Origin of the sequence: Thermomonas mangrovi, assembly GCF_028201335.1 — a bacterium.
GTDB classification, from domain to species: domain Bacteria; phylum Pseudomonadota; class Gammaproteobacteria; order Xanthomonadales; family Xanthomonadaceae; genus Thermomonas; species Thermomonas mangrovi.
The window spans coordinates 222945-280281 of the sequence record NZ_JAPEVV010000007.1 but is presented as its reverse complement, the minus strand read 5'-3'; the positions used below and the strand labels follow the sequence as shown (position 1 = coordinate 280281).

The 57337-nt window shown below is 70.9% G+C and carries 50 protein-coding genes and 1 riboswitch (2 of these 51 only partly in view); of the genes, 24 read left to right on the top strand and 26 right to left on the bottom strand.

All coding sequences use genetic code 11. The features are described from left to right. The 6 genes from ON759_RS11645 to ilvD all read right to left on the bottom strand — a co-directional run. Window positions 1-2892: the 5' portion of a TonB-dependent receptor gene (locus tag ON759_RS11645; RefSeq protein ID WP_271680554.1), read on the bottom strand. It extends 243 nt beyond the left edge of the window; only the first 2892 of its 3135 coding nucleotides appear in the window; the start codon lies at window positions 2890-2892; the stop codon falls past the left edge of the window. 144 nt (window positions 2893-3036) lie between these two features. After that, entirely contained in the window at window positions 3037-3312 is a 276-nt protein-coding gene (locus tag ON759_RS11640) for a transposase (RefSeq protein WP_271680553.1), read from the bottom strand. After that, complete coding sequence (locus tag ON759_RS11635; RefSeq protein WP_271680552.1) at window positions 3309-4166, bottom strand: helix-turn-helix transcriptional regulator; 858 nt, start codon at window positions 4164-4166, stop codon at window positions 3309-3311. The genes ON759_RS11640 and ON759_RS11635 overlap by 4 nt, the downstream gene beginning before the upstream one ends. Window positions 4167-4459: 293 nt before the next feature. Further along, the gene (locus tag ON759_RS11630; RefSeq protein WP_271680551.1) at window positions 4460-5023 is read right to left on the bottom strand and encodes a winged helix-turn-helix domain-containing protein; all 564 of its coding nucleotides are present in this window, start codon (window positions 5021-5023) and stop codon (window positions 4460-4462) included. A 102-nt stretch (window positions 5024-5125) separates the two neighbouring features. Next, window positions 5126-7003, bottom strand: coding sequence for a phosphomethylpyrimidine synthase ThiC (thiC, locus tag ON759_RS11625; RefSeq protein WP_271680550.1), 1878 nt, complete (start codon window positions 7001-7003; stop codon window positions 5126-5128). 47 nt (window positions 7004-7050) lie between these two features. Further along, window positions 7051-7153, bottom strand: a riboswitch (TPP riboswitch). Between the two features lie 48 nt (window positions 7154-7201). Continuing rightward, the gene (gene ilvD, locus ON759_RS11620) at window positions 7202-9043 is read right to left on the bottom strand and encodes a dihydroxy-acid dehydratase (protein ID WP_271680549.1); all 1842 of its coding nucleotides are present in this window, start codon (window positions 9041-9043) and stop codon (window positions 7202-7204) included. A gap of 355 nt (window positions 9044-9398) precedes the next feature. Between ilvD and ilvC the strand changes: the two genes are divergently transcribed. From ilvC to leuB, 8 genes are all read left to right on the top strand, one after another. Continuing rightward, window positions 9399-10418: a ketol-acid reductoisomerase gene (ilvC, locus tag ON759_RS11615; RefSeq protein WP_271680548.1), complete on the top strand. Its 1020-nt coding sequence runs from the start codon at window positions 9399-9401 to the stop codon at window positions 10416-10418. Beyond that, window positions 10418-12175, top strand: coding sequence for an acetolactate synthase 2 catalytic subunit (gene ilvG, locus ON759_RS11610; protein ID WP_271680547.1), 1758 nt, complete (start codon window positions 10418-10420; stop codon window positions 12173-12175). The genes ilvC and ilvG overlap by 1 nt, the downstream gene beginning before the upstream one ends. After that, window positions 12159-12395 (top strand): ACT domain-containing protein, encoded by a 237-nt coding sequence (locus ON759_RS11605; RefSeq protein WP_271680546.1) that lies wholly within the window; start codon window positions 12159-12161, stop codon window positions 12393-12395. Before ilvG ends, ON759_RS11605 begins: the two co-directional genes overlap by 17 nt. A 61-nt stretch (window positions 12396-12456) precedes the next feature. Next, entirely contained in the window at window positions 12457-13581 is a 1125-nt protein-coding gene (locus ON759_RS11600) for a threonine dehydratase (protein ID WP_345780550.1), read from the top strand. After that, a complete protein-coding gene (locus ON759_RS11595; protein ID WP_425608479.1) occupies window positions 13578-15119 on the top strand; it encodes a 2-isopropylmalate synthase in 1542 nt (513 codons plus the stop codon). The genes ON759_RS11600 and ON759_RS11595 overlap by 4 nt, the downstream gene beginning before the upstream one ends. Further along, a complete protein-coding gene (gene leuC, locus ON759_RS11590; RefSeq protein WP_271680545.1) occupies window positions 15116-16558 on the top strand; it encodes a 3-isopropylmalate dehydratase large subunit in 1443 nt (480 codons plus the stop codon). Before ON759_RS11595 ends, leuC begins: the two co-directional genes overlap by 4 nt. Continuing rightward, a complete protein-coding gene (leuD, locus tag ON759_RS11585) occupies window positions 16555-17166 on the top strand; it encodes a 3-isopropylmalate dehydratase small subunit (protein ID WP_271680544.1) in 612 nt (203 codons plus the stop codon). The genes leuC and leuD overlap by 4 nt, the downstream gene beginning before the upstream one ends. Further along, window positions 17156-18247 carry a 3-isopropylmalate dehydrogenase gene (gene leuB, locus ON759_RS11580; RefSeq protein ID WP_271680543.1) on the top strand — a complete coding sequence of 364 codons (1092 nt, stop codon included), beginning with the start codon at window positions 17156-17158 and terminating at the stop codon, window positions 18245-18247. The genes leuD and leuB overlap by 11 nt, the downstream gene beginning before the upstream one ends. Here the strand turns inward: leuB and ON759_RS11575 are convergent, their stop codons facing one another. Both ON759_RS11575 and ON759_RS11570 read right to left on the bottom strand, forming a co-directional pair. After that, complete coding sequence (locus ON759_RS11575; RefSeq protein WP_271680542.1) at window positions 18248-21376, bottom strand: efflux RND transporter permease subunit; 3129 nt, start codon at window positions 21374-21376, stop codon at window positions 18248-18250. 1 nt (window position 21377) lies between these two features. Continuing rightward, window positions 21378-22493, bottom strand: coding sequence for an efflux RND transporter periplasmic adaptor subunit (locus ON759_RS11570; RefSeq protein WP_271680541.1), 1116 nt, complete (start codon window positions 22491-22493; stop codon window positions 21378-21380). 86 nt (window positions 22494-22579) lie between these two features. Between ON759_RS11570 and ON759_RS11565 the strand changes: the two genes are divergently transcribed. From ON759_RS11565 to ON759_RS11555, 3 genes are all read left to right on the top strand, one after another. Continuing rightward, window positions 22580-23272 carry a TetR/AcrR family transcriptional regulator gene (locus tag ON759_RS11565; protein WP_271680540.1) on the top strand — a complete coding sequence of 231 codons (693 nt, stop codon included), beginning with the start codon at window positions 22580-22582 and terminating at the stop codon, window positions 23270-23272. Window positions 23273-23416: 144 nt separating this feature from the next. Continuing rightward, window positions 23417-24070, top strand: a complete 654-nt coding sequence (locus ON759_RS11560) for a protein-L-isoaspartate O-methyltransferase family protein (protein ID WP_271680539.1) — start codon at window positions 23417-23419, stop codon at window positions 24068-24070. Between the two features lie 45 nt (window positions 24071-24115). Next, window positions 24116-25450, top strand: a complete 1335-nt coding sequence (locus tag ON759_RS11555) for a TolC family outer membrane protein (RefSeq protein WP_271680538.1) — start codon at window positions 24116-24118, stop codon at window positions 25448-25450. Window positions 25451-25454: 4 nt separating this feature from the next. Here ON759_RS11555 and waaA read toward each other — a convergent pair whose 3' ends face one another. Then, the gene (gene waaA, locus ON759_RS11550) at window positions 25455-26744 is read right to left on the bottom strand and encodes a lipid IV(A) 3-deoxy-D-manno-octulosonic acid transferase (RefSeq protein WP_271680537.1); all 1290 of its coding nucleotides are present in this window, start codon (window positions 26742-26744) and stop codon (window positions 25455-25457) included. 68 nt (window positions 26745-26812) lie between these two features. On the opposite strand from waaA, the gene lpxL reads away from it, so the two are divergent. Continuing rightward, window positions 26813-27745, top strand: coding sequence for an LpxL/LpxP family Kdo(2)-lipid IV(A) lauroyl/palmitoleoyl acyltransferase (lpxL, locus tag ON759_RS11545; RefSeq protein ID WP_271680536.1), 933 nt, complete (start codon window positions 26813-26815; stop codon window positions 27743-27745). Here the strand turns inward: lpxL and ON759_RS11540 are convergent. From ON759_RS11540 to ON759_RS11510, 7 genes are all read right to left on the bottom strand, one after another. Further along, window positions 27724-28479, bottom strand: coding sequence for a glycosyltransferase family 2 protein (locus ON759_RS11540; RefSeq protein WP_271680535.1), 756 nt, complete (start codon window positions 28477-28479; stop codon window positions 27724-27726). The two genes, lpxL and ON759_RS11540, sit on opposite strands and share 22 nt — an antisense overlap. Next, the gene (locus ON759_RS11535) at window positions 28479-29777 is read right to left on the bottom strand and encodes an O-antigen ligase family protein (protein ID WP_271680534.1); all 1299 of its coding nucleotides are present in this window, start codon (window positions 29775-29777) and stop codon (window positions 28479-28481) included. The genes ON759_RS11540 and ON759_RS11535 overlap by 1 nt, the downstream gene beginning before the upstream one ends. Continuing rightward, window positions 29767-30888 (bottom strand): glycosyltransferase, encoded by a 1122-nt coding sequence (locus ON759_RS11530; protein WP_271680533.1) that lies wholly within the window; start codon window positions 30886-30888, stop codon window positions 29767-29769. The genes ON759_RS11535 and ON759_RS11530 overlap by 11 nt, the downstream gene beginning before the upstream one ends. A gap of 16 nt (window positions 30889-30904) precedes the next feature. After that, entirely contained in the window at window positions 30905-31108 is a 204-nt protein-coding gene (locus ON759_RS11525) for a zinc-finger domain-containing protein (protein WP_271680582.1), read from the bottom strand. Window positions 31109-31190: 82 nt separating this feature from the next. Beyond that, window positions 31191-31898, bottom strand: a complete 708-nt coding sequence (locus ON759_RS11520; RefSeq protein ID WP_271680532.1) for a pirin family protein — start codon at window positions 31896-31898, stop codon at window positions 31191-31193. Window positions 31899-31907: 9 nt separating this feature from the next. Continuing rightward, on the bottom strand, window positions 31908-32483 hold the full coding sequence (locus tag ON759_RS11515; RefSeq protein ID WP_271680531.1) for a YceI family protein: 576 nt from the start codon (window positions 32481-32483) through the stop codon (window positions 31908-31910). A 28-nt stretch (window positions 32484-32511) separates the two neighbouring features. Continuing rightward, entirely contained in the window at window positions 32512-33102 is a 591-nt protein-coding gene (locus ON759_RS11510) for a malonic semialdehyde reductase (RefSeq protein ID WP_271680530.1), read from the bottom strand. Window positions 33103-33209: 107 nt separating this feature from the next. Here ON759_RS11510 and ON759_RS11505 point away from each other — a divergent pair, with 107 nt between their 5' ends. The 3 genes from ON759_RS11505 (at window position 33210) to ON759_RS11495 (ending at window position 35936) form a co-directional block, all read left to right on the top strand. Next, window positions 33210-34190: a mitochondrial fission ELM1 family protein gene (locus tag ON759_RS11505; protein WP_271680581.1), complete on the top strand. Its 981-nt coding sequence runs from the start codon at window positions 33210-33212 to the stop codon at window positions 34188-34190. Further along, window positions 34187-34984 carry a hypothetical protein gene (locus ON759_RS11500; protein ID WP_271680529.1) on the top strand — a complete coding sequence of 266 codons (798 nt, stop codon included), beginning with the start codon at window positions 34187-34189 and terminating at the stop codon, window positions 34982-34984. The genes ON759_RS11505 and ON759_RS11500 overlap by 4 nt, the downstream gene beginning before the upstream one ends. Window positions 34985-35054: 70 nt before the next feature. Next, window positions 35055-35936, top strand: a complete 882-nt coding sequence (locus ON759_RS11495) for a prohibitin family protein (protein ID WP_271680528.1) — start codon at window positions 35055-35057, stop codon at window positions 35934-35936. A gap of 9 nt (window positions 35937-35945) precedes the next feature. Here the strand turns inward: ON759_RS11495 and glnE are convergent, their stop codons facing one another. Next, window positions 35946-38732, bottom strand: coding sequence for a bifunctional [glutamate--ammonia ligase]-adenylyl-L-tyrosine phosphorylase/[glutamate--ammonia-ligase] adenylyltransferase (gene glnE / locus ON759_RS11490; protein ID WP_271680527.1), 2787 nt, complete (start codon window positions 38730-38732; stop codon window positions 35946-35948). A gap of 44 nt (window positions 38733-38776) precedes the next feature. Here glnE and ON759_RS11485 point away from each other — a divergent pair, with 44 nt between their 5' ends. Next, complete coding sequence (locus tag ON759_RS11485; protein ID WP_271680526.1) at window positions 38777-40264, top strand: AAA family ATPase; 1488 nt, start codon at window positions 38777-38779, stop codon at window positions 40262-40264. Between the two features lie 161 nt (window positions 40265-40425). Here ON759_RS11485 and ON759_RS11480 read toward each other — a convergent pair whose 3' ends face one another. The 9 genes from ON759_RS11480 to groES form a co-directional block, all read right to left on the bottom strand. Then, window positions 40426-42042, bottom strand: coding sequence for a phytoene desaturase family protein (locus ON759_RS11480; protein ID WP_271680525.1), 1617 nt, complete (start codon window positions 42040-42042; stop codon window positions 40426-40428). 63 nt (window positions 42043-42105) lie between these two features. Continuing rightward, window positions 42106-42612, bottom strand: a complete 507-nt coding sequence (locus tag ON759_RS11475) for an SET domain-containing protein (RefSeq protein WP_271680524.1) — start codon at window positions 42610-42612, stop codon at window positions 42106-42108. A 9-nt stretch (window positions 42613-42621) separates the two neighbouring features. Further along, window positions 42622-43221, bottom strand: coding sequence for a peptidoglycan-binding domain-containing protein (locus ON759_RS11470; RefSeq protein ID WP_271680523.1), 600 nt, complete (start codon window positions 43219-43221; stop codon window positions 42622-42624). A gap of 86 nt (window positions 43222-43307) precedes the next feature. After that, complete coding sequence (locus ON759_RS11465; protein WP_271680522.1) at window positions 43308-44549, bottom strand: RuBisCO large subunit C-terminal-like domain-containing protein; 1242 nt, start codon at window positions 44547-44549, stop codon at window positions 43308-43310. Further along, window positions 44546-45205, bottom strand: a complete 660-nt coding sequence (locus ON759_RS11460; protein ID WP_271680521.1) for a 2-C-methyl-D-erythritol 4-phosphate cytidylyltransferase — start codon at window positions 45203-45205, stop codon at window positions 44546-44548. The genes ON759_RS11465 and ON759_RS11460 overlap by 4 nt, the downstream gene beginning before the upstream one ends. Then, a complete protein-coding gene (locus tag ON759_RS11455) occupies window positions 45198-46538 on the bottom strand; it encodes a LicD family protein (RefSeq protein ID WP_271680520.1) in 1341 nt (446 codons plus the stop codon). The genes ON759_RS11460 and ON759_RS11455 overlap by 8 nt, the downstream gene beginning before the upstream one ends. After that, entirely contained in the window at window positions 46535-47713 is a 1179-nt protein-coding gene (locus ON759_RS11450) for a hypothetical protein (RefSeq protein ID WP_271680519.1), read from the bottom strand. Before ON759_RS11450 ends, ON759_RS11455 begins: the two co-directional genes overlap by 4 nt. Before the next feature lie 308 nt (window positions 47714-48021). Continuing rightward, window positions 48022-49662, bottom strand: a complete 1641-nt coding sequence (groL, locus tag ON759_RS11445; RefSeq protein ID WP_271680518.1) for a chaperonin GroEL — start codon at window positions 49660-49662, stop codon at window positions 48022-48024. 77 nt (window positions 49663-49739) lie between these two features. After that, window positions 49740-50030 (bottom strand): co-chaperone GroES, encoded by a 291-nt coding sequence (groES, locus tag ON759_RS11440; RefSeq protein ID WP_271680517.1) that lies wholly within the window; start codon window positions 50028-50030, stop codon window positions 49740-49742. Window positions 50031-50201: 171 nt separating this feature from the next. On the opposite strand from groES, the gene cutA reads away from it, so the two are divergent. From cutA to prmA, 8 genes are all read left to right on the top strand, one after another. Continuing rightward, complete coding sequence (gene cutA / locus ON759_RS11435; RefSeq protein WP_271680516.1) at window positions 50202-50525, top strand: divalent-cation tolerance protein CutA; 324 nt, start codon at window positions 50202-50204, stop codon at window positions 50523-50525. A gap of 4 nt (window positions 50526-50529) precedes the next feature. After that, window positions 50530-52821: a protein-disulfide reductase DsbD family protein gene (locus ON759_RS11430; protein WP_271680515.1), complete on the top strand. Its 2292-nt coding sequence runs from the start codon at window positions 50530-50532 to the stop codon at window positions 52819-52821. Further along, window positions 52821-53429 (top strand): TlpA family protein disulfide reductase, encoded by a 609-nt coding sequence (locus ON759_RS11425; RefSeq protein ID WP_271680514.1) that lies wholly within the window; start codon window positions 52821-52823, stop codon window positions 53427-53429. Before ON759_RS11430 ends, ON759_RS11425 begins: the two co-directional genes overlap by 1 nt. A 115-nt stretch (window positions 53430-53544) precedes the next feature. After that, on the top strand, window positions 53545-53985 hold the full coding sequence (gene aroQ / locus ON759_RS11420) for a type II 3-dehydroquinate dehydratase (protein WP_271680513.1): 441 nt from the start codon (window positions 53545-53547) through the stop codon (window positions 53983-53985). A gap of 15 nt (window positions 53986-54000) precedes the next feature. Further along, a complete protein-coding gene (accB, locus tag ON759_RS11415; protein WP_271680512.1) occupies window positions 54001-54483 on the top strand; it encodes an acetyl-CoA carboxylase biotin carboxyl carrier protein in 483 nt (160 codons plus the stop codon). A gap of 14 nt (window positions 54484-54497) precedes the next feature. Further along, on the top strand, window positions 54498-55865 hold the full coding sequence (accC, locus tag ON759_RS11410; protein WP_271680511.1) for an acetyl-CoA carboxylase biotin carboxylase subunit: 1368 nt from the start codon (window positions 54498-54500) through the stop codon (window positions 55863-55865). Window positions 55866-55935: 70 nt separating this feature from the next. Further along, window positions 55936-57249 carry a hypothetical protein gene (locus ON759_RS11405; RefSeq protein WP_271680510.1) on the top strand — a complete coding sequence of 438 codons (1314 nt, stop codon included), beginning with the start codon at window positions 55936-55938 and terminating at the stop codon, window positions 57247-57249. A gap of 70 nt (window positions 57250-57319) precedes the next feature. After that, on the top strand, window positions 57320-57337 hold the 5' portion of the coding sequence (gene prmA / locus ON759_RS11400; protein ID WP_271680509.1) for a 50S ribosomal protein L11 methyltransferase. It continues 894 nt past the right edge of the window; only the first 18 of its 912 coding nucleotides appear in the window; the start codon lies at window positions 57320-57322; its stop codon lies beyond the right edge, outside the window.

Genomic DNA, 57337 nt, shown 5'->3' with positions numbered 1-57337 from the left:
ACGCGGCACGATCGTGCGGCCATTGTTTGCGCCGCCATCGTAGTTCGGGTTGGGGGTATTGTCTCCCGTCGTACCCAAATTGCCATCCGGGCCTCCGTCGAGCCACCGAGGCTCGAACGTGGTGGACGAATCACAAGAGAAGTATCCGTTGCCGTAGTGCGAAGTCGCCGCTCCACCGAGGAAGCCGAAGCAGTTGATCGGACGGCCGGACTGGATCAGCGCGCTCGCGCCCACGGACCACTCGTCGTTGATCTCGTAGTTGCCGAACATCTTCAGGCTGTGGCGACGGTCGTTCGGCAGGTAGCCGTACGAACCGATCATCAACTCCGGATAGTCGAAGTCCTGGGTGACGCTGGTGTCGGCCTGGCCGATATCCGACTTCACGCCGCCCTCGGTGTTGCCGATGCTCTTGGCGAAGGTGTAGGAACCCTGCAGGAACCAGCGGTCCCAGTTGCCTTCCCAGAAGATCTCCAGCGCCGTGTACTTGCGCTTGGCCTTCGGGCCCAGCACGTCGGCCGGGATGGTCACCTGCTCCAGCACGCCGTCGCCGTTGAAGTCGACGTTGAAGATGCCGTCCTCGCCCGGGTTGTACATGTGGCAGAACGCGAAGCCCGGGTTGTAGATCGCCATGTCGCTCGGCTTCGTCTTGTCCGCCGGCTCGATGAAGATGCCGCCGTCGGCGGTGAAGCCCTGCTCCAGGCCTGCGGCGATCAGCGGTCGGTAGTCGCACGTGTCATCGATCGCCTGCTTCAGGTCGCGGTGGATCGCGCGGACACCCAGCGAGAAGTTGTCGGTCAGCTGCTTCTGGAAGCCCAGGATGTACTCGTCCTGGTACATCGGCTTCAGGTTCTGCGACGCGATGCTGGCAGGATCCTTGGCGACGCCGAACTCGTTGTTGAGGTAGCGGATCGGGCGGCCATTGGCCGGATTGTTGATCAGGGTCAGGCCGGTCGGGGCCCCAGTGACCGGGTCGACGCCGGTGTAGCGGTAGAACTGCTCGGAGAACAGCGAGGCCGACGCGCCACGGACGGCGACGGTCGCGGTCAGCGGCAGCGCGTAGCGGCCGGCGTTACCGAAGACCTTGAACGTGGAGTCGCCGAACACGTCCCAGCTGAAGCCCAGGCGCGGGGCGAACTGGTTGTCGATCTTGACGTAGGACTGGCCGGCACCGTTCTTGTTGTCGAAGGTATCCCAGCGCAGTCCGAGGTAGGCGACGAAGTTGTCGGTGATGCTCCAGCTGTCCTCGAGGTAGTAGGCGCGCTGGTCGACCGCCACGGTCGCACCGGTCTGGAACACGCGCTTGCGCACCACCGAGTTCTCGCCCGCGATGCCAGTGGCCGGATAGTTGCCATAGCGCCAAGTCACGCCTCCCGAGAAGGACTGGCCGGCGACCGACTCGAAGTTGTCGATGTCGACGCCGCCGCGGATCAGGTGGTCGCCCAGCTGCCATTCCAGGTCGATGCGGTACTGGTCACGGCTGTCCTTCGCGTCCGGACGGCCCAGCAGGTTGGCGAGCGTGCAACCGGTGCGAGGCGTGATCAAACCACTGACAGCAGACGGGCGAGCATCCACGATGACCGGGCAGCCGCTGGCAGGCTGGCCAACACCACCGTTGTACTCGTTGCGGATGCCCGCAGCGGTGATGCTGTAGTTGGAGCGCGCCGACTCGCTGTGACCGGCCAGCACCGACAGGGTGAAGTTGTCGGTCAGATAGCCGGTGTACTTGGCGATGTACGCCTCGCCACCGAACTCGCTGTAGTCGGTGCCACGATACGTGCCAAAGCGTGGGTTCGACTTGTCGTCCGCGTCCGTGAGCGTATCGAAGTAATCTGTCTCGATCTTGCGCTTGTCCGACAGCGCGGTGAATTCGAGGATGTGGTTGTCGCTGATGTTCCAGTCCATTTTCAACAGCCACTTCGGCTGCTTGTTCTGGGCGGACGTGCTGTTGGCTTGGCCCTTTCCCGCGAACGTATCGTTGTCGAGCTTTGCATACTCGACGAGTCCGTACGCGAACAGCCGATCCTTGACCAGTGCGCCGCTGGCCCACACCGCTGCGGTCAGGTTATCGCCACCGGTATTGCGGCTATTGTCAGCCAGCAGCACGCCATCGTTGCTGTAGGGACTCGGGAGCGCTTCCGTCAGCGAATCGGGGGACCAGAAGATGCTGCCGCCCGCGTGGAACTCGTTGGTGCCGCGCTTGGAGATCTGGTTGATCACGCCACCGGTCGAACGGCCGAATTCCGCACCGTAACCACCCGTCTTCACCTGTTGCTCGGCGATCGCCTCGAACGGCACCTGCACGAAGTTCAGGTTCTGGAACGTGTTGGTGATGTTGAAGCCGTTGAAGTAGTACTGGTTCTCCGCCACCGACGAACCGCCGAACGACGCCAGGTTGCCGAACGCCGCGTCGCCGCGCACCGTGCCCGGCGCCAGCAGCGCAACCGAGGTCGTGTCGCGCGCCACCGGGATCTTCGCGATCTGCTCGGCGGTCAGGATCGTGGTCGACTCCACCGACGACACGTCGATCGGGTTGATCGCGCCCGTGCCGACCACCGTCACGGTGTCCAGGGTGGTGGCGTCGCCGCCCGCGAAATCGATGTTCGCAGCGCTACCGACATTGACGGTCACGTTGCGGGGGGCCGCGCCATTCCGGCTGATCTGGTACTGGCCGGTCGGCAGCTGCGAGAAACGGTAGCTGCCATCCGCACCCACCGTGATCGTGCGGCTGAAACCCGTCGCCGGGTTGCTGATGGTGATGGTGTCGCCCGACGTCGCGCGGCCGGTCACCGCACCCGCGGTGTTCGTCTGGGCCTGCACGCCGCCTGCGGCGCACAAGAGCAGGGCGAGGGTCAATGCCTTGCGGCGGGTTCGATGGATCGTCTTGTTGGTCACCACGGGTCTCCGGCGTTGCGGTTACAGGTGCGCCCCGCCCAATGGACGACGCGCGGTTCGTTGGGGAATCGTTAACGGCTCGATGCTAGGCAGCGACGCCATGCGATGCTTTGCCGAATTTGGCGGTTCATCGGCCTCGCGCGGTCAGGCCGCGATGCCCCGGCGCAGCCAGGCCACGAGACTGCCGCAGTCGGTAGCGCCTTCGCCCCGCGCCAGGCCAGAGCGAGGAGGCGTGGCTTCGATGCGGGCGTGCGACCCGCCCTGTTTCGCCGCCATCTCGCGGTAGCGCCTCACCCAGAAGAACACCGAGCCCTCGCCCACCCGCATCTCGCGCGCGACATCAGCCACGCTGCGTCCATCACGGACCACGCGCTGCACCGCCTCCAGCTTCTGCGCAGGGGAATAGCGGTAACGACTCACGACCGCCCCCCGGCGTGGGCCGGACGCGCATGCATCAGGCGGTACTCGCTGGCGCTCACGCCGAAGCGGGCGCGGAACGCCCGCGCGAAGCTGCAGGGACTCTCGAATCCGGACGCCAGCGATACCTCGGTGACCGGCAACCGCCCTTCCACCAGCAGGCGCCGCGCCTGCTCCAGCCGCAGGCGCGCTGCGTACTGCTGCGGTGCCTGTCCATACACCGACTGGAAGATCTTGCTGAAGTACCACGGCGAGAAGTGGCTCCAGCGCGCGAGCTCGCCGATCCGCGCGCACATGCCGGCATGCCCTTGCATGTAGAGCCGCGCACGTTGCAGCCGGGCGTAGATCTGCCTGCGTCGCCCCAGCGACCGGCCGGGGCAACGCGCGACGACGTCCGCATCGTGTTGTTGCATGCATGCGAGGAATGCACCCGCGCGAGCATCCAGGCCCGCGGCGTCGCGGGTCTTCCACAGGCGCAGCCCCTGCAGGCGCATGCCGCGCGCCAACCGGCCGCATCCACTGAACAGCGCATGCCCGATGCCATCCCCCGCATGCGCCGCCGGGTCATCGCCCCGGAGCCGGATCACGATGGCGACGCCGCCAGGACCGACCCGCCCGCACGGACCTGCGTCGCCCTCGAGCAGCAGCCATTCGCGCGCGATCAGGTGGAATTCCCCTTCACGCGAATGGACGGTCATGCTTCCGCGCAGCACCAGCCACGCGCTGTAGCCGACCAAATCCCCGCCGGCGCGCAATTCCTCGCCGCCGGTTGCCAGGCGGATGCTGGCGCCTGCGTCGAGGTCGACGCGGCACGGACTGTCGATCCGACCCGGCATGGGACGTGGCATGGACGACATCGGCCTCTCCGATCCTGGACGGGATCGGCAGGACGCCATCGCGCACGCGCGCGGTCAGGAAATCCGCACGAAATCGACACGAAACCCGCATTTGATGGCGCATCGCCGCGTTGTCACGTCACGCCAATGCGCTCGCCCGCACCGGCCAGCAGGACGTCGATGCAGGCAGCGTGGCGATTCGTCCCTCGCGGGACATCCATGCCTCGATCGGCAAGACATTGCGCATCGCACCGCGCGCGCACGCGGCCTGGTGCGCAGGCGTCGCTGGGTGGCTTGATGCCCGGGTGCTCGCGTTATGCGCAGCGCCGGTCGACGCCGGCGCACGGTGCTGGGTCCGACCTGCCGTCCGTGGCGACCCCCGCGGCGACCGTGCCGGGTGCCGCGGATCCGGCACTGGCGCTGTCCGCCATCCCGAGGGTGGCGAAGCCGAGCAGGGCCGCCAGCCAGCGCCATCGGCCGGGATGCCGCCGAGGCAGCGATGCCGGCATCCGCGGCGCTGGCGTCGACGACACCAAGGCCGGCGCCTCCGGCAGCCATTCCACGCCGGCGAGGAGCACATAGCCCGACTTCGGGATGGTTTCGATGCAGGTCGGGGCATGGGCGTGGTCGGCGAACGCACGACGCAACGTGGCGATGGCCTGCGTCACCACGTCGAGGGTCGGCAGGGTGCCGGCCCAAACGGTGTCCAGCAGATGCTCGCGCGACACCACGCGACCCGCGTCCTCCGCCAGCACCAGCAGCACGTGCAGGGCCTTGACCGTGATCCTGGTGGCCCCAACCGTGCCAGGCCGCGACACTTCCCGGCGGGCGACATCCACGACACAGTCGCCGACCCGCAATCGCGGGGCAAGCGGCATGGGGACACGGCAGTCGGGCATGGGCATGCGCCCACGCTAGGACCCGCCACGCCCGGGCGCAGCCGGCGCGGGACGAATGCCCCGCGAACGGTGACCGGCGCCTCAGGCCTCGCGATAAACCTCCGCGCCCTGCGCGCGGAACTCGGCGGATTTCTCCGCCATCCCGGCTTCCAGCGCCTTGGCCTCGTCGACGCCGTGCTCGGCGGCGTAGTCGCGCACGTCCTGGGTGATCTTCATCGAGCAGAAGTGCGGGCCGCACATCGAGCAGAAGTGCGCGACCTTGTGCGCGTCCTTCGGCAGCGTCTCATCGTGGAATTCCTTCGCTTTCTCGGGGTCGAGGCCGAGGTGGAACTGGTCCTGCCAGCGGAACTCGAAGCGCGCCTTGCTCAGCGCGTTGTCGCGCACCTGCGCGCCGGGATGGCCCTTGGCGAGGTCGGCGGCGTGGGCGGCGATCTTGTACGCCATGATGCCGTCGCGCACGTCCTCGCGGTTGGGCAGGCCCAGGTGTTCCTTCGGCGTCACGTAGCAGAGCATGGCCGTGCCGTACCAGCCGATCATCGCCGCGCCGATCGCGCTGGTGATGTGGTCGTAGCCGGGCGCGATGTCGGTGGTCAGCGGGCCGAGCGTGTAGAACGGCGCCTCGCCGCACTCGCGCAGCTGCTTGTCCATGTTCTCCTTGATCAGCTGCATCGGCACGTGGCCGGGGCCTTCGATCATGGTCTGCACGTCGTGCTTCCACGCGATCCTGGTCAGCTCGCCGAGGGTTTCCAGCTCGCCGAACTGGGCGGCATCGTTGGCGTCGGCGATGCAGCCGGGGCGCAGGCCGTCGCCGAGCGAGAAGGCGACGTCGTAGGCCTTCATGATCTCGCAGATGTCCTCGAAATGCGTGTAGAGGAAGTTCTCCTTGTGGTGCGCCAGGCACCACTTCGCCATGATCGAGCCGCCGCGCGAGACGATGCCGGTGACGCGCCTCGCGGTCAGCGGCACGTAGCGCAACAACACGCCGGCGTGGATGGTGAAGTAGTCCACGCCCTGCTCGGCCTGCTCGACGAGGGTGTCGCGGAAGATCTCCCAGGTCAGTTCCTCGGCGCGGCCATCGACCTTCTCCAACGCCTGGTAGATCGGCACCGTGCCGATCGGCACCGGCGAATTGCGGATGATCCACTCGCGGGTCTCGTGGATGTGCTTGCCGGTGGACAGGTCCATCACCGTGTCGCCGCCCCAGCGGATCGACCACACCAGCTTCTCCACTTCTTCCGCGATGCCCGACGAGACCGCGCTGTTGCCGATGTTGGCGTTGATCTTGGTCAGGAAGTTGCGGCCGATGATCATCGGCTCGCTTTCCGGGTGGTTGATGTTGTTCGGCAGGATTGCGCGGCCGCGGGCGATTTCGTCGCGCACGAATTCGGGCGTGATGAGCTTCTGGATGTTCGCCCCGAAGCTCTCGCCCGGATGCTGCGACAGCAGGTGCGCCTCGCGCACGGCGTCGAGGCGCTGGTTCTCGCGGATCGCGACGAATTCCATCTCGGGGGTGACGATGCCGCGCCTGGCGTAATGCATCTGGCTGACGTTGGCGCCGGCCTTCGCACGCCGTGGCAGCACGCGATTCGGGAAGCGGACGGCATCCAGCTTGGCATTGCCTTCGCGGCCACGGCCGAATTCCGAACTCAGTTGCGACAACACCTCGGTATCGCCGCGCTCCTCGATCCACTTCGCGCGCAGCGCCGGCAAGCCGGCCGACAGGTCGATGCGCGCGTCCGGGTCGGTATACGGGCCGGAACAGTCGTAGACCGTGACTGGCGGGTTGTCCTCGCCGCCGAACAGGGTGGGCGTGCGGGTCAGCGCGATCTCGCGCATCGGCACGCGCAGGTCGGCGCGCGAGCCGGCGACATGGATCTTGCGCGAGCCGGGGATCGGCCGGGTCACGGAATCGGACAGCTGTTCGGTCTGGCGGAGCAGGTCGCTGGGCACGGCATTCATGGCATTCGTCCAAATGAAAAACGGGACGAAGCGGCGGCGCGACACATGCGGTCAGTCGCGAAGCTTCCCTACGGCGGTCTCAACCGCATCAGGTTCGAAGGGTCTGTCTCAACCACGCCACGGATCGGCGCGGTACCCCCGCTTCGGGGCGAATTAGACCATATCGCCCCGGCGGCCGCCGGCCGCGCCGATGACCGGTCACACCGCGTCCAGCATCGCCTTGTCGCGCACCGCGCCCTTGTCCGCGCTGGTGGCGAGCAACGCATAGGCCTTCAGCGCGCTGCTGACCTTGCGCGACCGCGGCTGCGCAGGCTTCCAGCCAATCGGCTCCTGTTCTGCACGGCGTGCGGCGAGTTCATCGGCTGGAACCTGCAGGTCGATACTGCGCGCCGGGATATCGATGCGGATGCGGTCGCCATCGCGGACCAGACCGATCGCACCACCAGCCGCTGCCTCCGGCGAGACATGGCCGATGCTCAGGCCGGAGGTACCCCCGGAGAAGCGGCCATCGGTGAGCAGCGCGCAGGCTTTGCCCAAGCCTTTCGACTTGAGATACGAAGTCGGGTACAGCATCTCCTGCATGCCCGGGCCGCCCTTCGGGCCTTCGTAGCGGATCACCACGACATCGCCCGGCTGCACCTCGTCGCCAAGGATCGCCGCCACCGCCGCATCCTGGCTTTCGTAGACGCGGGCGTTGCCTTCGAACACATGGATCGACTCATCGACGCCGGCGGTCTTCACGACGCAACCGTCGACGGCGATGTTGCCGTGGAGCACGGCGAGGCCGCCCTCCTTCGAGTACGCGTGTTCGACGCTGCGAATGCAGCCTTCGGTGCGATCCGCGTCCAGCGAGGGCCAGCGCGTGGCCTGGCTGAAGGCCACCTGCGTGGGAATCCCCGCGGGACCGGCCTTGTAGAACGTCGCGACATCACCGTCGTCGACGGTGGCGATGTCCCACTGCGCGATCGCCTCGCCCAGGGTCTTCGCATGCACGGTGGCGACATCGGTGTGCAGCAGGCCGCCACGCGCCAGCTCGCCGAGGATCGCCATGATTCCGCCAGCGCGATGCACGTCCTCGATGTGGAACTTCTGCGTGTTCGGCGCGACCTTGCACAGCTGCGGCACGCGCCGGCTGAGCGCGTCGATGTCGCGCATGCTGAAGTCGACGCCCGCTTCCTGTGCGGCGGCGAGCAGATGCAGGATGGTATTGGTCGATCCGCCCATCGCGATGTCCAGGGTCATCGCGTTCTGGAAGGCCTCGAAGGTGGCGATGCCACGCGGCAAGGCGCGCGCGTCCTCCGCGCCGTACCAGCGATGACACAGCTCCACCGCCAGCACGCCGGCGCGCTTGAACAGGGCCTCGCGATCCGCATGCGTGGCCAGCAGGGTGCCGTTGCCGGGCAGCGACAGGCCCAATGCTTCGGTCAGGCAATTCATCGAGTTGGCGGTGAACATGCCGCTGCACGAGCCGCAGGTCGGGCAGGCGCTGCGTTCGACCGCGGCGACCTGTTCGTCGCTGGCATTCGGATCGGCGGCCAGCACCATCGCGTCGACCAGGTCGAGCTTGTGCTCGGCGAGTTTCGTCTTGCCCGCCTCCATCGGCCCGCCGGACACGAACACTGCCGGGATGTTCAGGCGCAACGCCGCCATCAGCATCCCGGGGGTGATCTTGTCGCAGTTGGAGATGCACACCAGCGCGTCGGCGCAATGGGCATTGGCCATGTATTCGACCGAGTCGGCGATCAGCTCGCGCGAGGGCAGCGAATACAGCATGCCGTCGTGTCCCATCGCGATGCCGTCATCCACCGCGATGGTGTCGAACTCCTTGGCGACGCCGCCGACGCGCTCGATCTCGCGCGCGACCAGCTGCCCGAGGTCCTTCAGGTGCACGTGCCCCGGCACGAACTGGGTGAACGAATTGGCGATCGCGATGATCGGCTTGTGGAAGTCGTCGTCGCGCATGCCGGTGGCGCGCCACAGCGCGCGGGCGCCGGCCATGTTGCGGCCATGGGTCGTGGTCTTCGAACGGTACTCGGGCATCTTGGTTCCGCTGCGTGGTGGGGGGCGAACCGCTGGACGCCTTGATTCTGCTGGCTTTCCACGGTTTCAGTTGCAACCGTCGGTCATGCGAAACCGGAATGACGCTGCCTGTTGACATTAGCGCATCCGCCGTGGTCTGCTCGCCTCATGTTGCAGCGCCACACACTTTCGACGACCCCCACGACCGCAGCCGCGGCGACCGTCCTCGTACTCGTCCTTATTACCTCGCCACCAGGTGCGGGACGATCCGGCGCGTAACAACGAAACACAGCCCAGGAATCGCAAACCCCGCACCGCAAGGTGCGGGGTTTTTCGTTTTGGACCCCTCGAAACCCCAGACCCAGGACAGACCGCAATGACCAGCACCGCCACACCCAAGATCGCGATCATCGGCTACGGCAGCCAGGGCCGCGCGCACGCGCTCAACCTCCGCGACTCCGGCTTCGACGTGACCATCGGCCTGCGCGCGGGCGGCCCGACCGAGCTCAAGGCCAAGGCCGACGGCTTCACCGTCAAGGCACCCGCCGACGCGGCCCGGGACGGCGACATCGTCGCCATCCTCACCCCCGACATGGTCCAGCCGCAGCTCTACGGCGAGGTCATCGAGCCGAACATCCGCCAGGGCGCCTGCCTGCTGTTCGCGCACGGCTTCAACGTCCATTACGGCCAGATCACCCCGCGCGACGACCTCGACGTCGTCCTCGTCGCGCCCAAGGGGCCGGGTGCGCTGGTCCGCCGCGAATACGAGATCGGCCGCGGCGTGCCCTCGGTCTACGCGATCCACCAGGACCGCAGCGGCCAGGCCGAACAACTGGCGCTGACCTATTGCGCCGGCATCGGCGGCGCGCGCCAGAACGCGATCAAGACCACCTTCAAGGAAGAGACCGAAACCGACCTGTTCGGCGAGCAGGCCGTGCTGTGCGGCGGCGCGACGCGGCTGGTGCAGGCCGGCTGGGAAACCCTGGTCGAGGCCGGCTACCAGCCGGAGGTCGCGTATTACGAGTGCCTGCACGAACTCAAGCTGATCGTCGACCTGTTCTACGAGGGCGGCATCACCCGCATGCACGAGTTCATCAGCGAGACCGCGCAGTACGGCGCGCTGACCCGCGGCGACTACATCGTCGACGCCAACACCCGCGCGCAGATGAAGAAGGTGCTGGCGGAGATCCAGGACGGCACCTTCGCCCGCCAGTGGATCGCCGAATACGCCGCCGGGAACGCCAATTACAAGGCGATGAAACAGGCCGACCTCGACCATCCCATCGAAGCCATCGGCAAGAAGCTGCGCGCCAACATGAAGTGGCTGGCATCGTCGCAGGCGCAGCCCGCGAAGCCGGCGACGGCCGGAGCCCAACCGCAGAGCGAGGCCGCGTGATGAACGGCGCCCGCTGGCTGGCGCAAGCCCTGGTCGCGGAAGGCGTGGAGACCCTGTTCGGGTATCCCGGCGGCACCATCATGCCCTTCTACGACGCCCTGCATGGCACCCCGGCGCTGAAGCACGTGCTGGTACGCCACGAACAGGGCGCGGCCTTCGCCGCGAACGGCTATGCGCGCGCCAGCGGGCGCGTCGGGGTGTGTGTGGCGACCTCCGGCCCGGGCGCGTCCAACCTGGTCACCGGCATCGCCGACGCGATGCTGGACTCGGTGCCGATGGTGGTGATCACCGGACAGGTGGCGACCACGCTGATGGGCACCGACGCGTTCCAGGAACTGGACGTGTTCGCGATGACCCTGCCGATGGTCAAGCACAGCTTCATCGCGCGCAGTGTCGATGACCTGCCGACGATGGTGGCCGAGGCCTTCCGGCTGGCGCGCAGCGGCCGGCCCGGCCCGGTGCTGATCGACCTGCCCAAGGACGTGCAGATGGCCGATGCCGCGCACCTGCCCGCCCACGCGTCGCTGGGCATGGATGCGGCGGAACCACCGAAGGATGCCTCCCTGCACGAGGCGCTGGCGCTGGTCTCGCAGGCGCAGCGGCCGGTCGTCTACGGCGGCGGCGGGATCGTGCTGGGCGAGGCCGTGCAGGCCTTCCGCACCTTCGTCGACGCCACCCAGATCCCCTCCGTGCTGACCCTGAAGGGCCTGGGCGCGCTGCCGACCGCGCATCCGCTCAACCTGGGGATGCTGGGCATGCACGGCAGCCGCGCCGCCAACCTGGCGGTGCAGGAGGCCGACCTGTTGATCGTGGTCGGCGCCCGCTTCGACGACCGCGCCACCGGCAAGCTGGCCGAGTTCGCGCCGCATGCGCGCGTGGTGCACATGGACATCGACGCCGCCGAGATCGGCAAGCTGCGGCATGCCGATGCCGGCGTCCGCGGCGACATCGCCACGACCCTGACCAAGCTGACCCTGCCCTGCGCCGCGCACCTGCACGGGCGCCACGGCCCCGCGCGCAAGGCCTGGCGCGCGCAGTGCCAGCAGCGCGCGCGGCAATGGGCGGCGCGCTACGACGCCCCCGGCGAAGGCGTGTATGCGCCGGCCCTGCTCAAGCGCCTGTCGGAACTGGCGCCCCGCGCCACCGTCGCCTGCGACGTCGGCCAGCACCAGATGTGGGTGGCGCAGCACTGGCGCCTGTCGCAGCCGCGCGCGCACCTGACCAGCGGCGGCCTGGGCGCGATGGGTTTCGGGTTGCCCGCGGCGATGGGCGCGCAGATCGCCTTCGAGGAATGCGGTGATCGCGGCGCCCAGGTGATCTGCGTGAGCGGCGACGGCTCGATCATGATGAACATCCAGGAGCTGGCGACATTCAAGCGCTACCGGCTGCCGGTGAAGATCGTGCTGCTCGACAACCAGGCCCTGGGCATGGTCCGCCAGTGGCAGGAACTGTTCTTCGAGAAGCGCTATTCCGAGATCGACCTGTCCGACAACCCGGACTTCGCCGCAGTCGCCGCGGCCTTCGGTATCCAGGCATTGCACGTCGACCGTGCCGCCGACGTCGAGGCTGCGCTGCAGGCCCTGCTCGCGGCCGACGGACCGGCCCTGCTGCACGTCGCCATCGACACCGCCGCCAACGTCTGGCCGCTGGTGCCGCCGAACCGCTGCAACGCCGAGATGCTCGATCCGGACGCCGCGCGCGACGCGGATGCCGCCACCTCCCCCACCAAGGACGCCGCCCATGCGCTACCAGCTTGACCTCACCCTGCGCCGCGCCGAGGGCGCGCTCGCCCGCGTGCTCGGCACCGCCGAACGCCGCGGCTTCCAGCCGCTCAGCGTGGATGGCGAAACCCAGGCCGACGGCGATCGCTGGCACCTGCGCATGACCGTCGAGGGCCAGCGCGAACCGGAGGGCCTGCAGCAGCAGCTGGCCAAGCTGTACGACTGCCTCGCCGTGCAGGTGCAGCCATGCGCGTGATCGCCCGCAGTGCGGTGCGCGATGGCGATGCCGCGCGCGGCGACCGGCCGGCCGTCGCCTGATGGACGATTCGGTAGCCCGCGCCGCGCAGGTGACCGCCAGCGACGTGCTGGCGGCGCAGGCGCGGCTGCGCCGTTACCTCAACCCGACGCCGCTGCACTACGCCGAACGCTTCGGCTGCTGGCTGAAGCTGGAGAACCTGCAGCGCACCGGTTCCTACAAGGTGCGCGGCGCGATGAACGCGTTGCTGGTCGCGCGCGAGCGCGGCGACCACCGCCCCACCATCGCCGCGTCCGCCGGCAACCACGCGCAGGGCCTGGCCTGGGCCGCGTACCGGCTGGGCATGCCGGCGATCACGGTGATGCCGCGCACCGCGCCCGAGACCAAGGTCGCCGGCGTCGCGCATTGGGGCGCCACGGTGCGCCTGCACGGCGACAGCTATGACGAGGCGAAGGCGTTCGCCGCCGAGCTGGCGGCGCAGCACGACTACCGGCTGCTGCCCGCGTTCGACGATCCCGACGTGATCGCCGGCCAGGGCACCGTCGGGCTGGAGCTGGCGCCACTGATGCCGGACGTGGTGCTGGTGCCGATCGGCGGCGGCGGGCTGGCCGCGGGCGTGGCACTGGCACTGGTGTCGCAAGGCGTGAAGCTGGTCGGCGCGCAGGTGGAGGGCGTGGACGCGATGGCGCGCGCCCTGCGCGGCGACGCCGGCGTGCGCGAGCCGGTGGCCACCTTGGCCGACGGCGTGCGCGTGCGCGATCCCGGCCAATTGACCCGCGCCGTGCTGCAGCCGCTGCTGGACGACATCGTCATCGTGCGCGAGGCGGAGTTGCGCGAAACCCTGGTGCGGCTGGCGCTGGAGGAGCACGTGATCGCCGAGGGCGCCGGTGCGCTGGCCCTGGCCGCGGGGCGCCGCGTGCCCGGCAAGCGCAAGTGCGCGGTGGTCTCCGGCGGCAACCTGGATGCCGGCGTGCTGGCCGCGCTGCTGCGCGACATCCGCCCGCGCCCGCCGCGCAAGCCACGTCGGCGGGTGCAGGAAGCGCCGGCTGCCTGGGCCGTCGATGGCCCGGTGCTGGACATCGCGGAAGCACGCGCGGGGGCGTCGCGACTTAGGCCGGCGGCGGCCGCACGCCACGCCACCCCGCCTTCCGCCCCTGCCGCACGTTTCGAGGACTGCCCCACGTGACCGTCTCCACCCCCGCCCGCATCCGCATCTTCGACACCACCCTGCGCGATGGCGAACAATCGCCCGGCTTCACCATGGGCGCCGCGCAGAAGGTCGCCTTCGCGCGCGCGCTCGAGGAGCTCGGCGTCGACGTGATCGAGGCCGGCTTCCCCAACAGCTCGCCCGCCGACTACAGCGCGGTGCAGACCATCGCCCGCGAGATCCGCGCCTGCACCATCGCCGCGCTGGCCCGCTGCCACCCGGCCGACATCGATGCGTGCGCCGGTGCCCTGCAACATGCGCACGCCCCGCGCATCCACGTCTTCATCTCCACCAGCCCGCTGCATCGCCAGCACAAGCTGGGCATGAGCCGCGCGCAGGTGCTCGAGCACGCGGTGATGGGCGTCTCGCGTGCCCGCCTGCACGTGGACGACGTCGAATTCTCCGCCGAGGATGCGACCCGCACCGAACGCGAATTCCTGGTCGAGGTGTTCGAGGCCGCGATCGAGGCCGGCGCCACCACCCTCAACGTGCCCGACACCGTGGGCTACGCCACCCCCGGGGACATGCGCGCGCTGTTCGACTACCTGCGCAGCCACGTGCGCGGCGCCGAGCGCGTGGTGTTCAGCGCGCACTGCCACGACGACCTCGGCCTGGGCGTGGCGAATTCGCTGGCCGCGATCGAGGGCGGCGCGCGCCAGGTGGAATGCACCATCAACGGGATCGGCGAACGCGCCGGCAACGCCGCGATGGAGGAGCTGGCGATGGCGCTGAAGGTGCGTGGCGCCTACTACGGCGCCGACACCGGGCTGGACACGCGCAAGCTGCTGGCGACCTCGCGGCTGTTGTCGCGGATCACCGGCATGCAGGTGCAACGCAACAAGGCGATCGTCGGCCTGAACGCCTTCGCCCACGAGTCCGGCATCCACCAGCACGGCATGCTCAAGCACCGCGACACCTACGAGATCATGCGGCCGCAGGACGTGGGCTGGGAGGACTCGCAGCTGGTGCTGGGACGGCACAGCGGGCGCGCGGCGGTGGCCGACCGCGTCCGCCGGCTCGGCTACGTGCTCGACGATGCGCAACTGGACCAGCTGATCGTCGACGCCAAGGCGCTGACCCAGACCCAGCACGTGGTCACCGACCGCGACCTGCAGCGGCTGGTGGAGGGCGAAGCCTTCGGCCAGGGCTGGCGGATCGCCGGCATGCGCCTGGCCGACGAAGGCGGCGCCGCCCATGCACGGGTCGAGCTGTCCGATCCTTCCGGTCGCCACGTGACCCAGGGCGCCGAGGGCGAGGGGCCGGTCGAGGCGCTGTTCGCGGCGCTCTCGCACGCGACCGGCGTCGGCTTCGTGCTGGAGACCTACGAGGTCCACAGCATGGGCATGGGCGCGGACGCGCGTGGTGAAGCGAACCTCAGCGCACGCATCGACGGCGAGCTGGTCACCGGCCAGGGCACCAGCCGCGACGTCCTGCAGGCCAGCGCGATCGCCTGGCTGGACGTCGCCAACCGGGTACTGCGCGAGCGCCAGCCGCTGCGCGAGGCGGTGGTCGCATGAGCCGCAACGCTGCCGCGCCGCCGCGCACGCTGTTCGACAAACTGTGGGATGCGCACCTGGTCGCCGCCGAGCGCGAGGATGCACCGGCAGTGCTGTACATCGACCTGCATCTGGTGCACGAAGTGACCTCGCCGCAGGCCTTCGCCGAACTAGCGGCGCGCGGCCTGCCGGTGCGCCGGCCGGAGCGCACCATCGGCACGCTGGACCACTCCACCCCGACCCTGCCCGCCGATGCCAACGGCCGCCTGCCCTACGCCACGGCGGATGCCGAGGCGCAGGTGGCGCGCCTGCGCGAGAACGCCGCGCGCTTCGGCATCGAACTGTTCGACTTCGACAGCGACCAGCGCGGCATCGTGCACGTGATCGGCCCGGAGCTGGGCCTGACCCAACCCGGCATGACCATCGTCTGCGGCGACAGCCACACCGCCACCCACGGCGCGTTCGGCGCGCTCGCGTTCGGGATCGGCACCAGCGAAGTCGGCCACGTGCTGGCGACGCAATGCCTGCTGCAGCGCAAGCCGCGGACCATGGCGATCACCGTGGACGGCGAGCTCGCCGCGGGCGTCACCGCCAAGGACCTGGTCCTGCACCTGATCGGCATGATCGGGGTCAACGGCGGCACCGGCCACGTCATCGAGTACCGCGGCAGCGCGATCCGCGCGCTGTCGATGGAAGGCCGCATGACCCTGTGCAACATGTCCATCGAGGCCGGCGCGCGCGCCGGCATGGTGGCCCCCGACGAGACTACCTTCGACTACCTGCGCGGCCGCCCGCGTGCGCCGAAGGGCGCCGACTTCGACCGCGCGGCGATGCAGTGGCGGACCCTGCACAGCGACGACGGCGCGGTGTTCGACCGCGAAGTGCGGATCGACGCGCGCGACATCCGCCCGACCATCACCTGGGGTACCCACCCGGGCCAGGTGGTGCCGCTCGCCGGGCGGGTGCCGATGGATGCCGGCGAGGATGCCGCCAAGGCCCGCCAGTACATGGGCTGGGAGGCCGGCGCCGCGGTCGCCGGGCGCGCGGTCGACGTGGTGTTCGTCGGCAGCTGCACCAACTCGCGGCTGTCCGACCTGCGCGAGGTGGCCGCGGTGCTGCGCGGGCGGCGCGTGCATCCCGGCGTGCGCCTGCTGGTGGTGCCGGGGTCGGCGGCGGTCAAGCGCGAGGCCGAGGCCGAAGGCATCGACCACGTGGTGCGCGCGGCGGGCGGCGAATGGCGCGAGCCGGGCTGCTCGATGTGCATCGCGATGAACGGCGACCTGGTCGGCGCCGGGCAACTGGCGGTCTCGACCAGCAACCGCAATTTCGAGGGCCGGCAGGGCAAGGGAGCGCGCACCGTGCTCGCCTCGCCGCCGGTCGCCGCGGCCTGCGCGGTCGCCGGGCGGATCGTGGATCCGCGCGACCTGCCTGCGGCCTCGCCCGCCACGGAGGCCGCGTGAGCGCCGCCGTCATCCGCTCGCGCACCGTGGTGCTGCGCGAGCGCAACATCGACACCGACCAGATCATCCCCGCGCGCTTCCTCACCACCACCGAGCGCGCGGGCATCGGGCGCCATGCCTTCAGCGACTGGCGCAGCCTCGCCAACGGGTCGCCCGATCCGGACTTCCCGTTCAACCGGCCGGAGAACGCCGGCGCGCAGGTGCTCGTGGCCGGCCGCAACTTCGGCTGCGGTTCCTCGCGCGAGCATGCGCCGTGGGCGCTGGTCGACCTCGGCCTGCGCGCGGTGGTGAGCAGCGAGATCGCCGACATCTTCCGCAGCAACGCGCTGAAGAACGGCCTGCTGCCAGTGGTGCTGGAGGCGGAGATCGTCGACGAACTGCTCGACGCGCCCGGCATCGAGCTGTCGATCGACATCGCCGCGCGCCGGGTCACCCTCCCCGATGGCCGCGCCTTCGCGTTCCCGCTGGACGCCTTCGCCCGCACCTGCCTGCTGGAGGGCGTCGACCAGCTCGGCTACCTGCTCAAGCAGGCCGATGCGATCGCCGCGTTCGAGCAGCGCCACGCCCTCCCTTCCCCTGCATCCCCGGAGTCCCGCCATGCACGCTGACATCGTCGTCCTTCCCGGCGACGGCATCGGCCCGGAAGTCACCGCCGCCGCGGTCGACGTCCTGCGCGCCGTCGCCGCCCGCCACGGCCATGCCTTCCGCTTCCACACCCATGCGATCGGCGGTGCCGCGATCGACGCCACCGGCGAGCCGTTGCCGGCCGCCACCCTGGAGGCCGCGCGGCGCGCCGACGCGATCCTGCTCGGCGCGGTCGGCGGCCCGAAGTGGTCCGACCCGAACGCACGCGTGCGCCCGGAGCAGGGCCTGCTGGCGATCCGCAAGGCGCTGGGCCTGTACGCCAACCTGCGCCCGGTGAAGCCGCACCCGGCCACGCTAGGCGCCTCGCCGGTCAAGCCGCACCTGTTGCAGGGCGTGGACCTGGTGGTGGTGCGCGAACTCACCGGCGGGATCTACTTCGGCGACAAGGCCCGCGAGGCCGATGCCGCCAGCGACCTGTGCCGCTACTCGGTGGCCGAGGTCGAGCGCGTGGTGCGGGTCGCGGCCGGGTTGGCGCGGGCGCGCCGCGGGCGCCTGACCTCGGTCGACAAGGCCAACGTGCTGGAGACCTCGCGGCTGTGGCGCGACGTGGCCACGCGCGTGGTGCGCGACGAATTCCCCGACGTCGAACTCGAGCACCAGCTGGTCGATTCGATGGCGATGCACCTGATCGCGCGCCCGCGCGCCTACGACGTGATCGTCACCGAGAACATGTTCGGCGACATCCTGACCGACGAGGCCTCGATGCTGGCCGGCTCGCTGGGCCTGCTGCCCAGCGCCTCGCTGGGCGACGGCAAGGCCGGCCTGTACGAACCGATCCACGGCTCCGCGCCGGACATCGCGGGACGCGGGATCGCCAATCCCTACGCGGCGATCCTCAGCGCGGCCATGCTGCTGCGGCATTCGCTGGGCCTGCACGCGGAAGCGCAGGCGGTCGAGCATGCGGTGTCGCAGGCGCTGGACGACGGCCGCCTGACCGCCGACATCGCCACCGCCGGCAAGCCGACGGTGGCCACCCGCGCGGCGACCGACGCAGTCATCGACGCGCTCCAGCTGCCCAGCCAGGTGATGGAGCTGCGCGACTGATCAGGCGGCGCGCGGCTCGTCCTCGCGCACGCGGAACCAGGCCGCGTACAGCGCCGGCAGGAACAGCAGGGTCAGGGCGGTCGCAACGATCAGGCCGCCCATGATCGCCACCGCCATCGGCCCATAGAACACCGAGCGCGACAGCGGGATCATCGCCAGCACCGCGGCCAGCGCGGTCAGCACGATCGGCCGGAAGCGGCGCACGGTGGCCTCGATGATCGCGTGCCAGCGGTCGGCGCCGGCGGCGATGTCCTGCTCGATCTGGTCCACCAGGATCACCGAGTTGCGCATGATCATGCCGGCCAGCGCGATGGTGCCGAGCATCGCCACGAAGCCGAACGGCACCCGGAACACCAGCAGGAACAGGGTGACCCCGATCATCCCCAGCGGCGCGGTGGCCAGCACCAGCGCGGTGCGCGAGAAGCTGCGCAGCTGCAGCATCAGCAGGGTCACCACCACCAGCACGAACAGCGGCATCCCGGCCTTGATCGAGTTCTGCCCGCGCGCCGAGTCCTCCACCGTGCCGCCGGTGGCCAGCAGGTAGCCCTCGGGCAGCGTCGCGCGGATGTCCTCCAGCGTCGGCGCGATCTGCGCGACCACGGTCGGCGGGGTCAGGCGGGTGCCGATGTCGGCGCGCACGGTGACCGTGGGCAGGCGGTCGCGGTGCCAGATGATGCCGTCCTCGAAGACGTCCTCCAGCGTCGCCACCTGCGCCAGCGGCACCGACTGCCCGCTGGCGGTGGGCACGGCCAGGCTGCCGAGCAGGTCCAGCCGCGCACGCTCGTCGTCGGGGCCGCGCAGCAGCACCTCGATCAACTCGTTGCCCTCGCGATAGGTGCTGACGTGCAGCCCGGACAGCGACCCCGACAGGAACTTCGCCAGCGCCGCCGAGCTCACGCCCAGCGCGCGCGCGCGGTCCTGGTCAACGACCAGGCGCACGACCTTGCTCGGCTCGTCCCAGTCGAGGTTGACGTTGGTGACGTTGGGGTTCTCGCGCACCTTGGCCTCGACCTGCCGGGCCAGCACGCGCACGCGGTCGATGTGCTCGCCGCTGACCCGGAACTGCACCGGGTAGCCGACCGGCGGGCCGTTCTCCAGGCGGGTCACGCGCATCTGGATCTCGGGGAAGCGCGGCGCGACCTCGTGGGTGAGCCAGTCGCGGACCTGCTCGCGGGCGGCGACGTCGCGCGCGCGCACCACGAACTGGGCGAAGTTGGCCTGCGGCAACTGCTGGTCCAGCGGCAGGTAGAAGCGCGGCGAACCGGTGCCCACGTAGGCGACGTAATTCTCGATGCCGTCGCGGCCGGCGATCATCGCCTCCAGCTTCCTGGCCTGCGCCTCGGTGGCGCGCAGCGACGCGCCCTCGGCCAGCTCCAGGTCGACCATCAGTTCGGGCCGCGTGGAATCCGGGAAGAACTGCTGCGGGACGAAGCGGAACAGCGCGATCGACGCGACGAAGGCGAGCACGGTCACCGCGATCACCAGCCAGCGATGGCGCAGGCAGGCATCCAGCAGGCCGCGGAAGCGCCGGTAGAACGGCGTGGCATGCGGGTCGTGCGGCGCATCCGAAGCCACGTCGAGGGTCGCGCCGGTGAAGCGGGCGCGCAGCCGCTGCAGCAGCGACGGCTTGAGGTGCGCGTCGTGCAGGTCCGGCAGCATGCGGTCGCCGAGGTAGGGGATGAACAGGATCGCGGCGATCCACGACACCACCAGGGCGATGGTCACCACCTGGAACAGCGAGCGCGTGTATTCACCGGTGCTCGACGCCGCGGTGGCGATCGGCAGGAAGCCGGCCGCGGTGACCAGGGTGCCGGTGAGCATCGGGAACGCGGTGGTCTCGTAGGCGAAGGCCGCGGCCTTCAGGCGCGAGAAGCCCTGCTCCATCTTCACCGCCATCATCTCCACGGCGATGATCGCGTCGTCCACCAGCAGGCCCAGCGCCAGCACCAGCGCGCCCAGCGAGATCTTGTGCAGGCCGATGCCGAACCAGTGCATCGCGGCGAAGGTCATCGCCAGCACCAGCGGGATGCTCACCGCGACCACCAGCCCGGTGCGCAGGCCGAGCGAGAAGAAGCTGACCAGCAGCACGATCGCCACCGCCTCGCCGAGCACGCGCACGAACTCGCCGACCGAATCGCGCACCGCATGCGGCTGGTCGGACACCTTGCGCAGCTCCATGCCGGCCGGCAGCGCGCGTTGCAGGCGCGCGAACTCGGATTCCAGCGCATCGCCCAGGCGCAGGATGTCGCCGCCGTCCTTCATCGCCACCGCGATGCCGATCGCGTCGTCGCCCATGAAGCGCATGCGCGGCGCGGCCGGGTCGGCGAAGCCGCGCTGCACCGTCGCGATGTCGCCGAGGCGCACCGTGCGGTCGCCGGCGCGGATCGGGAATTCGCGCAGTTCGTCGACCGAGCGGAACGCGCCGCTCACCCGCAGCTGCACGCGGTCCGACGCGGTCTCGAAGAAGCCCGCCGGCACCACCGCGTTCTGTTCGGCCAGCGCCTGCTGGACCGCGGACAGCGGGATGCCCAGCGTCGCCAGCTTGGTGTTGCTGACCTCGATCCACACCTTCTGGTCCTGCAGGCCGACCAGGTCGACCTTGCCGACGTCGGGCACCCGCTGCAGCGCCAGCTGGATGCGGTCGGCGTAGTCCTTCAGCACCGCGTAGTCGAAGCCCTTGCCGGTCAAGGCGTAGATGTTGCCGAAGGTGTCGCCGAATTCGTCGTTGAAGAACGGGCCGACGGTGCCCTCGGGCAGGGTCGGGCGGATGTCGCCGACCTTCTTGCGGATCTGGTACCAGACGTCGGGCACGCCCTTGCTGGGCATCGCGTCGCGGGCCATGAAGATCACCTGCGACTCGCCCGGCCGCGAGTACGAGCGGATGAACTCGTACTTGCCGGTGGTCATCAGCGCCTTCTCGACGCGCTCGGTCACCTGGGTCGAAACCTCCTGCGCGGTGGCGCCCGGCCACAGCGTGCGCACCACCATCGCCTTGAAGGTGAACGGCGGATCCTCGGATTGGCCGAGCCGGGTGTAGGACCACGCGCCGAGCACGGCCAGCACCAGCATCGCGTAGACCACCAGCGAGCGGTTCGCCAGCGCCCACTCGGAGACGTTGAAGCGGCGCATGTCAGCGCGCCCCGGGCGCGGCGCCGACCGGGCGGTTGTCGCGGTCGACCGGCGCGACCACCTGGCCCTCGCGCAGCAAGTGGCCACCGGCGGCGACGATCCAGTCGCTGGCGGCCACGCCGGACAGCACCGGCACGCTGTCCGCGCCGAACGGGCCCAGGGTCACCGGCGCGCGGCGCAGGGCGTGCGTGCCCGGCGCCACCACCCACACCGAGGCGCGGCCGGCCTCGTCGCGCTGCAGGGCCGACAACGGGATGCGCAGGGCGGCGGCCGGGCCGGCCTGCTGCACGTACACCCGCGCGCTCTGGCCGAGGTCCACCGCGGCGGCGGCGGCCGGCTCCAGCGCGACGCGCGCGGCGTAGGTCCGCACCTGCGGATCGGCGGCGGGCGCGATCTCGCGGATGCGCGCGGGCAGGCGTTCGCCGGCGCGCCCCCACAGTTCGACCAACGCGGGCTGCCCGACCTGGAAGTCGCGGATGCGCGCTTCCGGCAGCGCGATCTGCACCTCGCGGCCGGCATCGCCGGCCAGGATGTAGATGGCCTGGCCGGCGGCGACGGTCTGCCCGGCTTCGGCCATGCGGCTGGCGATCACGCCATCGCGCGGGGCCCGCAGTTGGGTGTAGCCCGTCTGGTTGCCGGCGACCCCGGCCTGCGCGCGCGCCGCCCGCGCCTGGCCCTCGGCGGCGCGATAGGCCGCGAGTTGCGCGTCGTAGGTGGAGCGACTCACCAGTTGCTGGTCGGCCAGCGCCTTGTAGCGGTCGAGGTCGGCGCGGGCGCGCAGCAGCGCGGCTTCGGCGGCGGCCACCTGCGCCTGCGCGGCACCGGCCTGCAGGCGCTGGTCGCCCGGGTCTAGTTCGGCCAGCAGCTGGCCCTGACGCACGCGATCGCCGGCATCCACCAGGCGTCGCGCGAGGTTGCCGCCGATGCGGAACGACAGCGGGTTCTCGTTGCGCGCGCGCACTTCGCCGGCGAAGGCATCGAACGCGAGGTCCGGCCCACCGCCGGGCTGCACCACCAGCACCGGGCGCGGCGGCGCCGGAGGCGCCTGCTTGCCGCCGCACGCGGCCAGCGCCGCGATCGCCATGACCACTCCGAGACGCCATTGCCTGCCGTGCATCGTCCGCTCCCCGTGCAAGGGTATGTTAATGAACCGAGCGGTATAGTAAATTTGCTGAACCGATTGGTCTACTATTTTCCACGCCGATGTCACGCCCGACTCCGCCCGCGTCGAACCGCCCTGTCCCGCCCACCCGGGTGGCCGGTCCCGGCCGTCCCAAGGACCTGGGCAAGCGCGCGGCCGTGCTGGAGGCCGCCAAGCGGATGTTCACCGCGCATGGCTTCGATGGCGTCAGCATGGACCAGATCGCGGCCGAGGCCGGCGTGTCCAAGCTGACGGTCTACAGCCACTTCGGCGACAAGGACAGCCTGTTCGCGGAGGCGGTGCGCGCGCACTGCGAGCAGGGCATGCCGACCCGGCTGTTCGAGGACGGCCAGGACGCGCCGCTGCGCGAGCGCCTGACCCGCATCGGGCTGGCCTTCCACGCGATGATCATGACCCCCGAGGCGATCGCCGGGCACCGCATCCTGTGCTCGCCGCAGGTCGCCGCCAGCAACATGCCCGCGGTGTTCTGGGAAGCCGGCCCGCAGCGCGTGCAGTCGTCCTTCACCGCCTTGCTGGAACGCCGCATTGCCCGCGGCGAACTCGACATCCCGGATCCGCCGCGCGCCGCCGCGCAGTTCTTCACCCTGCTCAAGGGCGAGCCGCATGCGCAGGCCGTGTTCGGCTATTGCTGCGGCCAGCCGCAGGAGTCCGCCGAAGAGCATGTCGCCGGCGTGGTCGAGTTGTTTCTGCGCGCCTACGGCACCGATCCCGCGCATCGCGCGCGGCGGCCATGAGCGACGGGCGCAGCGCGCTCCGGGTGCCGGAATGGCCGGTGACTTCCGGCACTGCGTGCCACTGTGCTAACACAGCCAGACTCCCCACCAACGACGCGGGCCCGACCGCTACAATTGCTGGTTGACCGCCACGGATCCCGACCCATGCACTTCGACTACGCCAAGGCCCGCGAAAACATGGTGGAGCAGCAGGTCCGCCCCTGGGACGTGCTGGATGCACGCGTCCTCGAGGCGATCGCCACGCTCCCGCGCGAAGCATTCGTCGCCGAGGCCAACCGCGCGCTCGCCTATGCCGACCTCGCGCTGCCGCTGGCGCATGGCGAGGCGATGATGAAGCCGGTGCTCGAGGGCCGCACCCTGCAATCGCTGCTGCCCGGCGCCGACGAATCGGTGCTCGAGATCGGCACCGGCAGCGGCTACCTGGCCGCCTGCCTCGGCCGCCTCGCCCGCGAGGTGGTCAGCATCGAACGCCACGCCGACCTTGCCGATGCCGCGCGCGCGCGATTGGCCGCGCAGGGCATCGGCAACGTGCGCGTCGAGGCCGCCGACGCCTTCGCCTGGGATGCCCCGCAGGCGTTCGACGCGATCTGCGTGACCGGCGCCGTCGAGAGCGTGCCGGAGCGGTTCCTGTCCTGGCTCAAGCCCGGCGGGCGCCTGTTCGCGGTGACCGGCCGTTCGCCGGCGATGGAAGCGGTGCTGGTGCATCGCGACGTCAACGGCACGCGCGTCGAATCGTTGTTCGAAACCGACTTGCCCTACCTGGCCGGCGCCGCGCCGCGCCCCGAATTCAGCCTGTAGTCCTCCCCCCTTCCCCACGCCCGATCCCGCGCCAAAGGACCCCCCATGTTGCGTCGCCCGCTCGCTTTCGCCCTCGCCATCGCCCTGCTGCCCGCAGCGGCGCAGGCCGACGACCTGCTGCAGAGCTACCAGAAGGCGCGCAGCAGCGACCCGCAGTACGCCGCCGCCGAATCGCAGCGCGCGATCGACGCCGAACGCCCGATCCAGGCGCGCGCGGCACTGCTGCCGCAGCTGAGCGGCTCGGTCGGGGTGACCCGCAGCGACCCGGGTCCGGGCGGCAGCTCGCGCAGCGGTTCTTGGGGCCTGAGCCTGCAGCAGTCGGTGTTCGACTACGGCAACTACACCGCGCTGCGCGCGGCCAAGTCGCTGGACCGTGCGGGCGGCTTCGACCTCGAGGCGGCCGGCCTGAACCTGATCACGCGCACCTCCTCCGCGTACTTCAACGTGCTGGTCCAGCTGGAAACGCTGACCGCCGCCGAAGCTGCGGAAACCGCGCTGAAGAAGCAGTTCGACTTCGCCAGCAAGCGCCTCGAGGTCGGCCTGGCGCCGATCACCGACGTGCATGAAGCCCGCGCCCAGTACGACGCCGCGCGCGCCAACACCATCCTGTCGCGCAACGCGGTCAAGGATGCCTACCAGGCGCTGGTCGAGATCACCGGCAGCCCGGTCGCCTCGCTGAAGGGCCTGCCGAACGACTTCAAGCCGTCGCTGCCGGACCAGCAGGACGTGGAAGCCTGGGTCGCCACCGCGATCGAGAACAACCCGTCGCTCAAGGCGCAGCGCGCCACGCTCGACGCGGCTGAGGCCAACGTCGGCACCGCGCGCTCGGGCCATTACCCGACCCTGGGCCTGAGCGCCTCGTACGGCAAGGCGCTGACCGGCGTGTTCGATCCGCCTTACCTCGGCGCCAACGATCCTTCGAGCACGGTCGGCCTGTCGCTGCGCATCCCGATCTTCTCCGGCTTCGCCACCCAGTCCAGCGTGCGCAGTTCGCTGGCCCAGCGCGACGCCGCGGCCGACGGCCTGGAGCAGACCCGCCGCGCGATCGAGCGCAACACCCGCAATGCCTACCAGACCCTGGTCGCCGGCATCAGCGAGGTCGAGGCGCGCCGGCTGGCGCTGGTGTCCGCGCAAAGCGCGTACGACGCCTCGCAGGTCGGCCTCGAAGTGGGCACCCGCACCGTGCTCGACGTGCTGATCAACCAGCGCACCCTGCTCGCCGCGCAGCAGGCCTATGCGCAGGCCAAGTACAACTTCCTGCTGAGCCGGCTGTTCCTGGAGCAGGCCGCCGGCACGCTGCAGGTGTCGGATGTCGAGGACGTGAACCGCATGCTGACCACCGACGAGTCGGTGGCCAAGGCGCTGGGCACCGTGCAGTAAACGCTCAGGCCCGCGGCAACGCGGGCTCGACCAGGGCGACGGTGCGCGCCAGCGCGCCGCGTCCCCGTTCCAGCAGGCGCAGGGCATTCGCCGTCATCCGCGCCCGGGCCTCCGGCTCGGCGAACTGGCCGGCGACGGCTGCGCCCAGCCCTTCCGCGTCATCCACCACGCGCATCGCATCGGCCTCGCGCAGGCGACGCGCGATGTCGGCGAAATTGTGCAGGTGCGGCCCGCTGAGGATGGCGGTGCGGGTCGCCGCCGGTTCCAGCAGGTTGTGCCCGCCGACCGGCTGCAGGCTGCCGCCCACGAATGCCACCTGCGCGCAGGCGTAGAAGCGCGTCAATTCGCCAAGCGTATCGATCACGAAGGCCTGCGCCTCGCCCGGCCAGCGATCCTCGCTGCGCGTGCGCACCCGCAACCCGGCATCGCGCAGGCGCTGCGCGACCGCGCGGAAGCGCTCGGGATGCCGCGGCGCCCACAGCAGCAGGGCATCGGGCCAGCGCCGGAGCAACGCGCGATGCGCGTCAAGCACCGCGGCTTCCTCGTCTTCGTGGGTACTGGCCGCGATCCACACCGGCCCGTCGCCGTCGCGGCCGGCGCTGAATTCCGCGACGAACCCGGCGTGGTCGACCGGCGGGGTGTCGAACTTGAGGTTGCCGGTCACCACCACGCGCGCCGGATCTGCGCCGAGGCGCACGAAGCGCGCGGCATCGGCCTCGGACTGCGCGGCGACCAGGCGCACGCTGCGCAAGGCCCGGCGGATCAGCGGATCCAGCACACGGTAGCCGTGCAGCGAGCGCGCCGACAGCCGCGCATTGAGGATGAAGCTGGGGATCCCGCGGTCGCGGCAGGCGAACAACAGGTTCGGCCACAACTCGGTTTCGACGATCAGCGCCAGCGCGGGGCGGAAATGCGCGAGGAAACGCCCCACCGCACCCGGCAGGTCGTAGGGCAGGTAGACATGCACCACGGACTCGCCCCACAACGCCTGCACGCGCTCCGAGCCGGTCGGGGTGATGGTGGTGACCACGATGCGCAGCCCGGGATGCTCGCGCAGCAGGCGATCCACCAAGGGCGCGGCGGCGTTCACCTCGCCCACCGAGACCGCGTGCAGCCACAGCGGCGCCTCGGCGGTGGCCGCGGGATAACTGGCGTACCGCTCGTTCCACCGCTTGAAGTACGCACGCTGGCGGAAGCCGCGCCAGATCAGGTGGTAGAGGGTGATCGGCGCCAGCACGTACAGGGTGGCCGAGTACAGGCCGCGCAGCACGCGTTCGGTGAAGTCCACACGCATCCGCACAGGATACCGGAGCGCCGGTGGCCACCCACCCTGCATGCACGCCGGCCACTTAGAATCGCCGGATGTCGAACCCGGCACCCACCCCTCCCGCATTGCCGCCGCGCGGGCCACGCCACTGGCCGGTCTGGCTGGGCGTGGGCCTGTGCGTGGCGATGGCCCGGCTGCCCTGGGGCCTGCAGCGCGCGCTGGGCGCGCTGGTCGGCGCGCTCGCCTTCCGCCTTGCGCGCAGCCGGCGCGAGGCCGCCCGCACCAACCTCGCCCTGTGCCTGCCCGAACTGGACGCCGACGCGCGCGACGCGTTGCTGCGCGGGAACTTCCGCGACGTCGGCATCGGCCTGTTCGAATTCGCGCGGGCCTGGTGGGGGGATGCCGCGCCGATGCGCGCCAACGTGCGCATCGACGGTCTCGACATCCTGCGGCGCCTGCAGGCCGAGGGCCGCGGGGTGCTGATGGTCTCGGGGCATTTCATGACCCTGGAAATGTGCGGGCGCCTGCTGTGCGACCACGTGCCGCTGGCCGGCATGTACCGCCGCCATCGCAGCCCGGTGATGGAATGGGCGGTGCTGCGCGGGCGCCTGCGTTACGCCAGTGCGATGTTCGCCAACAACGACACGCGCGGCGCCCTGCGCCACCTCAAGCGCGGCGGCTTGCTGTGGTACGCGCCCGACCAGGACATGCGCGGCAAGGACACGGTGTTCGCCCCGTTCTTCGGGATCCCCGCGGCCACGATCACCGCGACCCACCAGTTCGCGCGCCTGACCGGGTGCGCGGTGGTGCCGTTCTTCCACCGGCGCGAGGTCGACCGCTACGTGCTGCGCATCGCCGAGCCCCTGGCGCCGTTCCCGACCGACGACGCGGTGGCCGACAGCACGGCGGTGAACGCCGCGATCGAGGCGATGGTGCGCGAGGCGCCGACCCAATACCTGTGGCTGCACCGCCGCTTCAAGCGGCAGCCCGAGGGTGCCCCGTCGCGTTACTCCGCCGACGCGTCCTGACGCCGCGCTTCCAGCACCTTGGCGTACTTCAGGAAGGCGTAGAACGCCTGCGTGCGCGCGGCGAAGTAACCGGCCCACCCGCCCAGGAAATAGCGCTTGCCGAGGTACAGCTTGAGGAAGGCGACCGTCGGGTAGAGCAGCAGCCGCAGGGCCATGAAGCGGATGCGCTTTCCGCGCTTGTGCGCCACCAACCCGGTGGAGTAGCGGTTCACCTTGTCGACGCGGTCGGCCAGGGTCGGCTCGCCGTAATGGCGGAACGGCGCCGGCAGGTCCAGCACGCGCCCGTCGACGATCGGCGCGGCATGCACCGGCACGGCATTCATGCGCCCAACGGTCTTGCGGAACAACCGCAGCTGCCAGTTGGCCCGGCTGCGCGGGTGCGCCCAGCGCCAGAACAGCCACTCCTGCCGCGGCAGGCGATAGCCGTCGGCGCGCGGCGCAGCGAGTTCGCGCTGGATCGTGGCACGCCCGGCATCGGTCAGGTGCTCGTCGGCATCCAGCAACAGGATCCAGTCGCCGCTGGCCAGGTCGATCGCCGCCTGCTTCTGCGGGCCGTAGCCCGCGAACGGCTGCTGGGCGATGCGCGCGCCGTGCCGTGCCGCGATGGCCAGGGTCGCGTCGGCCGAACCGGAATCCAGCACCACTCGCTCGTCGCACCACGCGAGGCTGGCGAGGCAGGCGTCGAGGGTGGCGCCGTTGTCCAGCGTGGTGACGACGCCGGAGACACGCGGCATCACGGCTCCTCGCGCCCGAGCAGGCTGCCCGCGTACAACGCAGCCAGCAGCAGCAATGCACCGCCCCAGAACGTCGAATACACCGCCAGGTGGGTATTGAGCGGGAACAGCGACACGGCCAAGGCGACCATCGCCGGGCGGGCATCCTCCCGCGACCGCGCGCCAGCGTAGCGCCACGCCCGCCACGCCATCGCGGCCCCCGACAGCCACATCAGGAAACCGAACAGGCCGGTCTCGCTGAGGATCTCCAGCACGAGCTGGTGGGCATGCAGGGCCGGCCCCTCGCCCCACGCCGCCAGCCGACCGGCACCCGGATCGCAGGCCGGGAACGCCTCGCGGAACCCGCGTGCGCCGACGCCGTTGAACGGATGCGCGCGCAGCATGCACGTGGCCGCGGACCAGATCCGCGTGCGCCCGGACAAGGCATGGTCGATGCCCTGTGGTTCGCCGGTCAGCGCGATCGCGCTGCGGTGCAGGCGCTCGGCGACCGGCGGCGAGACCACTGCCAGCCCCCCCAGCAGGCCGACGCCGAGCAACAGGACCGCGAACAGGCGCCGGCCGCCAAGGACACGCCATCCGCTCCAGACCAGGACCAATGCATAGGTGATCCACGCCGCGCGCGCACCCGCCAGCAGGATCACCAGGCCGGCGAGGACCGCGGCCAGCAGCCAGCCGATCCGGCCGAAGCGTTGGCCGGCGACCGCCAGCAGGAACGGCGACAGGCTCGCCAGCACGATCCCCAACTTGAGGTTGCAGGGCCCGAGCACCCCGCTCAGCCGGTCGAGTGCCGCCACCTGGGCCGGCGTGCACATCGGTCGACCGCTGACCGCCTGCTTGGCGGCATCGATGGCCAAGAACAGCGGGCTGGTCCCGCTCGCCGCCTGCACCAGCGCATCGAGCGTCCACGCCGCGGCGATCAGCGCGAGGCCCGCGAACGTGCGGCGACGCCCACGGTCGTCGGCCACCGCGGACGCCACGATCCAGAGGAAAGGCAGGTAGCGCAGGTCGACCGCGGCCTCGCGCAGGGCGCGCAGGCGATCCGCGGCGTCGATCGCCGACACCGCCTCCGGCAGCCAATAGGCCAGGAACAAGACCGACGTCAGCGCCCACGCCGGACCGCTCAACAGGTCGACGCTGCCGCGGAAGCGGGCCTGCACCAGGTGCGCGATGCCGACGATCGCGCCCAGCGCCAACACCGCTTCGGCGATGCCCGGCGCCGGCCACAGCGCGACGAAGCCCAGCACCCACGCGGGCGACCAACGCCATCCCGGCCCCGCCTGCGTGGCCTCAGCCTGCATCGCCCACCATCTCCCCGTAGAGCGCCAGCGTCGCCTGCTGCATCGCGGCCAGCGTGTAGGGCATCGTAGCCGGTGGCTGCGGCGGACGCGCCAGCAGGCGGCCCGCGGCCTCGGCCAATGCAGCGGCATCGAACGGCGGCACCGCGCCCGCGGGCTGCAGTTCCGCCAGCAGGTCGCCCACCCCGCCATGCGCCCAGCCGAGGACCGGCCGGCCGACCGCGAGCGCCTCCACCACCGTCCGCCCGAACGCCTCCGGCTTGCGCGACAGCTGCAGGACCAGGTCGCTGGCCGCGTAAGCCGCCGCCATGCCGCCGGTCGGTTCGGTCATCGCGAGTGCCTCATCGACCCCGGCATCGGCGGCGAGGCGCTGGAGCTCGCCGAGGTAGGCATCGCGGCCGTCCTGCACCGCACCCGGCATCCACAGGCGTGCGTCCTGGCCGCCCGCGCGCAGTCGCGCGAGCAGGCCGATCGCATCGGCATGGCCCTTCAGGCGGGTGCCGCGCCCCGGCAACAGCAGCAACGGACCCTCGCCGCCCAGCGCGGGATGCGTTTCCGCGATCGCGGCGCGCGCGGCGGGGTCGCGGCCGGCGATGCGCGGGAACGCGGCCGGATCGATGCCGCGCGGGATCACCCGCAGGTGCCGTGGATCGGTCACCGGGTAATGCCGCAGCACGTGCGCGCGCACGCTGTCAGAAACGCAGACCACGCGCTCGCCGCGGGCCATGATCGCGCTGTAGCGCGACGGGGAGTTCAGCCCGTGCACGGTGGTCACGAAGCGTGGGCGCGCCGCCTCCGGCATCCGGCGCAGCGCGAGCCAGCCCAGCCACGCCGGCAGCCGCGATCGCGCGTGCACGATGTCCGCGCCGCGGTCGCGGAACAGCCGGCGCAACGTCGGGACATGGCGCAGCGACAACGGCGACTTGCGGCCGATACCGAGGCGGATGTGTTCGGCGCCCGCGGCCTCCAGCGGCGCCTGCAGGCGCCCGCCGGCGGACACCACGATCGCGCGATGCCCGGCGCGCACCAGCGCGTCGGCGATCTCCAGGGTGGATTGCTCGACGCCGCCGGCATCCAGGGCCGGCAGCAGTTGCACCACGGTCAGGCGGCGCATCGCCCGCGCCGACGGGTCAGTCGACGAGGACGTAGGTCGCGCCGCAGTACGGGCACTGCGAGGTGCCGCCCTCGGCCTCGATCGGCAGGTACACGCGCGGATGCGAATTCCACAACGCCACCGACGGCTGCGGGCAGCTCAGCGGCAGGTCCGCGCGGCGCACTTCGTACCGTTGCTGGGCATTGGCAGGCGAGGCGGCGGCGGGGACAGGCTGGTTCATGGCGATGCTGCGCGGTGGCGGGAACCGCGGCAGTTTACCGTAGGACATTGCCGCCATCCCGGCTTTCGCCGCGATGACACGCCTAGCGCGGCAGGTCGAACAGCAGCACGTCGCTGGCGTCGGCGATGCCGCGCAGGGCCAGCTCGCCGGCTTCGTCCGTGAAGCCCAGCGCATCGCCCGCCCTCAGCACTCGCTCGCCGGCCTGCACCTCGCCGGCGGCGACATGCAGCCAGTACAGCCGGTCCGCCGCGAGCGGGGCGGCCAGCGCGTCGCCGGCGTGCAGGCGGGTCGCCAGCAGGCGCGCCTGCTGGCGGATCGCGATCGAACCGTCCGCGCCATCCGGGGACACCAGCGTGGCCCAGCGGCCACGCCGCGCCGCGGGATCGAAATGGCGCTGGTCGTACGCCGGTTGCGCATTCAGCCGGTCGGGCTGGATCCAGACCTGCAGGAAATGCACCGGCTCGGCATCCGAGCCGTTGTACTCGCTGTGCTCGATGCCGTGGCCGGCGCTCATCCATTGCACGTCGCCCGCGCGCACCACGCCCTCGTGGCCGGCGCTGTCGCGATGCGCGAGCGCACCCGCCAGCACCACGCTCACGATTTCCATGTTGGCGTGGCGATGCGGGGCGAAACCGCCGCCCGGGGCGACGGTGTCGTCGTTGATCACCCGCAGCGGACCGAAACCCATCCACGCCGGGTCGTGGTAGTGCCCGAACGAGAACGTGTGGCGGCTGCGCAGCCAGCCCAGCGAGACTTCGCCGCGCTGGCCCGCGGGGCGTTCGACGACCATGGCGCGTCCTTACTTCGCCGCCGAGGCTTCGGTGGTGATGCGCAGGGTGATCTCGTCGCCGACGTTCGGCACGTAGGCGCCGACCCCGAACTCGCTGCGCTTGATCGTGGTGGTGGCGTCGAAGCCGACCGTCGGGCGCTTGGTCATCGGATGGTCGCCGGCCTTGTTGAGCTGGGCCGCCAGCACCACCGGGCGGGTCGTGCCCTTGACCGTCAGGTCGCCGGTGATGCGCAGCTTGCCACCGCCGAGGTCCTCGACCTTGGTGCTCTTGAAGGTGATCGCCGGGAACTTCTCGGCGTCGAAGAAGTCCGCGCTCTTCAGGTGCGCGTCGAGCTTCGGCACGAAGCTGTCGAGCCCCGACAGCGGCAGGGTCACCTCGACGCTGGACTTGGCGACATCCTTCTCGTCGTAGACCAGGGTGCCGTCGACCGCGCCGAACTGCGCGCTGGGGTGCGAGAAGCCGAAGTGGCTCCAGCTGGCGAGCACGTTGGTATGGGTCGGATCCAGCTTGTACGACACGCCGGCGGCGAAGACGTTGGCGCTGGCGGCGACGAGGGCGGCGGTGAGCAGCAGCTTCTTGAACATGGGGAGCTCCGTGGATGCGATGCGGGTGTCAGAGGATGCGGCAGGCTTCGTCGAAGCCCAGGCGCGGGGAACGCGGAAAGATGCTGGCCGGGTCGCCCTGGCCGAGGTTGACCAGGATGTTGGAGCGGATCGCGGTGCCGGCGAAGAAGGCGGCGTCGACCTTGGCGTTGTCGAAGCCGGACATCGGCCCGCAGTCCAGGCCCAGCGAGCGCGCCGCCAGGATCAGGTAGGCGGTCTGCAGGCTGCTGCTGCGCATCGCCACCCAGGCCAGGTTGGCCTCGTCGCGGTGCTCGAACCAGGCCTTGGCGTCGGTGTGCGGGAACAGCACCGGCAGCTTGTCGTAGAAGCGCATGTCGTAGCCGACGATCGCCACGCACGGCGCCGCCATCGTCTTCTGGTAGTTACCCTCGCTCAGGGCCGGGCCGAGCTTGGCCTTGGCCTCATCCGACTTCACGAACACGATCCGCGCCGGGGTGGTGTTGGCCTCGGTCGGGCCGAACTTCAGCAGGTCGTACAACTGGTGCAGGGTCTCGTCGGAGACCTCGCCGGAGAACGCGTTGTAGGTGCGCGCGGTGCGGAACAACTGGTCGAGCGCGGGGTCGGGCAGCGGGTGCGACATCGGGGCCTCGGGTGCGATGCTTCGGGAGGCGCCCAGTGTAGAGTTCCACGGGTGAAGCCAAAGCATCGCGACCGGAACGGATCGATCACAACCATGGAACGACCCGCCTGAGCCCGCCGGAGGCCACCTGGGCCCTGCACGACGGCCGCGCCGGCAACGCGCGGCAGGTATTCGCGCTTGCGTGCGCGCTGGATCCCGCCGCCCGCGACATGCACCTGCAGCCGGACCTGCTGGCGCGCTGGCTGGCGCCACGCACCTGGCCGGGCCTGTCGGCGCCGTTCGGCCCCGGGTTCCGCGCCGACTGCGCATCGCCGCCCGCACTGGCCATCGGCTGCGGCCGGCAGGCGGCCCTCGCCACCCGCCTGTTGCGCGAGCGCGGCAGCCGGGTCGTACAGCTCCTCGACCCACGCATCGACCCGCGCCACTGGGACCTGGTGGTCGCGCCCCGGCACGATGCGCTGCGTGGCGACAACGTCCTCACCACCCTGGGCAGCCTGCACCAGGTCGACGATGCCTGGCTGGCGCGCGAGGCCGCGCGCTGGCCCGCGCTCGCGACCCTGCCATCGCCGCGGATCGTGCTGCTGGTCGGCGGCCCGACCCGGCATGCCCCGCTGGCCGATGACGGCTTCGCGCGCCTGCTCGCCGACCTCGCCGCACAAGCGCGTGCGCTGGGCGGCAGCCTGTCCGTGGTCGCCTCCCGGCGCACGCCCGCGGCCTGGCGCGTGGCCATCGCGACGCGCGACGCCGGCGTCCCGGGCCTGCGCTGGACGGGCGAAGCGAATGGCAAGAACCCCTACGCCGGGCTGCTGGCACATGCGGACCGCATCGTCTGCACCCCGGACTCGGTGAACATGCTCAGCGAGGCCGCGGCGACGCGGGCACCGGTGTTCGCGTGGTCCGCAGGGATCGCCAACGGGCGGTTGCGGCGGTTCCTCGATGCCTTGCGCGCCGGCGGGCACATGCGCGACCTCGACGACACACTCGCGCCCTTCGAAGCCGAGCCGCTGCGCGAAACCGCCCGCGTGGCGGAGGAGGTGCGAGGGCGATTGACCGTTGCCGCCCAGCCAGCACGTTCCACTGCCAGATGACCGACACCGACGCACCCACATCCGCCCACCGTCCGCGCTGGCGGCGCTTCTCGCCCTCGATGGGGTGGCGCGCGTTCTGGAGCGAGATCGTGATCGTGGTGCTCGGCGTGGCGATCGCGCTCGCCGCCAACCAGCTGGCGGAAGACTGGAGCTGGCGCAACAAGGTGGCCGATGGCCAGGCGCGCCTCCTGGGCGACACCGAACGGCTCTTCGTGCGCAGCGCGGAGCACTATGCCGCCCTGCCCTGCATCTACGCGCAACTGGACGGGCTCGCCCGGCGGGTGATGGACAGCAGTGGCACGCTCGCGCCGGCACCCCTGCATGCGGACCCCGCCATCCTCTCCAGCCCGACGTTCGTCCTGCGCATGCCTACCCGCCCTTGGGGGCTGCCGACCTGGGACGCCTTGGTGGCGAATGGTACGGCCACGCATTTCAGCCAGCCGTGGCAGGACCGCTATGCGCAGCTCAACGACGGCGCCGCGCAGATACGCGACTACCGCATGGAGTCCAACCGCTTGATCGGACGGCTGGCCGTCCTGTCCTACCCGATCCCGCTGGATGCGAGCACGCGCCGGGATTCCCTGGTGGACATCGAGCTCCTGCGTCGCCTTGCCGGCTCGACGATGGTGACCAGTTCGCAACTGATGGCCTTCATGCTGCGCGATGGCATCGCCCCCGGGGCGCTCGCCGTCGACGCCTACCTGGAGGCCTCGGGCACGGTGCGGTTCTGCAAGGAGCAGGGCCTGCCGCTGGCCGACTGGCGCGCAGTCGCGCCAGCGCCGCCGGCGAGGTGATCCCCCGCCACGCCTTGCCGCGTAGCGCGTGCTTGCCTAGCCTGTCCGCTCCATTCCGGGGAACACCGCCATGTCGTCTCGCCTTCCGGGGATCACCCGTCCCGCCATGCCCCGCCTGGGCTGGCTGCGTTACCTGCTGGTCGCCGTGGCGCTGGTGGTCGCGCTGCTGGTGCTCAGCCCGTTCAGCGCGGTGCCCAACGGCCATCGCGGGATCAAGCTCACCTTCGGCAAGGCCGACGACGCGCCGCTCAGCGAGGGCCTGCACCTGCGCATCCCGATCATGCAGACGATCTACAAGATGCCGGTGATGATCGAGCGCTCGGAGACGGAAAGCGAGGCGGCCTCGCGCGACCTGCAGCGGGTGACCACGCAGGTGGTGCTGAACTACCACATCGACCCCGCGCAGGTGGTGCGGGTGTACCGGCAGCTGGGCGTGTTCGAGAACATCGAGCCGCGGATCATCGATCCGTCCGTGCAGGAGGCGATGAAGGCGGTGACCGCGACCTACACCGCCGAGCAGCTGGTCACCAAGCGGCCGGACGTCGCCAACGCGATCAAGTCCGCGCTGCGCGAGCGCATGCAGCGCCACGGGCTGGTCATCGACGAGTTCTCGATCACCAACTTCAAGTTCTCCGACAGCTTCGACGCCGCGATCGAGGCCAAGACCGTGGCGGAGCAGCAGAAGCTCAAGGCCGAGCGCGACCTGGAACGCATCAAGGTCGAGGCCGAGCAGCGCATCGCGCAGGCGCGCGCCGAGGCGGAATCGACCAAGCTCGGCGCGCAGGCCCAGGCCGAGGCCCTGCGCATGCAGCGCGAGTCGATCACCCCCGAGCTGATCCGCCTGCGCGAGGTCGAGGCGCGGATCAAGGCGATCGAGAAATGGGACGGCAAGATGCCGCAGGTGTCGGGCGGCGCGGTGCCCTTCATCAACGTGCAACCGGAAGCGCGCTGAGGACGGCGCTCAGGCGTCGAAGGCCAATCCCGAAGCACGCACCGCCGTGCCGATCGCCCCGCGTGCGGCGGCGATCGCGGCATCCACCGGCACCCGCCGCGGACGCCGGTCCAGGGTGCAGCGCAGGCCCGCATCGAGCAAGGCGGCATGCGCGCAGGCGAGGTCGGTGGTGGTGCCTGCATCCAGCGCACCACTGCGTGCGCAGGCCGCCAGCAGCGCCGGCGTGGCGCGCGCGCCCAGCAGTCCCGGATGCGCGCCGGCCTCGCGCAGCACCAGCGCCTGCAGCAGGAATTCGAGGTCGACCAGGCCGCCCTCGCCCTGCTTGATGTCGAACACTGCGGCGTCGCTGCGGTCGGGCTCCGAACGGTCGAGTTCGGCGCGCATGCGCCGGCGCATCGCGGACACGTCGGTCGCAAGCGCGGCGGCATCGCGTGGCCGCGACAGCACCTCCGCACGCAGGGCCTCGAACGCGGCCAGCAGCGCGGCGTCGCCGGCGATCCCGCGGGCGCGCACCAGCGCCTGGTGTTCCCAGGTCCAGGCGCGCGCGCGCTGGTAGTCGACGAAGCTCGCCAGGCTGGACACCAGCAGCCCCTTCGCGCCGTCCGGGCGCAGGCGCACGTCCACGTCGTACAGGCGGCCGGCGCCGGTCCCGGTGCCGAGCAGCGACACCAGCTTCTGCCCGAGCCGCGCGAACCAGCGCGAGGCCTCCAGCGGCCGCGCGCCATCCGAGGCCACGCCATCGGCGGCGTCATGCAGGAACACCAGGTCGAGGTCGGAACCGAAGCCGAGTTCCTCGCCGCCCAGGCTGCCGTAGCCGAGCACGGCGAAGCGCGCCCCGGGCACGACGCCATGCGCGGCCTCCAGTTCGCCCCAGGCAATCGCCAGCACCGCCTCGACCACCGCCTCGGCGAGCCAGGCCAGCCGCTGCGCGCTGCCGCCGGCATCGCAACGGCCATCCAGGAAGGCCAGCGCGATGCGGAAGCTCAACGCATGCCGGGTCTCGTTGAGCGCCTGCAGCGCGGCTTCGGCGTCGCCCGCGCGCAACGCCGCGCGACAGGCCTCGTGCAGGGCCATGCGATCCGGCAGGTCGCCACCCACGCGCACGTCGAGCAGTTCGTCCAGCAGCAGCGGATGCGCGGCAAGGCGTTCGCCCAGCAGCGCGCTGCGCGCCAGCGCCTCCACCAGGCGCCGCAGCGCGGCCGGTTGCTCGTCGAGCAGGGCGAGGTAACTCGCGCGGCGCAGCAGCGTGTGCAGCAGGGGCAGCACGCGGCGCAGCACGGCGTCCGGCTGCGACGAGGCCGCCGCGGCATCCAGCAGCACCGGCAACACCCGGTCCAGCCGCGCGCGGGTGGCATCGGAGAGATCGCGGACCCCGGGCGAGCGCGCGAAATCGGCCAGGCTGCGGTGCAGCTCCTCGACCGCGACGAAGCCGGAGGCCGCCAGCGCGTCGGCCTCCGCGGCATCCGGCAGCCCGCGCCAGTAGCCCGCGAGCAGGCCGTCGCTGCGCTGTTCGCGACGTGGCGCCAGCAGCGCGGCGAATTCGGCGGCCACCCGCGCGCGCTGCGCGTCCAGTTCGGCCACCAGCGACGGCCAATCCGGATGGCCCAGCCCGGCCGCGATCCGCGCGCGCAGCAGCGGGTCCTGCGGCAATGCATGGGTCTGCGCATCGCCCAGCATCTGCAGGCGGTTCTCGACCTTGCGCAGCAGGCGGTAGGCCCCGGCGAGCGCCTCGCCGGAGGCGGCATCGACATGGCCCGCCGCCACCAGGGCGCGCAGCGCCGGCAGCAGGCGGCGTTCACGCAAGGCCGGCTCGCGGCCGCCGCGGATCAGCTGCAGCGACTGCGCCAGGAACTCGATCTCGCGGATGCCGCCGGGGCCGCGCTTGATGTCGTCGGCCATGTCCTTGCGCGCCACTTCGGCGGCGATGGTGGCCTTCATCGCGCGCAGCCCATCCAGGGCGCCGTAGTCCAGGTAACGGCGGTACACGAACGGCCGCAGCGCCTGCAGCAGGCGTTCGCCGGCGGCGAGGTCGCCGGCCACCGGGCGCGCCTTCTGCCAGGCGTAGCGCTCCCAGTCGCGGCCCTCGCGCTGGAAGTACAGCTCCATCGCCGCGAACGACAGCGCCACCCGCCCGGCGTTGCCGAACGGCCGCAGGCGCAGGTCCACGCGATGGCAGAAGCCATCGGCGGTGGTCTCGTTGAGCAGCTTGGCCAGTTGCTGGCCGAGCCGCGCGAAGTAGTCCTGCGCGTCCAGCGCGCGCGTGCCGTCGGATACGCCTTCGCGCTCGTAGGCATAGACCAGGTCGATGTCGGAACTGAAGTTCAGTTCGCCGCCGCCGAGCTTGCCCATGCCGAACACCACCAGCCGCTGGACCTCGCCGTCGGTGTCGCGGACCACGCCGTAGCGCGCGGCGAAGCCGGCCTCCAGCGCCTCCAGCGCGATCCGCAGGCAGGCGTCGGCCAATGCGGTGCTGCCGGCGATGATCGCCTCCACCGGGTCGCCGGCGACGATGTCGCGCCAGGCCAGCACGGTGGACACCGCGTGGCGGTAGCGGCGCAGCTGGCGCGGCCACTCGTCGGGCTGGTCGGCGGCGAGCACCGGCAACGGCAGCGGCGTGGCGCCATCATCGGCATGCAGGCGCTCGATGAGGCCGGGCTGCGCGGCCAGCGTCGCCATCGCGAAGTCGCTGGCCACCGCCAGGCGCCGCAGCTTGTCGACGAAGCCGCTGTCGGTGCGCCAGGCGGCATCCTGCGGCAGGCGTGCGAGCCAGCGGTCGACGGTGGGGGCATGCGGCATGCCGCGATTGTGGCATCCGGGCCGCCTCGCTATCGTGCGACGCCATGAGCGAATTGCAGGACCTGGTCGCGCTGCTCCGCGCGCAAACTCCCTTGCTGGTGATCGAGACCCCCGACGAGGCGCGGGTGGTCGAGCTGTTCCGGCAATCGCTGATGCATGCCTGGCGCGCGCTCTACCGGTGGTCGGTGACCGAGGGCCTGCGCCGGATCGACATGGACCGCGAGGACGAGGCCGAAGGCGCGCCCGACCTCAGCGCCGCCCTCAACGCGATCCGCGACGCGCCGCAACGCGGCACCTACCTGTTGCTGGACGCGCATCCCTACCTCGGCTACGCCAGCTACCAGCGCGCCCTGCGCGACCTGATCCAGCGTCGCGCCGGCCTGCCGCACGTGCTGGTGCTGATCGGCACCAAGGTCGAGCTGCCCGAGGCGCTGGAGCCGTTCGCGGTGCGCTTCTCGCTGCGCCTGCCGGACGCCAACGCCTTGCTCAAGCTGGTCCAGGACGAGGCCCGCGCCTACACCGCGGAGCACGGCGGGCGACGGGTCGAGGCCGATGCCGAGGCGGTGCGGCAGATCGTGCGCAACCTGCAGGGCATGAGCCTCACCGATGCGCGCCGGATCGCGCGCCACCTGATCTACCGCGACGGCGTGCTTGGTGCCGACGACCTGCCGGAACTGGCGCGGCTGAAGTTCGAGCTGCTCAACAAGAGCGGGCACCTGCACTACGAATACGACACCGCGCGCTTCGCCGACGTCGGCGGCGCGACACGGCTGAAGCGCTGGGTCGAGCAACGCCGCGCGCCGTTCCTGCAGGAGCCGCCGCCGCCCGGGCTGGAGCCGCCGAAGGGCATGCTGCTGCTCGGCGTGCAGGGCTGCGGCAAGTCGCTGCTGGCGAAGGCGGTGGCCGGCGGCTTCGGCGTGCCGCTGGTGCGCCTGGACTTCGGCACCCTGTACGACAAGTACCACGGCGAAACCGAGAAGAACCTGCGCGCCGCGCTGGCCTCGACCGAGCAGCTCGCGCCCTGCGTGCTGTGGATCGACGAGATCGAGAAAGGCCTGGCCGCCGGCAGCGGCGAGGGCGACGGCGGGCTGTCGCGGCGGGTGCTGGGCTACCTGCTCACGTGGATGGCGGAGCGCAAGTCGCGGGTGTTCCTGGTCGCGACCGCCAACCAGGTCCACGAATTACCCGCCGAGTTGCTGCGCAAGGGCCGCTTCGACGAGATCTTCTTCGTCGACCTGCCCGGCCCCGCCGCGCGCGCCGAGATCTTCGCCCTGCACCTGGACCGGCGGAAGCTGCCGCGCGACCACATCGACCTGTCGGCGCTGGCCGCCGCGAGCGACGGCTTCTCCGGTGCCGAGATCGAGCAGGCGATCGTGAGCGCGTTGTATGCGGCGCATGCAGGCGACGGCGGCATCGACACCCATGGCCTGATGCAGGCATTGCGCGAGACGCGGCCGCTGTCGGTGCTGATGGCCGAACAGGTGCAGGCGCTGCGCGCGTGGGCGCTGCCGCGCACGGTGCCGGCGGACTGAAGACGGCGCGCGGGCAATAAAAAAGCCCGCTTCGACCGAAGTCTCAGCGGGCCTGCTCCCTCCCCCACGTCGGGACGCGGGGCGATCGTGAAGGATTCGTTAGGGGGTTTGCACGCTGCACTGCAAAACTGCACCCGCGGGTGCAGTTTTTTCGGACGCATTCAATCTGGCCGCGGCCCGCGGCGCAGGTCGCGCAAGATCTCGCGGGCCGCGTTGCGTCCCGGCAGGCCGGTGACGCCGCCGCCCGGATGGCTGCCGGAGCCGCACAGGTACAGGCCGGCGAAGGCCCCGCGGTAATGGCCCTGGCCGAGGAACGGACGCGCGCTGAACATCTGGTCCAGCCCCAGCGCGCCGTGGAAGATGTCGCCGCCGACCAGGCCGATGCGTCGCTCCAGGTCCAGCGGGCTCAATGCTTCGTAGCCGATCACGCTGCGCGCGAAGTTCGGCGCGTAGTCGTTGACGGTATCGATCATCAACCTGGCCACGGTGTCGCGGTGCGCCTCCCAGCCGCCATCGACCTGCGGGTTCACCTGCTGGCAGAACAGGCTGGCGACGTGCTGGCCGGCCGGCGCGAGGGTGTCGTCGAGGGTGGAGGAAATCACCAGCTCGACGATCGGCTTGCGCGCCCAGCCGGGGTTGTACTGCTTCGACTTCGCGTCGAAGTAGGCCTGTTCGAAATACTGCAGCGACGGCCCGACCAGGATCCCGCTCTGGTGGTGCGGCTGCAGCGCGGTGCCCGGCATCGCGGTGAAGTCCGGCAGTTCGGACAGGGCCACGTTCATGCGGAAGGTGCCGGAGCCGCAGCGGTAACGCGCCACGCGGCGGGTCGTGTCGTCGTCGAGCACGCCGGGCGCGACCAGGGTGCCGTACAACAACTTCGGGTTGAGGTTGCAGGCCACCAGCCCCGCACGCAGCGTGCGGCCGTCGGTCAGTTCCACGCCCACCGCCTTGCCCCCTTCCACGAGCAGGCGCGCGACCTCCGCGTCGGTCTCGATGGCGACGCCGCGCGCCTCGCATTCCCTGCGCATGGCCTGTGTGATCGCGCCCATGCCGCCGATCGCGTGGCCCCACGCGCCGGCCTTGCCGTTTACTTCGCCGAACACGTGGTGCAGCAGGACGTAGGCGCTGCCCGGGGTGTACGGGCTGGCGAAATTGCCGACCACCGAATCCCAGCCCAGCGCGGCCTTCAGCGGCTCGCCCTCGAACCATTCGTCGAGCAGCTCGCCGGCCGACTTGGTGAACAGGTCGAGCAGGTCGCGGCGCCCGCGCATGTCCAGCGACTTCAACTGCCTGCCGACGGCGAGCGAGTTGAGCCAGTCGGCCAGCACGAAGCCGTCGCTCACGTTTGGCGGCGTGCGCCGCATCAGTTCGCGCAGCACCACGACGATGCGGTCGAGCATCGCGTAGTACTCGGGCAGCCGTTGCGCATCGCGCGCGGACCACTTCGCCACCTCGGCGTGGGTGTGCTCGCCGCCGAGGCGGAAGCTGCGACCGTCCGGCAACGGCAGGAAATTCGCGTACGGCCGCTCGACCACGCGCAGCCCGTGCTCGGCCAAGCGCAGGTCGCGGATCACCGCCGGGTTGAGCAGGCTGACCGTGTAGCTGGCGACCGAATTGCGGAAGCCGGGGTGGAATTCCTCGGTGACCGCCGCGCCGCCGACGATGTGCCGGCGCTCCAGCACCCGCACCTTCAACCCGGCCGCGGCCAGGTAGGCGGCGCAGACCAGGCCGTTGTGGCCGCCGCCGATGACCAGGACATCCTGTTGCTGCTCGCGCACGTGGGCTACCGGTGAGTCATGATCGCGCGATGATCCGCGCCTGACCCGCAAAACGGAAGCGCGCTAGCCGGGCGCGTTGAGGTAGCCGCGGCAGGCGGGCGCGCCGCAGGCGCAGGGAATCGGCTCGATGTCGCCGCGGACCTGGTAGTCCAGCAGCAATTCCTCGCCTGCGGCGATCGCGCGCAGGCTGGACAGGAAGACCCGGCGGTGGTCGAACCGCGCGACCAGGTTGGGGGTGCAGCCGTGGTTGATGAATTCCGCGCCGCTGCCACCGATCCCGCCATCGATCAGGCGCCGCGCGCTGCAGCGGAACAGGTACAGCTGCGGCCGCAGGCGCCGGCGCCAGGCTTCGCGCAAGCCGATGCGCTGGCCGGTGTACTCGATCACCCGTCGGCGCGCGGGGATGTCTTCGGCCGCGAACACGCCCCAGCGATGCACGCTGGACGCCGCGATCCGCAGCCGGAAGCGGCAGGCCGCGGGCGCGATCCGGGGCACGTGGCCGGGCCCGCCGGGCATCAGCACGTCGCGCACGAACGGCGTCGGTTCGTCCTCGCTCGCTGCGTGCACCATGCCCGGGCCTCAGAAGCCCTTGCTGCCGAACCCGCCCTTCTGTCCGAAGCCCCCGCCCCCGCCGGACTTGTTGCCCCAAGGATCGCCCGCACCGCCCTTCATGCCCGGCTGGCCGAAGCCGCCGCCGGACTTGTTGCCCCAGGGATCGCCCGCACCGCCTTTCATGCCCGGCTGGCCGAAACCGCCGCCCCCGGATTTGTTGCCCCAGGGATCGCCCGCACCGCCCTTCATGCCGGGTTGGCCGAAGCCGCCACCCCCGGACTTGCTGCCCCAGGGGTCACCCGCACCACCCTTTCCGGGCGCACCGCTTTTCGCCATGCCAGCCCCTTGGGTGATCGACTGCATGGGGTAAGGGTCGCGCACCTGAAGCGCCCGCAAGGTGGCGCCACCCGGATCGACGCGGCCATCGCAGGTCCCGCCGATGGCGCGCTGGTATTTCTCGATCGCGCCGATGGTCTTGGGCCCGACGGCGCCATCGACCGCCAGTTCCGGGCTGGGCCCGCCCTGGCTGGCCGGCACGCAGTTGAGCAGGTACTGGACGGTCATCACGTCGGAGGGCGGGAAATTGCGCCCGCCGCGCCCGACCGATCCACTGATGGCCTTGGGCATGGTGTACCTCGCATGTCGTGGCATCGTCGATGCCGGCATCGAGGGATACGCGGCCGACGCCGCGAGGCGGACACCGACCGGCGCGGTCAGGCCACCGGCGCCCGTGCGTCCACCGCCGTCCTGAACGCGCGCGCGCCACCGCGCACGCCATCGGCATGGGCATCGACCCAGGACGCCACGATCAGCATGTAGTCGTCGTTGCCCACCCCGGCCCGGAAGCGCGGCAAACCGTCCGGGGACTTGCCGCCCTGCAGGATCGGCATGGCGCGCTGTGGGCGCCCGAAGGGCCAGGCGTCCGCCAGTCCGACGCCATCCTGCGCACCGTACTCGCCCGACGTCACCATCCAGTCGGCGCCGAACGCCTCGCAGGCGTGGCTGAGCACCGGGTGCGCGATCCCCCAGTCGGGATGGCGCGACCCGAGCTCGCTGCCGGTGTTGTGCGCCAGCAAGGGCATGCGACGCTCGCGCGCCAGCATCGCCAGCGTGCCATAGCCCTGGAGCGCGGGTGCGACCAGCGCAGCGTCCACGTCCAGCGCCTGCAGCAGCGCCCAACGCGACGGCAGTTCATCGGGTTCGCAGATCAGGTTGGCCAGGTAGCCCTTGCGCTCGCCGGTCGCCTGGCGGGCCGCATCCCGCGCCGCGACCATCGCCTGCACGTGGGCGCGGAACCCCTCGAAGTCGGCGAACACCTGCAGCTCATCGTCCTTCACCAGGTGGAAGCCGCCTTCCAGCACCTCGCGGTTGAGCGCGGCCATGGTCGGGATGTCGAGGCCGACGGCCGGCCGCATCGACCGGCACAGGAGGGGACCGCGCGGCACGCCGAAGCGTTCGCGGATCCCGGCGACGCCGAAGGCCGGCCCTGGCCCGAACTCGGCAGGCAACTCCAGCCCGGCCAACTGGAAGCGGGTCAGGAAGCCGAGGCGGGGCAATTCGCCCAACACCACGTTCCAGAGCTGTGCCGGCTTGCCCGCCAGCAGGCGACGCGGGATCGCGAGCTCGATCGCCCAGTGCCGTTCCGCGCCCCCGCCATCCGCATAGACCTCGGTGGCGAGGTGGTAGGGCGCGACGCCCGCCTCGCGCTCCGGGGGATCCAGCGGGTGCATCGACACCACCCGGATCGTCCAATCCACCAGCATCGATGGTTGCACGTGCCCGGCGATCGCGGTGGTCGCCGCGCTCTGCTCGATCGCCATGCCGATCGCCGTGGCCTCGGCATCGTGCAGCGAACCGACCCGGTAGCGGGCACGGACGTAGGCGTCCGGATCGAGGTCCGCGGACCAGCGGAACAAGTCGGGATGCGCGGTGCGCGGGAGGTTGCCTGAACTCATCGCAAGTGGGACTCCAGCAGTTGGGCCAGACGCCAATCGTCCGCCGTGGTGATCTTGATATTGGACTTCTCGCCGGGCACCGCCGCCACCGGACTCCCCGCGCGTACCGCGAGCTGGAGCGTGGATTGCGGTTCCCACCCGGCTTCATCCGCCTCGCGCAGCAGGCGCTGCAGCAAGATGCGGCCGAACGCCTGCGGTGCCTGGAAGATGGCCGCCTCGCTGCGGACAAGGGCCTCGACCACGCGGCCATCGCGCAGGCGCGCCACCGGCACCTCGGGGTCCAGCATGGCCCCTGCGCAGCCGCATCCCGCTGCCGCCGCCAGCACGGCGCGCATCAGCGCGACGCTGGCGAACGGACGGGCGACATCGTGGACCAGCAGCCAGTCGCCCGAGGCGGCGTCGACCAGCCTGGCGATGCTGGCGTGGCGCGTCGTGCCACCGGCGATCACGACGCAACCGGGCAACAGCGCGCGCGCTTCCTCGAGCCGTTCTCCCGGCACCGCCACCACCACTTCGTCGGCGACCTGGCGCGCCTTTTCCGCGACCCAGTGCAGCAAGGGCTTGCCCGCCAATTCCAGGAAACCTTTGTCGCCCAGGCCAAGGCGGGTGCCGCCGCCGGCGGCGGGCAGCAGTGCGGAGATGCGTGCCTCAGCCATCGAACCGCATGCCGTCGTGGCCGGCCGCTCGCAGCCGGCCGAGGACCACGCGGACTTCCGGCAATTCCTCGCGCGCCAGCAGTTGCGCGCAGTAGGCCACCGCCTTCGACCATTCGCGGCCTTCGAGCGCGTGCGAGAGACGCGCCAACCCGAGGTTGAGCGCGCGCGGCAGCGATTCGGGCGTGCGCGCCTGCGACGACACCGCGGTATCCAGGTAGCAGCGGTCGTAGGCCACGCCCGCCGCCACGGTGTGTTGCACGCGCCAGTCCGCCCCGTAGACGCACGCCAGGTAAGCCTCCGGTGGTGCCGGCACCGGCCAGTCGCGCCCGTCCCAGGCCAATCGCTCCGTGGCATAGGGTCCGACCCGCGATGCGAGGTGGTCGGGCCAGCCCAGGCTGACGTGGAATGCGCCGCCAGCGACCGTCCGCGCGACCAGCAGGTCGATGCCGACGCCGGTGGGTCCGTGCACCAAGCCGATGACCTCCGCGTCGTCCTTGCGCGGTTGCCGGAGTTCGGCATCCTGCGCCACCGCAGCCTGCAACGCGTCCAGCTGCGCGGGTGCTGGATCGAGCAACATCAGGTCGACGTCCTTGTCGTGCGGGAACAGCGCGCCATCCTTGACCAGCGCGAGCAAGGTGCCGCCGGTCAGGTGGTAGGCGATGCCATGCGCCTCGAGCAGGTCGGCCGCCACGAACAGTGCAGTGCGTACGTCCACGCCTGCCGGCGGACGCAGGCCACCGCGACCGGGCGAACCGGGATCGAGCGCCCGCGCCTGGCCCGCCAATCCCGCCAGCAGGCAGGTCCGCGCCTCGGCGGCATCGCCCGCGAGGCGCGCGGATTCGCCGCGCGCCCGCTGCAGGCGCCACGCGCCGGGGTTCGCCTGCGAAGCGGCACGCAGCACCTCGCGTGCCTGCGCCGCGCGATCCACCGCCTGCAGCATCCGCGCGTAATTGAGCGCGGCGGACTCCAGTCCGGGAGCCAGCTGCAGCGCGCGGTGGGTGGCCATCGCGGCGTCGCGGCGCTGGCCCGCATGCCAGCTCGCGACGCCGAGGTTGGTCCAGGCATCCGCCAGCGACGGCGACAGCCGCAGGGCCTGTTGGGCATGCCGGACTGCGGCGGCCGCATCGCCCAGCGCCACCGCCAGGGCAGACAGGTTCGACCAGCTCGCGGGATGCGCATACGGCTGAGACAGCGCCCGTGCATAGGCGGGCGCCGCGGCCTCGCGCCCGCCTGCCTCGAACTCGCGCATGGCGTGCACGATCGCTCCCGCCGACGCTTCGGGCGAGTGGCCGACGAGCGTGGAGAGCGGCAGCCCGCGCGCGGAGACCGTCATGCGCCCACGCTGCCGTCGGTTCCGACCAGGCGCAGCAGGCGCACGTGGATCGACTCGACCTCGGGGAACGCCTCGATCGCCAGGATCTGGTCGCACACGGCCAGCGCCGCCCCGCCCCCCCCCGGCACCAGCACGGTCCCGAGGGTCAGCAACGCCCGGGTTATCGCGGCGTCGCGCGAAGCTTCCGCAAGGCCCGGGCTGACCAACCCCTTCTGCACGAATTGGCGCGGGATCACCTTGCCCGCCAGCGATCGGTGCTCCTCGCGCCAGTCGTCGCCATAGATCCACCCCAGGTATTCATCCACCGGGGCCGGCATCGGGACGGTCACCTCGAGCGGGTCGCAAGCGACGTCCTCGATCGCGAAGGCCGGCGTGTCGAACACCAGGTGATCCGGCGGGCCGAAGGAACCGACCCAGCGCCCGCCACGCCGGCGCTGGAGCAGGACGTCCACGGGAATCCCGCTCTCCACATGGACCAGGCCGAGCACCCCGATCTCGCCGGCCGGGGGCATGCGCTGTCCCTGCAGGGCGAAAGGCCGGTAGCCTTCGGCGAATGCAGCGAGCAGCGCATCCCGGGGGACATCCGCATCGATCGCGATGTCGATGTCCTTGCGCGCTTCCCACAGGCCACCGTGGATCGCATGCATGCGCACCGCACCACCGGCCAGGCAGGGTGCTGCCGCGATCGCCCGCAGGCGCGACAGGCAATCGACGAGCACCGCCCGCCACGTGCCGACCTCCGGCCGCTTCTCGTGTGGGGGCTCCGCACCGCCGCGCACCACATGCGCGAGCGTGTCGTCCGTGACCTGTCGCAGCGCGTCGCGCGCATGCCGCCTGGCCTCGGCGGGGCGCTCCATCACCCGCGTCAACTCGCCCATCGCATGCTGCAAGGCGAAGCCCGGCCCGCCGCTTGCGATCGCGGTCGCCAGCACGTCGTGGGCGGCCTGCAGGCGGTCGACTGCACGCAGCATCCGCGCCATGCCCATCGCCGCCGATGCATGGGCAGGCGCCAGTCGATGCGCGTGCTGCATCGCCTTGGCGGCATCGCGTCGTTCCCCCAGCCGCCAACTGGCGATCGCCGCGTTGACCCAGGCATCGGCCTGGCCTGGCGCCAGCGCGATCGCGCGCTTGGCGTGCTCCAGCGCCTCCTGGTGCTGCTCCAACCCGATCGCCAAGGCGGAAAGATTGGACCAGCACGACCAGTCGCGGGCGTCCGCGATGGCCGCACGGTAGGCGTCCCGGGCTTCGGCAACCCGTCCCTGCGCCACCAAGGCAGTGCCACGCTGTGCCAGTGCGGCGCCGGGGCTCCCGGTGTGCGTGATGACGCAGGCAGCGAACATGGAGAGGGCCCCCCGATCTGGCACGGAACGGTGCAGGGTAGCCGAACGCGATTCGCGTCGCGCAGCGCATGCCTGCCCATGACGCAAAAACCCCCGCCTTGCGGCGGGGGTTTTCTTGTTGCGGTGTCGCGGATGGCGCGGGCTCAGAAATCCATGCCGCCCATGCCGCCCATGCCGCCACCGCCCGGCATCGCCGGTTCGTCCTTCTTCGGCAGCTCGGCCACCATCGCCTCGGTGGTGATCATCAGGCCGGCGATCGACGCCGCGTTCTGCAGCGCGGTGCGGGTGACCTTGGTCGGGTCCAGGATGCCGAACTCGATCATGTCGCCGAACTCGCCGTTGGCGGCGTTGTAACCGAACGCGCCGGTGCCTTCGGCGACGCGGTTCAGCACCACGCTCGGCTCATCGCCGGCGTTGGTCACGATCTCGCGCAGCGGGGCTTCCATCGCGCGCAGGGCGATCGCGATGCCGTGGTTCTGGTCCTCGTTGGCGCCCTTGAGCTCGGCGATCGCCGCCTTGGCACGGATCAGGGCCACGCCGCCGCCGGGGACGATGCCTTCCTCGACCGCCGCGCGGGTGGCGTGCAGGGCGTCCTCGACGCGCGCCTTCTTCTCCTTCATCTCGACTTCCGTCGCCGCGCCGACCTTGATCACGGCCACGCCGCCGGCCAGCTTGGCCACGCGCTCCTGCAGCTTCTCGCGGTCGTAGTCCGAGGAGGTTTCCTCGACCTGCGCCTTGATCTGCTTGATGCGCGCCTCGATGCCCGCGCCGTCGCCGGCGCCGTCGATGATGGTGGTGTTCTCCTTGCTGACCTGCACCTTCTTGGCGCGGCCGAGGTCCTTGATCGTCGCCTTCTCGAGCGACAGGCCCACTTCCTCTGAGATCACGGTGCCGCCGGTCAGGATCGCCATGTCCTCCAGCATCGCCTTGCGGCGGTCGCCGAAGCCCGGGGCCTTCACGGCGCAAACCTTGACGATGCCGCGGATGGTGTTGACCACCAGCGTCGCCAGCGCTTCGCCCTCGACCTCTTCCGCCACGATCAGCAGCGGCTTGCCGGCCTTGGCCACGCCCTCGAGGACGGGCAGCAGGTCACGGACGTTGGAGATCTTCTTGTCGTGCAGCAGGATGAATGGGTCGTCCAGCTCGGCCTGCATCGACTGCTGGTTGTTGATGAAGTACGGCGACAGGTAGCCGCGGTCGAACTGCATGCCTTCGACCACGTCCAGCTCGTTCTCCAGGCCCGAGCCGTCCTCGACGGTGATCACGCCTTCCTTGCCGACCTTGTCCATCGCCTGCGCGATCAGGTCGCCGATGTTGGCGTCGCTGTTCGCGGAGATGGTGCCGACCTGGGCGATTTCCTTGCTGGTCGACGACGGCTTGCTGAGGTTCTTCAGCTCGCCCACGGCCGCGGTCACGGCCTTGTCGATGCCGCGCTTCAGGTCCATCGGGTTCATGCCGGCGGCGACCGCCTTCATGCCCTCGCGGATGAACGCCTGCGCCAGCACGGTGGCGGTGGTGGTGCCGTCGCCGGCGTTGTCGGAGGTCTTGGACGCGACTTCCTTCACCATCTGCGCGCCCATGTTCTCGAACGCGTCGGCCAGCTCGATTTCCTTGGCGACGGACACGCCGTCCTTGGTGATGGTCGGCGCGCCGAAGCTCTTCTGCAGCACGACGTTGCGGCCCTTCGGGCCGAGGGTGGCCTTGACGGCATTGGCGAGCACGTTGACGCCGCGCACCATCTTGGAGCGCGCGTCCTCGCCGAAACGGATGTCCTTGGCAGCCATTGCGAATTACCTCGAATGTGATGTTTGTGCTCCCTCCCTTTCGCGCAGCGAAGGGGAGGGTCGGGGAGGGGTTGCGATCAGCCGAGGATCGCGAACAGGTCGTCTTCCTTCACCACCAGCAGCTCGGCGCCGTCCAGCTTCACCTCGGTGCCGCTGTACTTGCCGAACAGGACCTTGTCGCCCACCTTCACCTGCGGGGCGCGGACCTGGCCGTTGTCCAGCACCTTGCCGGTGCCGACGGCGACGACTTCGCCCTTGATCGGCTTCTCGGTGGCGCTGTCGGGGATCACGATGCCGCCCGCGGACAGCTTCTCTTCTTCCATGCGCTTGATGACCACGCGGTCGTACAGCGGCTTGATGTTGGACATGGCAACCTCTGCAAATGGTTGATTGGAGTGGAAAAACCCGGAAATCTTAGCAGTCTCGGCTGGCGAGTGCCAAGGCGCGGGACGCGAACATCCCGCATCCGGGATGCGCGGGAGATGGGGGGCCGCCGCGGGCTTTCAAGGGGGCAGGCGGCATCCCGTACCCTAGGCCGCATGGACCTGCTGCTCTGCTTCTGCACTTGCCCCGACCACGCCAGCGCCGAGCGCCTGGCCAGCGCCCTGGTCGAGGAGCGGCTGGTCGCCTGCGCGACCCTGCTGCCCGCGGCGCGGTCGATCTACCGCTGGCAGGGTGCGATCGAACAGGCGGACGAGGTGCTGGTGCTGCTCAAGACCACCCGCGCCCGCTATCCCGCGCTCGAGGCCCGGCTGCCCGCGCTGCATCCGTATGAACTGCCGGAGCTGGTCGCGGTCGAATCCGCCGCCGGCCTGCCCGCGTACCTGCAGTGGGTAACCGCCGAAACCCGTCCGCTAGACTGACCCGATGACCCGACCCCTCCACCGCCTGCGCCGCTGGCTGGCCGCGCTCGCCCTGCTCGCCGGCGTCCCGGCGTCCGCTGCGGATGTCGCCCTGCCGCCCGTCGACCAGGTTTTCGTGCTGTCCGCGCAGGCCACCGCGCCCGACCGCATCGAGGTCCGCTGGAAGATCGCCGACGGCTATTACCTGTACCGCCACCGCACTTCGGTGAAGGCGGATGCGACGTTCGGCGAGGCGCGACTGGCCCTGCCCGATGGCGACAAGCACCGCGACGAATTCTTCGGCGACGTCGAGACCTACCGGCAGGCGCTGGTCGGGACCGTTGATGGGACCCCCGTGGCGGGCGCCACCACGACCACCCTGACCGTGAAGTACCAGGGTTGCGCCGATGCCGGGATCTGCTATCCGCCGCAGACCCGCACGCTGAAGGTCGCGTTGCCGCAGGCCGCGGCGACCGGCGCGTTCGGGCTCGGAGGCAAGCGCGGCGGCCTGTTCGGCGGCGGCGATGCCGTCCAGTCCGACGCGGCCCCGCTGCCGCCGGAGCAGGCCTACGCCAGCGAGGTGATCGCCCTCGACGGCAATACCCTGCTGCTGCGCCTGACCCCGGCGCCGGGCTACTACCTCTACCGCGACAAGCTCAGCGTCTCGTTGCAGGCCGGCAAGGGGCTGGCCGCCGCGCTGCCGCCGAAGGCGAGGATGCCGGCCGCGCGGGCCTACCGCGACGAACACTTCGGCGACGTGGCGGTGTACTTCGACCAGGTCGAGATCCCGCTGGCGGTGTCGCGCACCACCGAGGCCGCCGCCACCGGCACCCTGGCGCTCGGGCTGCAGGGCTGCCAGGACGGCGGCATCTGCTATCCGCCGATGACGCGTCGGTTGCCGGTCACGCTGCCCGCCGGCCGCCTCGCGGCCGCGCCTGCCGCGTCCACCAACGACGCCCCGTCGCCAGCGCCGGCATCGGAGCAAACCGCCGTCGCCGCCGTCGATGCCGCGCCGGCGGATCGGGCCATCGCGCGGCCCGATGCCACCTCGACCGCCGACGCACCGCGCCAGGCGCCCCCGGTCCAAGGCCATGCCGGACTGCTCGGCTCCGTGCTGCTGGCGCTGCTCGGCGGCCTGATCCTCAACCTGATGCCCTGCGTGTTGCCGGTGCTGGCGCTGAAGGCGCTGTCGCTGGCGCAGAGCGGCGAAAGCCGGCAGCGCGCGCGCCGGCACGCGCTGGCCTACACCGCCGGCGTGCTCGCCAGCTTCCTCGCACTGGGTGCGCTGGCACTGGCCTTGCGCAAGGCTGGGCTGGCGCTGGGCTGGGGCTTCCAGTTGCAGCAGCCGCTGGTGGTGGCCGGGCTGGGCCTGGTGGTGTTCGCGCTGGGCCTGAGCCTGTCCGGCCTGTGGCATGCCAACGTCGCGCTCGGCGCGCGCACCGGCGCCCTCCTCCAGCGCGAAGGCATGGCCGGCGACTTCTTCACCGGCGTGCTCGCGGTCGTGCTGGCGACGCCGTGTACCGCGCCGTTCATGGGCGCCGCCTTGGCCTATGCCTTCACCGGTCCGGCCCTGGGCGGGCTGCTGGTGTTCCTCGCGCTTGGCCTTGGCCTGGCCCTGCCGTTCCTGCTGATCGGCTTCGTGCCCGCGCTGGCCCGCCTGCTGCCGAAGCCCGGCGCGTGGATGGAGACCTTCAAGCAGTTCCTCGCATTCCCGCTGTACACCACCGCGGCCTGGCTGCTGTTCGTGCTGGCCGCCCTACGCGGCGCGGATGCGGTGTGGTGGTGGTCGCTGGCCGCGATCGCGCTGGCGCTGGCGGCCTGGGCCTGGACCCGCGCACGCAGCGGCGGGTCCGGCGGCTGGCGCGTCGTCGCGCTGCTGGCCCTGCTGGCCACGGCCTGGCCGCTGGCCAGCCTGCATCGCCTGCACAAGCCCGCGATTGCCAACACGAACGCCACCCCGAGCGGCATCGCCCAGGTCGCGTTCTCGGAACAGGCGCTGGCCGACCTGCGCGCGCAGGGCCGGGTGGTCTTCGTCAACATGACCGCCGACTGGTGCGTCAGCTGCAAGGCCAACGAGAAGGCGGTGTTCGCGCGCGACGGCTTCCGCGCGGCGATGGACGCCGCCAACGCCGTGTACATGGTCGGCGACTACACCGACGTCGATCCGGCGATCACCGCCTACCTGCAACGCCACCAGGCGGTCGGCGTGCCGCTGTACGTCGTCTACCCGCGCAACGGCGGCGAAGGCCGGATCCTGCCGGTGATCGTCACCCCCGGGCTGGTCGCCGACGCCCTGGCGCAGGCCGCAGGCGGCTGATGCCGCGCACCCGCACCGTGCTGCTGGTGGCCATGGTTGCGGCGATCGCCGGGGCCAGCGCCAGCCTGTTCTTCGAACCCCGGGTCGCCCAGCGCCTGGCCGGCACCGCGGCCGGCCAGCGCCTCCTGGACGCCGCCCTCAAGGCCAAGGCCGATCCGCCGCCGGCCGGGGTGATCGTCGGCGAACGCGGCCGCATCGTGCCGGCCATGCGCGTGCGCGACCTCGACGGCCGGGCAGTCGCACTACCCGCCGCCTGGGCCGGGCGGACCACGCTGGTCAACGTGTGGGCCACCTGGTGCGCGCCCTGCCTCAAGGAAATGCCGGAGTTGCAGGCCTTCGCCCACGAACAGGCGTCCAATGGCACGCAAGTGGTCGGCATCGCGCTGGATGACGACACCGCGGTGCGGGCTTTCCTGCAGGCGCATGCGATCGGGTATCCCTCGCTGGTCGACACCCCCGGGCCCGCCGACGCCGGCGTGCGCCTGGGCAATCCGGCCGGCGTGTTGCCGTATTCCGTGCTGGTCGCGCCGGACGGGCGCCTGCTCAAGACGCGGATCGGTCCGTTCAACGATGCCGCCGACATCGCCGCCTGGGCCGCCACGAATTAGAGCCACCGCTCCAACGCGCGTTTAAAATTCGGTTATTCGGCAAAAATTCGGCGAACTGGACAGCATCCCCGGCCTGCGCGACACTGCGCACCCGTTCCGGGACGACCCGAGTCCGATGGCGCAGCTGCTGGTCCTGCACGGCCCCAACCTCAACCTGCTCGGCACCCGCGAGCCGGAGGTCTATGGCCGCGCGACCCTCGCCGACATCGACGCCGACCTGGCCGCGCGCGCCGCGGCGGCTGGGCACCGGCTGGAAAGCCTGCAATCGAACGCCGAGCACGTGCTGGTCGAGCGCGTGCAGGCCGCGCGCAGCGACGGCACCGCCTTCATCCTGGTCAACCCGGCGGCGTTCACGCATACCTCGGTGGCGCTGCGCGACGCCCTCGCCGCGGTCGCCATCCCCTACATCGAACTCCACCTGTCCAACCCGCACGCCCGCGAACCCTTCCGCCACCACAGCTATTTCAGCGACAAGGCGGTCGGCGTGGTCTGCGGGTTCGGCGCCGACTCCTACCGCTACGCCCTCGATGCCGCGCTCGCGCGGCTGACGGCCTGACCCCGAGGTACCCCGATGGACCTGCGCAAGATCAAGAAGCTGATCGACCTGCTGGAAGAATCCAACCTGGCCGAAATCGAGATCAAGGAAGGCGAGGAATCCGTGCGCCTGGCGCGGGTGCCGAAGGGCGCGCTGGCCGCGCCGGCGCCGGTGGTCCACCACGTCGCCGCGCCTGCCCCGGCCGCGCCGGCGATGCCGATGCAGTCCCCGGTCGAGGCCGCCACCGGCGGCGCCCCGAAGGCGCATGGCCACGACCTGCCGGACGGCCACGTGGTGCGCGCGCCGATGGTCGGCACCTTCTACGCCAGCCCCTCGCCTGACAAGCCGGCATTCGTGTCGGTCGGCCAGGCGGTCAAGGCCGGCGAGACGCTCGGCATCATCGAGGCGATGAAGATGTTCAACCCGATCGAGGCCGACGTCTCCGGCACCGTGGTGGCGATCAAGTGCGAGAGCGGCCAGCCGGTCGAATTCGACCAGCCGCTGTTCGTGATCGCCTGAACGGGGAGCGCCCGATGCTCGAGAAAGTCGTCATCGCCAACCGCGGCGAGATCGCGCTGCGCATCCTGCGCGCCTGCCACGCGCTGGGCATCCGCACGGTCGCGGTGCATTCCACCGTGGACCGCAACCTCAAGCACGTGGCCATGGCCGACGAGTCGGTGTGCATCGGCCCGGCGCCGTCGCCCGAGAGTTACCTCAACATGCCGGCGATCATCGCCGCCGCCGAGGTCACCGACGCCCAGGCCATCCACCCCGGCTACGGTTTCCTGTCGGAGAACGCCGACTTCGCCGAACGCGTGGAGCAGAGCGGCTTCGTGTTCATCGGCCCGAAGGCCGACACCATCCGCCTGATGGGCGACAAGGTCGAGGCGATCCGCGCGATGAAGGCCGCGGGCGTGCCCTGCGTGCCCGGCAGCGGCGGCCCGCTCGGCGACGATGCCGCCACCAACATCCGCATCGCCGCGGAGATCGGCTACCCGGTGATCGTCAAGGCGGCCGGCGGCGGCGGCGGGCGCGGCATGCGCGTGGTGCACACCGAGGCCGCGCTGGCCAATGCCATCGCCACCACCAAGTCGGAGGCCAAGGCGGCGTTCGGCAACGACATGGTGTACATGGAGAAGTTCCTGGAGAACCCGCGGCACGTGGAGATCCAGGTGCTGGCCGACGGCCAGGGCAACGCCATCCACCTGGGCGAGCGCGACTGCTCGATGCAGCGCCGCCACCAGAAGGTGGTGGAGGAAGCGCCCGCGCCCGGCATCACCCCCGAGCAGCGCGCCGAGATCGGCAAGGTCTGCGTCGAGGCCTGCCTGCGCATCGGCTACCGCGGCGCCGGCACCTTCGAGTTCCTGTACGAGGCGGGCCGCTTCTATTTCATCGAGATGAACACCCGCATCCAGGTCGAGCACCCAGTGACCGAGCTGGTGACCGGCATCGACCTGGTCCGCGAGCAGCTGCTGATCGCCGCCGGCCACAAGCTGTCGATCAGGCAGTCGGACGTGGTGCTGAAGGGCCATGCGATCGAGTGCCGCATCAACGCGGAAGACCCGGATACCTTCCTGCCCTCGCCCGGCCTGGTGACCCATTTCCATTCGCCGGGCGGCCCGGGCGTGCGGGTGGATTCGCACATCTACGAGGGCTACCGCGTCCCGCCGAACTATGACTCGATGATCGGCAAGCTGATCGTGCACGGCGCCGACCGCGAGCAGGCGATCGCGCGGATGCGGGTGGCGCTCAGCGAGATGGTGGTGGACGGGATCAAGACCAACGTGCCGCTGCAGCAGCGGATCCTGGCCGATGGCGGCTTCGCGGCCGGCGGGCAGAACATCCACTACCTCGAGAAGAAGCTCGCCGAGCGCAAGGAAAAGGCGCTGTCGCTGCGCTGATCGCGTGCGACGTGGCCGCCCGCGGCCCCGTTTTGCGCTTACCGGGGGAGAGCCACTTCCCGGAACCGCCATGCAGCGCCGCCACGTCCTCGCCTTCGCCCTCGCCGCCACCATCGTCGCCCTGCCCGCGTCCAGCCAGCAGGGCAAGAATCCACCGACCAACCTCTACATCGACGTCCTCACCCACAACATGGCCGGGATGCCGGACATGGGCGGGATGATGGGCGGGCTGGGCGGCTTCATGGCCCGCCGCATGGGCGGCGATGCCGGCAAACCGACGTATCCGACCACGCGCGCCGGCGGCATGACCGGGCAATACCTGGACATCGCCCTGCACAACAGCCTGAAGCCCGGCGTCGAGGCGCAGGACGTCGTGCCCGCCGGCCTGAAACTGGGCAAGTCGCTCGCGTTGACGCCGATCGGCCCGCGCGAGGACGGCAAGGGCACGATGGCGCCGGGCAAGGTGCCCGACATCCAGGTGAAGATCACCGAGTACTGGGGCTGCGGCGCCAGCGTGCGCCCGGGCCAGCCCAAGGTGGCGACGTTCAAGCTGAAGGGGAATGGCAAGACCGTCGACCCCGACAACCCGATGGGCGCGATGCAGGGCATCGACTTCCAGGCCACCGGCAGCATCTCCAACGAGATCCGCGCGGTCGACCGCGACATCGACCTCAAGCCGGGCTGGGTGTATTGGCCGAACCCGAAGCACGGCAAGCAGGTCCCGGGCGGCGCGCGCCTCGCCGGCGAGCACCGGATCACCGGCGACGGCATCCCGGCGTCGATGCAGTTCCAGGTGGCGCAGGCGGCCGATTTCATGCCCAAGCTCGCACTGCGCACGCAAGGCGAGATGACCGACGCGATCGGCCTGTCCTGGCCTGCGGTCGAACGCGCCCGCGGGTACCACATCACCGGCATGCACATGCAGGTGCTCGGCGAGAATTCGTACGCGATCACCATGTGGAGCAGCGCCGAGCTGCCCGGCGCGCGCGAGGACCTGCACGCCAATCTCACCGGCGGCCAGCTCGAGAAGTGGCTGAAGCAGAAGGTCTTGCTGCCCGCCACCGCCACCAGCTGCACCATCCCGAAGGGCATCTTCGCGGGCACGTCGAAGGTGGACGGCCGGCAGGCGACGATGCCCGGCATGCTCAACATGACCGCGTATGGCCCCGAGAGCTGGATCACCTATCCGCCGAAGCCTGCCGATCCGAAGCAACCGTGGAACCCGGAATGGAGCGTACGCTTGCGCGCCCGGTCCAGCGCCTCGGCGATCCTCGGGCTGGATTTCGGCGGCATGCAGCAGATGGAAGAGGATGGCGAGGACGGCCAGCCGCAGCAGAAGAAGCCCGGCATGAAGGGATTGCTCAAGGGCATCCTCGGCGGTTGACCGACGCCGGGCTTGTCGCCGCCCGGCCGCGCGGCGACCATGGGCGCCGGTCGATCCCCCGGCGCCCCGCATGCCCTACCTGCAACTC

Coding starts and splice junctions, on each gene's coding strand:
- ON759_RS11635 (WP_271680552.1), bottom strand. CDS start 4,166: ATGTCGTCCATGCCACGTCCCATGCCGGGTCGGATCGACAGTCCGTGC.
- ON759_RS11575 (WP_271680542.1), bottom strand. CDS start 21,376: ATGCGCCGCTTCAACGTCTCCGAGTGGGCGCTGGCGAACCGCTCGCTG.
- ON759_RS11510 (WP_271680530.1), bottom strand. CDS start 33,102: ATGTCGCACCCGCTGCCCGACCCCGCGCTCGACCAGTTGTTCCGCACC.
- ON759_RS11605 (WP_271680546.1), top strand. CDS start 12,159: ATGCGCTACCAGCTTGACCTCACCCTGCGCCGCGCCGAGGGCGCGCTC.
- ON759_RS11570 (WP_271680541.1), bottom strand. CDS start 22,493: ATGCACGGCAGGCAATGGCGTCTCGGAGTGGTCATGGCGATCGCGGCG.
- ON759_RS11495 (WP_271680528.1), top strand. CDS start 35,055: ATGTCGTCTCGCCTTCCGGGGATCACCCGTCCCGCCATGCCCCGCCTG.
- accB (WP_271680512.1), top strand. CDS start 54,001: ATGGACCTGCGCAAGATCAAGAAGCTGATCGACCTGCTGGAAGAATCC.
- ON759_RS11475 (WP_271680524.1), bottom strand. CDS start 42,612: ATGGTGCACGCAGCGAGCGAGGACGAACCGACGCCGTTCGTGCGCGAC.
- ON759_RS11455 (WP_271680520.1), bottom strand. CDS start 46,538: ATGACGGTCTCCGCGCGCGGGCTGCCGCTCTCCACGCTCGTCGGCCAC.
- ON759_RS11430 (WP_271680515.1), top strand. CDS start 50,530: ATGACCCGACCCCTCCACCGCCTGCGCCGCTGGCTGGCCGCGCTCGCC.
- ilvC (WP_271680548.1), top strand. CDS start 9,399: ATGACCAGCACCGCCACACCCAAGATCGCGATCATCGGCTACGGCAGC.
- ON759_RS11565 (WP_271680540.1), top strand. CDS start 22,580: ATGTCACGCCCGACTCCGCCCGCGTCGAACCGCCCTGTCCCGCCCACC.
- leuB (WP_271680543.1), top strand. CDS start 17,156: ATGCACGCTGACATCGTCGTCCTTCCCGGCGACGGCATCGGCCCGGAA.
- ON759_RS11515 (WP_271680531.1), bottom strand. CDS start 32,483: ATGTTCAAGAAGCTGCTGCTCACCGCCGCCCTCGTCGCCGCCAGCGCC.
- ON759_RS11530 (WP_271680533.1), bottom strand. CDS start 30,888: ATGCGCCGCCTGACCGTGGTGCAACTGCTGCCGGCCCTGGATGCCGGC.
- ON759_RS11630 (WP_271680551.1), bottom strand. CDS start 5,023: ATGCCGCTTGCCCCGCGATTGCGGGTCGGCGACTGTGTCGTGGATGTC.
- ON759_RS11535 (WP_271680534.1), bottom strand. CDS start 29,777: ATGCAGGCTGAGGCCACGCAGGCGGGGCCGGGATGGCGTTGGTCGCCC.
- glnE (WP_271680527.1), bottom strand. CDS start 38,732: ATGCCGCATGCCCCCACCGTCGACCGCTGGCTCGCACGCCTGCCGCAG.
- ON759_RS11485 (WP_271680526.1), top strand. CDS start 38,777: ATGAGCGAATTGCAGGACCTGGTCGCGCTGCTCCGCGCGCAAACTCCC.
- ON759_RS11500 (WP_271680529.1), top strand. CDS start 34,187: ATGACCGACACCGACGCACCCACATCCGCCCACCGTCCGCGCTGGCGG.
- ON759_RS11470 (WP_271680523.1), bottom strand. CDS start 43,221: ATGCCCAAGGCCATCAGTGGATCGGTCGGGCGCGGCGGGCGCAATTTC.
- ON759_RS11520 (WP_271680532.1), bottom strand. CDS start 31,898: ATGGTCGTCGAACGCCCCGCGGGCCAGCGCGGCGAAGTCTCGCTGGGC.
- lpxL (WP_271680536.1), top strand. CDS start 26,813: ATGTCGAACCCGGCACCCACCCCTCCCGCATTGCCGCCGCGCGGGCCA.
- groES (WP_271680517.1), bottom strand. CDS start 50,030: ATGTCCAACATCAAGCCGCTGTACGACCGCGTGGTCATCAAGCGCATG.
- ilvD (WP_271680549.1), bottom strand. CDS start 9,043: ATGCCCGAGTACCGTTCGAAGACCACGACCCATGGCCGCAACATGGCC.
- waaA (WP_271680537.1), bottom strand. CDS start 26,744: ATGCGTGTGGACTTCACCGAACGCGTGCTGCGCGGCCTGTACTCGGCC.
- ON759_RS11555 (WP_271680538.1), top strand. CDS start 24,116: ATGTTGCGTCGCCCGCTCGCTTTCGCCCTCGCCATCGCCCTGCTGCCC.
- ON759_RS11525 (WP_271680582.1), bottom strand. CDS start 31,108: ATGAACCAGCCTGTCCCCGCCGCCGCCTCGCCTGCCAATGCCCAGCAA.
- aroQ (WP_271680513.1), top strand. CDS start 53,545: ATGGCGCAGCTGCTGGTCCTGCACGGCCCCAACCTCAACCTGCTCGGC.
- ilvG (WP_271680547.1), top strand. CDS start 10,418: ATGAACGGCGCCCGCTGGCTGGCGCAAGCCCTGGTCGCGGAAGGCGTG.
- cutA (WP_271680516.1), top strand. CDS start 50,202: ATGGACCTGCTGCTCTGCTTCTGCACTTGCCCCGACCACGCCAGCGCC.
- ON759_RS11540 (WP_271680535.1), bottom strand. CDS start 28,479: ATGCCGCGTGTCTCCGGCGTCGTCACCACGCTGGACAACGGCGCCACC.
- ON759_RS11560 (WP_271680539.1), top strand. CDS start 23,417: ATGCACTTCGACTACGCCAAGGCCCGCGAAAACATGGTGGAGCAGCAG.
- ON759_RS11600 (WP_345780550.1), top strand. CDS start 12,457: ATGGACGATTCGGTAGCCCGCGCCGCGCAGGTGACCGCCAGCGACGTG.
- accC (WP_271680511.1), top strand. CDS start 54,498: ATGCTCGAGAAAGTCGTCATCGCCAACCGCGGCGAGATCGCGCTGCGC.
- thiC (WP_271680550.1), bottom strand. CDS start 7,003: ATGAATGCCGTGCCCAGCGACCTGCTCCGCCAGACCGAACAGCTGTCC.
- ON759_RS11460 (WP_271680521.1), bottom strand. CDS start 45,205: ATGGCTGAGGCACGCATCTCCGCACTGCTGCCCGCCGCCGGCGGCGGC.
- groL (WP_271680518.1), bottom strand. CDS start 49,662: ATGGCTGCCAAGGACATCCGTTTCGGCGAGGACGCGCGCTCCAAGATG.
- leuC (WP_271680545.1), top strand. CDS start 15,116: ATGAGCCGCAACGCTGCCGCGCCGCCGCGCACGCTGTTCGACAAACTG.
- ON759_RS11465 (WP_271680522.1), bottom strand. CDS start 44,549: ATGAGTTCAGGCAACCTCCCGCGCACCGCGCATCCCGACTTGTTCCGC.
- ON759_RS11405 (WP_271680510.1), top strand. CDS start 55,936: ATGCAGCGCCGCCACGTCCTCGCCTTCGCCCTCGCCGCCACCATCGTC.
- ON759_RS11425 (WP_271680514.1), top strand. CDS start 52,821: ATGCCGCGCACCCGCACCGTGCTGCTGGTGGCCATGGTTGCGGCGATC.